The 57,671-nt window shown below is 40.5% G+C and carries 48 protein-coding genes (2 of these 48 only partly in view); 30 read left to right on the top strand and 18 right to left on the bottom strand.

Annotated features, from left to right (window positions below):
- Nucleotides 1–787, top strand: partial view of a hypothetical protein gene (locus V6R21_RS12195; RefSeq protein WP_334243892.1) — the 3' portion only. It extends 17 nt beyond the left edge of the window; 787 of the gene's 804 nt are visible here — the last part of the coding sequence; its start codon lies beyond the left edge, outside the window; it ends in the stop codon at nt 785–787.
- A 231-nt stretch (nt 788–1,018) separates the two neighbouring features.
- Nucleotides 1,019–2,092 (top strand): NAD-dependent epimerase, encoded by a 1,074-nt coding sequence (locus V6R21_RS12200; RefSeq protein WP_334243893.1) that lies wholly within the window; start codon nt 1,019–1,021, stop codon nt 2,090–2,092.
- 73 nt (nt 2,093–2,165) lie between these two features.
- Here the strand turns inward: V6R21_RS12200 and V6R21_RS12205 are convergent, their stop codons facing one another.
- Both V6R21_RS12205 and V6R21_RS12210 read right to left on the bottom strand, forming a co-directional pair.
- A complete protein-coding gene (locus tag V6R21_RS12205; protein WP_334243894.1) occupies nt 2,166–3,038 on the bottom strand; it encodes a lysylphosphatidylglycerol synthase transmembrane domain-containing protein in 873 nt (290 codons plus the stop codon).
- A complete protein-coding gene (locus tag V6R21_RS12210) occupies nt 2,995–3,963 on the bottom strand; it encodes a glycosyltransferase family 2 protein (RefSeq protein ID WP_334243895.1) in 969 nt (322 codons plus the stop codon). Before V6R21_RS12210 ends, V6R21_RS12205 begins: the two co-directional genes overlap by 44 nt.
- A gap of 208 nt (nt 3,964–4,171) precedes the next feature.
- Between V6R21_RS12210 and V6R21_RS12215 the strand changes: the two genes are divergently transcribed.
- Nucleotides 4,172–5,722, top strand: a complete 1,551-nt coding sequence (locus tag V6R21_RS12215) for an ArnT family glycosyltransferase (RefSeq protein ID WP_334243896.1) — start codon at nt 4,172–4,174, stop codon at nt 5,720–5,722.
- A gap of 165 nt (nt 5,723–5,887) precedes the next feature.
- Nucleotides 5,888–6,499 carry a hypothetical protein gene (locus tag V6R21_RS12220; protein ID WP_334243897.1) on the top strand — a complete coding sequence of 204 codons (612 nt, stop codon included), beginning with the start codon at nt 5,888–5,890 and terminating at the stop codon, nt 6,497–6,499.
- Between the two features lie 79 nt (nt 6,500–6,578).
- On the opposite strand, the gene V6R21_RS12225 is transcribed toward V6R21_RS12220, so the two are convergent.
- Nucleotides 6,579–7,256 (bottom strand): phosphatase PAP2 family protein, encoded by a 678-nt coding sequence (locus V6R21_RS12225; protein ID WP_334243898.1) that lies wholly within the window; start codon nt 7,254–7,256, stop codon nt 6,579–6,581.
- A 423-nt stretch (nt 7,257–7,679) separates the two neighbouring features.
- On the opposite strand from V6R21_RS12225, the gene V6R21_RS12230 reads away from it, so the two are divergent.
- A complete protein-coding gene (locus V6R21_RS12230; protein WP_334243899.1) occupies nt 7,680–9,140 on the top strand; it encodes an alanine/glycine:cation symporter family protein in 1,461 nt (486 codons plus the stop codon).
- 255 nt (nt 9,141–9,395) lie between these two features.
- Here V6R21_RS12230 and V6R21_RS12235 read toward each other — a convergent pair whose 3' ends face one another.
- Together V6R21_RS12235 and V6R21_RS12240 are read right to left on the bottom strand one after the other, a co-directional pair.
- Entirely contained in the window at nt 9,396–10,253 is an 858-nt protein-coding gene (locus V6R21_RS12235; RefSeq protein ID WP_334243900.1) for a hypothetical protein, read from the bottom strand.
- A gap of 141 nt (nt 10,254–10,394) precedes the next feature.
- Nucleotides 10,395–11,216, bottom strand: coding sequence for an ion transporter (locus V6R21_RS12240; protein ID WP_334243901.1), 822 nt, complete (start codon nt 11,214–11,216; stop codon nt 10,395–10,397).
- 103 nt (nt 11,217–11,319) lie between these two features.
- Here V6R21_RS12240 and V6R21_RS12245 point away from each other — a divergent pair, with 103 nt between their 5' ends.
- The 6 genes from V6R21_RS12245 (at nt 11,320) to V6R21_RS12270 (ending at nt 17,475) form a co-directional block, all read left to right on the top strand.
- Nucleotides 11,320–12,225, top strand: coding sequence for a ChaN family lipoprotein (locus tag V6R21_RS12245; RefSeq protein WP_334243902.1), 906 nt, complete (start codon nt 11,320–11,322; stop codon nt 12,223–12,225).
- A gap of 65 nt (nt 12,226–12,290) precedes the next feature.
- Nucleotides 12,291–12,545 (top strand): hypothetical protein, encoded by a 255-nt coding sequence (locus tag V6R21_RS12250; protein WP_334243903.1) that lies wholly within the window; start codon nt 12,291–12,293, stop codon nt 12,543–12,545.
- A 312-nt stretch (nt 12,546–12,857) separates the two neighbouring features.
- A complete protein-coding gene (locus V6R21_RS12255) occupies nt 12,858–13,946 on the top strand; it encodes an AI-2E family transporter (protein ID WP_334243904.1) in 1,089 nt (362 codons plus the stop codon).
- An 11-nt stretch (nt 13,947–13,957) separates the two neighbouring features.
- The gene (locus V6R21_RS12260; RefSeq protein WP_334243905.1) at nt 13,958–15,055 is read left to right on the top strand and encodes an HlyD family secretion protein; all 1,098 of its coding nucleotides are present in this window, start codon (nt 13,958–13,960) and stop codon (nt 15,053–15,055) included.
- Between the two features lie 10 nt (nt 15,056–15,065).
- Nucleotides 15,066–16,061 carry a DUF2955 domain-containing protein gene (locus tag V6R21_RS12265; protein ID WP_334243906.1) on the top strand — a complete coding sequence of 332 codons (996 nt, stop codon included), beginning with the start codon at nt 15,066–15,068 and terminating at the stop codon, nt 16,059–16,061.
- A 43-nt stretch (nt 16,062–16,104) separates the two neighbouring features.
- Nucleotides 16,105–17,475: an efflux transporter outer membrane subunit gene (locus V6R21_RS12270; RefSeq protein WP_334243907.1), complete on the top strand. Its 1,371-nt coding sequence runs from the start codon at nt 16,105–16,107 to the stop codon at nt 17,473–17,475.
- A 7-nt stretch (nt 17,476–17,482) separates the two neighbouring features.
- Here the strand turns inward: V6R21_RS12270 and V6R21_RS12275 are convergent, their stop codons facing one another.
- The 5 genes from V6R21_RS12275 to V6R21_RS12295 form a co-directional block, all read right to left on the bottom strand.
- Nucleotides 17,483–17,914: a potassium channel family protein gene (locus V6R21_RS12275; protein WP_334243908.1), complete on the bottom strand. Its 432-nt coding sequence runs from the start codon at nt 17,912–17,914 to the stop codon at nt 17,483–17,485.
- A 12-nt stretch (nt 17,915–17,926) separates the two neighbouring features.
- Nucleotides 17,927–19,378, bottom strand: coding sequence for an efflux transporter outer membrane subunit (locus tag V6R21_RS12280; protein ID WP_334243909.1), 1,452 nt, complete (start codon nt 19,376–19,378; stop codon nt 17,927–17,929).
- A gap of 83 nt (nt 19,379–19,461) precedes the next feature.
- Nucleotides 19,462–22,602: an efflux RND transporter permease subunit gene (locus V6R21_RS12285; RefSeq protein ID WP_334243910.1), complete on the bottom strand. Its 3,141-nt coding sequence runs from the start codon at nt 22,600–22,602 to the stop codon at nt 19,462–19,464.
- Between the two features lie 53 nt (nt 22,603–22,655).
- Nucleotides 22,656–23,798, bottom strand: coding sequence for an efflux RND transporter periplasmic adaptor subunit (locus V6R21_RS12290; RefSeq protein WP_334243911.1), 1,143 nt, complete (start codon nt 23,796–23,798; stop codon nt 22,656–22,658).
- A gap of 249 nt (nt 23,799–24,047) precedes the next feature.
- Nucleotides 24,048–24,680, bottom strand: coding sequence for a hypothetical protein (locus V6R21_RS12295; RefSeq protein WP_334243912.1), 633 nt, complete (start codon nt 24,678–24,680; stop codon nt 24,048–24,050).
- 248 nt (nt 24,681–24,928) lie between these two features.
- Between V6R21_RS12295 and V6R21_RS12300 the strand changes: the two genes are divergently transcribed.
- Nucleotides 24,929–25,522, top strand: a complete 594-nt coding sequence (locus tag V6R21_RS12300; protein ID WP_334243913.1) for a Crp/Fnr family transcriptional regulator — start codon at nt 24,929–24,931, stop codon at nt 25,520–25,522.
- A 611-nt stretch (nt 25,523–26,133) separates the two neighbouring features.
- Complete coding sequence (locus V6R21_RS12305) at nt 26,134–26,970, top strand: patatin-like phospholipase family protein (protein WP_334243914.1); 837 nt, start codon at nt 26,134–26,136, stop codon at nt 26,968–26,970.
- A gap of 47 nt (nt 26,971–27,017) precedes the next feature.
- Here V6R21_RS12305 and V6R21_RS12310 read toward each other — a convergent pair whose 3' ends face one another.
- A complete protein-coding gene (locus tag V6R21_RS12310) occupies nt 27,018–29,255 on the bottom strand; it encodes an alpha-glucosidase (protein WP_334243915.1) in 2,238 nt (745 codons plus the stop codon).
- A gap of 178 nt (nt 29,256–29,433) precedes the next feature.
- Here V6R21_RS12310 and V6R21_RS12315 point away from each other — a divergent pair, with 178 nt between their 5' ends.
- Nucleotides 29,434–30,030 carry a GNAT family N-acetyltransferase gene (locus V6R21_RS12315; RefSeq protein ID WP_334243916.1) on the top strand — a complete coding sequence of 199 codons (597 nt, stop codon included), beginning with the start codon at nt 29,434–29,436 and terminating at the stop codon, nt 30,028–30,030.
- A gap of 57 nt (nt 30,031–30,087) precedes the next feature.
- On the opposite strand, the gene moeB is transcribed toward V6R21_RS12315, so the two are convergent.
- Nucleotides 30,088–31,170, bottom strand: a complete 1,083-nt coding sequence (gene moeB / locus V6R21_RS12320) for a molybdopterin-synthase adenylyltransferase MoeB (RefSeq protein ID WP_334243917.1) — start codon at nt 31,168–31,170, stop codon at nt 30,088–30,090.
- Nucleotides 31,171–31,331: 161 nt separating this feature from the next.
- Between moeB and V6R21_RS12325 the strand changes: the two genes are divergently transcribed.
- The gene (locus tag V6R21_RS12325) at nt 31,332–32,114 is read left to right on the top strand and encodes a PhzF family phenazine biosynthesis protein (RefSeq protein WP_334243918.1); all 783 of its coding nucleotides are present in this window, start codon (nt 31,332–31,334) and stop codon (nt 32,112–32,114) included.
- A 68-nt stretch (nt 32,115–32,182) separates the two neighbouring features.
- Here V6R21_RS12325 and V6R21_RS12330 read toward each other — a convergent pair whose 3' ends face one another.
- The gene (locus tag V6R21_RS12330) at nt 32,183–32,989 is read right to left on the bottom strand and encodes a response regulator (protein ID WP_334243919.1); all 807 of its coding nucleotides are present in this window, start codon (nt 32,987–32,989) and stop codon (nt 32,183–32,185) included.
- Nucleotides 32,990–32,995: 6 nt separating this feature from the next.
- A complete protein-coding gene (locus V6R21_RS12335) occupies nt 32,996–36,007 on the bottom strand; it encodes a PAS domain-containing protein (RefSeq protein ID WP_334243920.1) in 3,012 nt (1,003 codons plus the stop codon).
- A gap of 300 nt (nt 36,008–36,307) precedes the next feature.
- Between V6R21_RS12335 and V6R21_RS12340 the strand changes: the two genes are divergently transcribed.
- From V6R21_RS12340 to V6R21_RS12370, 7 genes are all read left to right on the top strand, one after another.
- Nucleotides 36,308–37,108 carry a type 1 glutamine amidotransferase domain-containing protein gene (locus V6R21_RS12340; RefSeq protein WP_334243921.1) on the top strand — a complete coding sequence of 267 codons (801 nt, stop codon included), beginning with the start codon at nt 36,308–36,310 and terminating at the stop codon, nt 37,106–37,108.
- Between the two features lie 247 nt (nt 37,109–37,355).
- Entirely contained in the window at nt 37,356–37,775 is a 420-nt protein-coding gene (locus V6R21_RS12345) for a 6-pyruvoyl trahydropterin synthase family protein (protein WP_334243922.1), read from the top strand.
- 129 nt (nt 37,776–37,904) lie between these two features.
- The gene (gene lpxB, locus V6R21_RS12350; protein ID WP_334243923.1) at nt 37,905–39,026 is read left to right on the top strand and encodes a lipid-A-disaccharide synthase; all 1,122 of its coding nucleotides are present in this window, start codon (nt 37,905–37,907) and stop codon (nt 39,024–39,026) included.
- Between the two features lie 17 nt (nt 39,027–39,043).
- Nucleotides 39,044–40,942, top strand: a complete 1,899-nt coding sequence (locus tag V6R21_RS12355; protein ID WP_334243924.1) for an ABC-F family ATP-binding cassette domain-containing protein — start codon at nt 39,044–39,046, stop codon at nt 40,940–40,942.
- Nucleotides 40,943–40,972: 30 nt separating this feature from the next.
- Nucleotides 40,973–42,175: a hypothetical protein gene (locus V6R21_RS12360; protein WP_334243925.1), complete on the top strand. Its 1,203-nt coding sequence runs from the start codon at nt 40,973–40,975 to the stop codon at nt 42,173–42,175.
- Between the two features lie 249 nt (nt 42,176–42,424).
- Complete coding sequence (gene speD / locus V6R21_RS12365; protein WP_334243926.1) at nt 42,425–43,636, top strand: adenosylmethionine decarboxylase; 1,212 nt, start codon at nt 42,425–42,427, stop codon at nt 43,634–43,636.
- A 38-nt stretch (nt 43,637–43,674) separates the two neighbouring features.
- Nucleotides 43,675–44,565, top strand: a complete 891-nt coding sequence (locus V6R21_RS12370) for a 4-hydroxy-3-methylbut-2-enyl diphosphate reductase (RefSeq protein WP_334243927.1) — start codon at nt 43,675–43,677, stop codon at nt 44,563–44,565.
- A 65-nt stretch (nt 44,566–44,630) separates the two neighbouring features.
- Here V6R21_RS12370 and V6R21_RS12375 read toward each other — a convergent pair whose 3' ends face one another.
- A complete protein-coding gene (locus V6R21_RS12375; RefSeq protein WP_334243928.1) occupies nt 44,631–46,079 on the bottom strand; it encodes an arginine deiminase family protein in 1,449 nt (482 codons plus the stop codon).
- A gap of 530 nt (nt 46,080–46,609) precedes the next feature.
- Between V6R21_RS12375 and pckA the strand changes: the two genes are divergently transcribed.
- Nucleotides 46,610–48,205 (top strand): phosphoenolpyruvate carboxykinase (ATP), encoded by a 1,596-nt coding sequence (pckA, locus tag V6R21_RS12380; RefSeq protein WP_334243929.1) that lies wholly within the window; start codon nt 46,610–46,612, stop codon nt 48,203–48,205.
- A 65-nt stretch (nt 48,206–48,270) separates the two neighbouring features.
- Here the strand turns inward: pckA and V6R21_RS12385 are convergent, their stop codons facing one another.
- The 3 genes from V6R21_RS12385 to V6R21_RS12395 form a co-directional block, all read right to left on the bottom strand.
- Nucleotides 48,271–48,822 carry a hypothetical protein gene (locus V6R21_RS12385; protein ID WP_334243930.1) on the bottom strand — a complete coding sequence of 184 codons (552 nt, stop codon included), beginning with the start codon at nt 48,820–48,822 and terminating at the stop codon, nt 48,271–48,273.
- A 33-nt stretch (nt 48,823–48,855) separates the two neighbouring features.
- Nucleotides 48,856–49,428 carry a hypothetical protein gene (locus V6R21_RS12390; RefSeq protein WP_334243931.1) on the bottom strand — a complete coding sequence of 191 codons (573 nt, stop codon included), beginning with the start codon at nt 49,426–49,428 and terminating at the stop codon, nt 48,856–48,858.
- Between the two features lie 262 nt (nt 49,429–49,690).
- Nucleotides 49,691–50,512, bottom strand: coding sequence for a DUF3108 domain-containing protein (locus tag V6R21_RS12395; protein WP_334243932.1), 822 nt, complete (start codon nt 50,510–50,512; stop codon nt 49,691–49,693).
- A 568-nt stretch (nt 50,513–51,080) separates the two neighbouring features.
- Here V6R21_RS12395 and V6R21_RS12400 point away from each other — a divergent pair.
- From V6R21_RS12400 to V6R21_RS12430, 7 genes are all read left to right on the top strand, one after another.
- Complete coding sequence (locus tag V6R21_RS12400) at nt 51,081–51,851, top strand: TatD family hydrolase (RefSeq protein WP_334243933.1); 771 nt, start codon at nt 51,081–51,083, stop codon at nt 51,849–51,851.
- Between the two features lie 52 nt (nt 51,852–51,903).
- Nucleotides 51,904–53,007, top strand: a complete 1,104-nt coding sequence (locus V6R21_RS12405) for an asparaginase (RefSeq protein ID WP_334243934.1) — start codon at nt 51,904–51,906, stop codon at nt 53,005–53,007.
- 350 nt (nt 53,008–53,357) lie between these two features.
- On the top strand, nt 53,358–54,197 hold the full coding sequence (locus V6R21_RS12410) for a MotA/TolQ/ExbB proton channel family protein (protein ID WP_334243935.1): 840 nt from the start codon (nt 53,358–53,360) through the stop codon (nt 54,195–54,197).
- A gap of 71 nt (nt 54,198–54,268) precedes the next feature.
- The gene (locus tag V6R21_RS12415; RefSeq protein ID WP_334243936.1) at nt 54,269–54,601 is read left to right on the top strand and encodes a hypothetical protein; all 333 of its coding nucleotides are present in this window, start codon (nt 54,269–54,271) and stop codon (nt 54,599–54,601) included.
- A 2-nt stretch (nt 54,602–54,603) separates the two neighbouring features.
- The gene (locus V6R21_RS12420; RefSeq protein WP_334243937.1) at nt 54,604–55,167 is read left to right on the top strand and encodes an ExbD/TolR family protein; all 564 of its coding nucleotides are present in this window, start codon (nt 54,604–54,606) and stop codon (nt 55,165–55,167) included.
- Nucleotides 55,168–55,230: 63 nt separating this feature from the next.
- Nucleotides 55,231–55,692: an ExbD/TolR family protein gene (locus V6R21_RS12425; RefSeq protein WP_334243938.1), complete on the top strand. Its 462-nt coding sequence runs from the start codon at nt 55,231–55,233 to the stop codon at nt 55,690–55,692.
- Between the two features lie 212 nt (nt 55,693–55,904).
- On the top strand, nt 55,905–57,671 hold the 5' portion of the coding sequence (locus V6R21_RS12430) for a type ISP restriction/modification enzyme (protein WP_334243939.1). The gene runs 840 nt beyond the window's last position; the window shows 1,767 of its 2,607 coding nt (coding positions 1–1,767); its start codon is at nt 55,905–55,907; its stop codon lies off the right edge, out of view.

Raw genomic sequence — 57,671 nt, forward strand, 5'->3', positions numbered from 1 at the left:
CCCCTTCGTATTGCTATTTATTTTTTCATGTAAAGAGACTAATCCTGAGAAAGAAACAGGCTGCCAAATTGTAGAAGAAACACATCAGTTTGATAAAGAAAATGGTTTTTTTGATAAGCAACTGTTTTATAATGAAATAGGAAAGTTGGATAGTGTTTATTCAACGATGGTATGGCCTATGTCAGATAGTAGGTACGGCTATGCTATTAAGATAAATTATGATGGCGAAATGCTATCTGAAATAAAGATAAAATATGAGAATTATAACTACATGTTAATCATGTATCCTATTTATGAAGTTGACCTTTTAAAGGAATTGGTTTTAAAGACAGATAAAGGAGAGCAAGTGTCATACTTCGAGTTTAGTTATGATGAAGGTGATCAAGTGATTGATTTAGTGTCAGATATGTTTTTGTATGACTTTCACTTTAAGTATGATGATAGAGGAAATATAATTGAACTTTCATCAGTTGATTCTGATCTTAATGAAGTTGTAGGGGTTATTACATATTCATACGATGAGCAGAATAATCCTTATAAGGAGCAATCTGTAGAAAACTTTATTTTACATTCAATAGTAAGTGAATATAGACGTGAGTTTCCTTATTATTTGAGTAAAAACAATGTAATCGTTTCAGAAAATCTCATGACTAATGAATATAATCAGGAGGAGCGTCAAATTACCTCATCCTATACTTATGATGAAAATGGCTATCCAACATCATGCGTGCAAACCTATGCAGATAGTACCCAGCTATTTGTGACGTATCAGATGAGTTGTAATTAATAGGGGGTGTCAACATTCCATTATTTAATCATGAACCCTGAAAGGGAAGTTTCGATTCCGTAACATCCAAAGATAGGTTTTTAGCTGTAAAGTGAACTACATATTAAAGATAGGTTTATTCGTGATTACGTATTGATTTCCTTTGTTTTATCGTGTTTTTAAGATGGTCTTTCGATGCTAAATTAGCCACGTCTAATTGAGAAAACTGCATCGCTAAAAGACCATTTTTTTATGAGAGTACTTGTTACTGGAGCGGCTGGGTTTATTGGGTTTTACCTTTGTAAAAAGCTGCTCGCACTGGGATTCAAAGTCTATGGTATTGACAATGTCAACAACTACTATGATCCACAGCTGAAATACGACAGGCTTGCTAGACTGGGTATTCAGCAGCAGGAGGCAAAGATGTTTGGCAAGCACTGTATCAGTAAGCACCTTGGTAGCAATATGCAATTTATGCGTATGAATCTGGAAGACAGGCAAGCCATTGCAGAGTTATTTGAGAAGGAAAAGTTTGACTATGTATGTCACTTAGGCGCTCAGGCAGGGGTGCGGTATAGCTTGGAAAACCCTCATACATATGTGGATAGCAATATTGTTGGCTTCCTAAATGTGTTGGAGGAGTGTAGGCATCATCAAGTTAAGCATTTTGTCTATGCAAGTAGTTCCAGTGTATATGGGATGAATGATGAAATGCCTTTCTCTACTGATCAAGGGGTAGATCATCCGGTTAGCCTCTATGCCGCAACTAAAAGGAGCAATGAATTAATGGCACATACTTATAGCCACCTTTATAATCTACCAACTACAGGACTTCGTTTCTTTACAGTTTATGGTCCTTGGGGTAGACCAGATATGGCGATTTTCCTATTTACAAAGGCTATTGTAGAAGGTAAATCCATTAAGGTGTTCAATAACGGTAATATGGAAAGGGATTTTACTTATGTGGATGATATTGTAGATGGCGTAATCAAAGCGATGCATAATATACCTGCAAAAGAAGTAAAGGAGGTAGGTAGCCCAGCTGCATCCTCAGCGCCATTTAGACTTTATAATATTGGGAATAACAAACCTGTCAAGCTAATGGATTTTGTGGATGCCATTGAAAAATCATTGGGTGTAAAAGCCATTAAAGAAATGCTTCCAATTCAAGCTGGGGATGTGGAAAAAACATGGGCGGATGTTACTGATTTGATGGAAGAGACAGGTTACCAACCTTCTACAGATATAATAAAAGGCGTTAAATCTTTTACAGACTGGTACCTTTCCTATTATAGTGTTAGGGAAGTAGCAACTTATGTTAGGTGACAATTTTTGAGAATAAAGAGCTAAAGCATGAGTTATCCCAAATCAATTTTCGGAGATGACTCATGCTTTTGTTTTACCTAATACTTTCACTTTTGACAAATACCCCTAAAAACGAACTTAGTGCCGTAATCAGGAAAAACATTAGACTGAAAAGCACTGCTGCGTTTTCTTCAATAGGAGTGTAGGTTGCAGCATAAACAAAGAGTAACTCTCTAGCCCCAACACCTCCAAATGTAAATGGTATCACTGCGACAACAGATGAAAGTAAAAACAGCGCAATATATAGTATATAGTGCGTGTCAATATGGAGTGCATTCAGAAGGCAGATAGCACATATAATTTGAGCTCCCTGCACTACAAATGACCAGATCAATGTTGGTTTGTTTTCTGTTTGAAAGGCTGGGAAGAGTAATTTTACCATCAGCAGGAAGGTAGGGATTCCTAAGACTGCTCCTAAAATGAAAAACCATTTAGCATATTGGAGTAATGGTTCTGTACTATTAAATACTGCCCAACTGCCAAAGGTTAGTCCTAAAACTAACAATACATCCAACCCGTTGAGCCTGTCCAATAGTATGCCTTGCAGGAGTTTCTTACGGCTTATACCAAATCGTTTGTAAAGGAAATAAACTTTGTAGCCATCACCACCTATACCTCCCGGCAGGAACAGGTTGTAAAACATCCCCAAGTAATAAAGGCTGATATTCTGCTTTGTGTTTAAGGTAATACCTGTTAGATCAAAATACCGCTTTAGCCTGAAAGCACTGCTGATCTTGGATATATTGAAAAGGAGTAGGGCTAGCAATAACCAGCCCCAGTTTGCATTTAATAAAAGCTTTTTGGTTTCAGTTAGGTCAAGTTTACTGAAAACCAACAATAACGCTCCAACTGTAAGTGCCAGTTTAGCTGGCAACGTCCACCATTTTCTGGTTTGTTGATTCTCCACCTCTGAAATGTTCTCGGACGAGATAGGTTTTCTTGTTTTGGGATTCAAAATAAATACGGATTAAAAGTTCTGCCATTACACCAAAAAACAGGAATTGGATACCTGCCAACAAAAGTGTGACACCAAGGATTAGCAATGGTCTACCCCAAATGTCTTGTCCCATCAGTTTTACAATCAGTAGGTACATGTTAATGCCTCCACCCACAGCAAAGCTAAGCAATCCAAGTAAACCAAAAAGGTGAATTGGTTTTTGCATGTACTTTTGGAGAAATACCATCAGGAACAGGTCACTGATTACTTTGGTGGTTCTGCCTAAGCCATATTTGGATGAACCATGAATACGGGCATGGTGTTTAACGTCCACTTCAGTGGTGCGTCCTCCCTGCATTTGAATCAGCACAGGAATATAGCGGTGTAACTCTCCATATAGTCCAAGATTTTTGGCAATATGTGAACGGAATACCCTTAAGGTGCAGCCATAATCTTTTAGGTATACTCCTGTCATTCTCCTGATCATGGCATTGGCCAGCTTGCTAGGTAACTTTCTTAAAAGCGCTCCATCCTGACGGTTAGCCCTTCTGCCCGCCACAACATCCCAATTTTCTTCTTTGAGCTTTTTAAGCATCATTGGAATATCAGATGGGTCGTTTTGAAGGTCACCATCCATTGTGACGATATATTTTCCTTTGGCGTAATCAATACCAGCCGCAAGGGCTGTGGTTTGTCCATAATTCTTGGTGAAAACGACTAGATTGACACGCTTGTCTGAAATTGATTTGACTCGCTCAACGGTCTGGTCTGAGGAGCCATCATCTACTAATATAATTTCATAGTCAAAATCGTTCAGCGATTCTTGTATCTGTTTAACCAATGGAATTACATTGTCTTCCTCATTCATTAAAGCTACAACTACTGAAAGTTCCATGTCTTTTATTAATTTGATTTACCCCTTATTAATGGGTGCTGGATAAAGGTTTGATGATATTGTGAAACAAGTTCTTGTAATAATTCAAGAATTGTTTTGATAAACTTAATCGGAGTTTTTTATATGGAAGGTATTTTACGGCTCGATTTAATGGAGTAGAAGAAAATTTGATCACGAGCTAAAACTTAGTTTATAATTTCGACACATTATGCGTATTCACAAGTCATACATCATTTTTTTACTGAGCGTGTTGGTGTTCTTCGCCAATAGCTGGGGATATTCAATTTTCATCTTGGATGAAGCCAAGAATGCCGAATGCGCCAGAGAGATGCTTGAGCAAGGAAACTGGTTTTTGCCAACCTTCAATTATGAGTTGAGAACCGATAAGCCACCTTTGCATTATTACTTTATGATGTTGTCATACAGTGTATTTGGGGCGACGGCATTTGCAGCTCGTTTCTTTTCGTCAGTTATGGGAATACTGACTGTACTTTCGACCTATTTCTTTACCAAAAAGTTTTTGGGTGATGGTGTGGCGTTTTTTGCTGCACTGGTGTTTTTAGCTTCTATTCAAATGTCGGTACAGTTTCACTTAGCAGTACCTGATCCATACCTGATATTTTTTACCAACCTTGGTATTTTTTCATTTCTGATGGGATTGGAAAAGCGAGAGACCAAGTACCTGTATTTGATGTATGTCAGTATATCCTTGGCGGTCTTGGCAAAAGGTCCAGTTGCAGTTGCCTTGCCTGGGCTTACATTCCTGCTGTATTTAGTACTAACTAGACAGTTGAAATGGGAAGTGATTAAATGGCTGAAAATACCGCAAGGCGTATTGCTGACTATCTTGATTGTGTTTCCTGTTTACCTGAAGCTTGGTCTGGATTCCGATTGGGAGTGGCTGAAGGGTTTCTTTCTGGAGCATAATGTTGGTCGATTCACTTCCACTATGGAAGGGCATGGCGGAAATGTATTATATATTCCAATTGTAATGTTGGCAGGGCTGTTACCATTTTCCCTGTTTTTTCCTCAGGCATTGCGAAAGGCTTGGGAGTTTAGAAATGAACCATTATTGATGCTTGCCATTATTGATGTTACAGTCTTTGCTGTTTTCTTTACCGTTTCAAGGACAAAACTTCCTACTTATCCCGAACCATGTTATCCATTTGCTGCAATTATATTAGGGTATTTTGTGCATCATTGGACTCAGCAGTCTTTTAAAAAGCAGTGGGTCTCTGTAGGTATTTTTGTTTTTTTAGGAATTGCGATGCCTTTGGGTGGATTTATTGGGTTGTCACTGGATCCTAACTTTGCATATATGAAATGGGACGCCTTGGTTTTTCTGCCAGTCACTTTCGGAAGTGCCTTTGCTTTGGTCTTGGTAAAGCGGGGTAAGTTAAAAAAAGCAGCCTATGCGATGGCTGCGGGTTTTATAGTATTGGGAATGGGGGCGCACTATATTGTATTTCCATCCATTGACCAAAATAACCCTGTAACGAAAAGCAAAGCACTTGCATTGGATGATACAGAACTGGCTTTTTATGGCTATCTGATTCCTGCCAATGTTTTTGCCGAACAACGGAAAATTCCAAAGCTTCACTCTATCAATGAGGTAAAGCAATTTCTTAAAAAGCCGAACAGTAGACTGATTTCTGAAAAACGGAGTATTGAGGAGTTGAAAAAGATTGATGGCTTGCAAATTTACTTTGAGCATAAGGATTTGTTCGAGAATAAAACAATGTACATAGTAGGTTTTTAGATGGATGTTAATCTACCAATGTAAAGGTCTTGTGAGCGCAAGACCTTTATTTTTTGTCTATGAGAAAGTGGAACTAAAGCAGGTAGAATTGCAGTTCTAAGTATTGAAAATAACCTGCCTTATTGGCTATCCTGCCGACATCATTTATCACTCATTTTTGCTTTCATGAAGACATACCTGCTGAGTATTTTACTTTCCTTATCTTTTTGCGGCGTTTTTGCACAGGAAGGTCATCACCCTGCTAAAGTTGGGCAACACCACAAAGAAGAAGCACACTACAAAAACAAGATTGCCATTACATTAGGATATACCTATGTGCCGGATGGCTTTGGCGTTGAGTTGCCCAATATTCAGTTCCAAAACGACATTTTTGTTCCAACACTGGGAATCGATTATTTCAGGCGGTTTGCAGACAGGTGGTCCGTTGGTGTAATTGCTGATATAGAATTGGACCAGTACTTTATCAAGTTACCTAGCTTAGTCAATGATCTGGCAAGGGAGAATGTAGTAGTGCTGTGCCTGATAGCCAGTTATGAAATGCTTCCCGGATGGGATATTTATGCTGGTCCGGGAGCTGAACTGGAGAGGAATGAAAGCTTTGCTGTCTTAAAAATCGGCTCTGAATATGAGTTTATCAGGGGAGAAAATTGGGGGATCGGTCCATTCTTTTCATATGATTTTAAGGGAAATGGAGACGATGAGTATAATGCCTTTGAGTTTGGGTTAAGTTTCAACCGGTTTTTCGGAGCGAAATTCCAAAGGAAAAATGCCAGATAACAGGCTGTTGCCTAAATTACCCTTAAAAAGAATTATGCCTATCTGCCAATACAGGTAGGCATTTGTTTGTATTGGAAAATTATACCTGAGGGACAGGAAGCTGCCTTTCTTTTCTATCAGTGTTTGGAAGTCGTTTAATGATAAGGTTTTTCAGCCCACTTTCTGAGTGCAACACTTTTGTTGAAAAGTGATAGCCAATCATGGCACTGAGCATACCCGTAATAACTCCTGCAAATACATCCATATAAAAATGTTGAAGCAAATACATTCGGGAACAGCCGACAAGTATTGCCAGTGTAAATAAGTTAATGGAAGCGCTCCTCGACTTCCATATTAAGGTAAGCAGCATCGCACAAGCAAATGCGGTAGCAGTATGCCCCGAAGGGAACGACATCTTGGAGTGAATATCGATGCCATCCACAAAATGTAAAGGCTCGCTGCCATTAAAAAAGGGCACAGGTCTGAGCATGTCATGTCCAAGTACCCTTTTCCCTAGGTTAACGATTAACGTGCAAATAACTGTAGTAAAAAGGCAGGCAATCAGGTATTGGTATCGCCAAATAAGTAGAATAGGAATAAGCAGCAGTATTATAAAGGCATCACCGAGATAGGTAATATGTTTGAAGAAATAATCCAACACGGGCGTATGCAGCTGGTTGAGGTATAAAACAATGGCACCTTTGGGCAATAGAATCAGCACAGGAGCAAGTAACAGTATTACTGCAAGGATATTTCTTAGCGTTTGTTTAATAGACATATCAGCCTCTGAAAAATTAAGGTTTTTGAATGATTTCTCAGTGGCAAATTAGTAGTGTCAGTTGAATACAAAGTTGTGGTAATGGGAAGGTTACATGACTGTGTTGGGAGCGAATGCAACATTTTCGTTAAGGGATTGCTAAGATGGGAAGTCTAATGTTTATCTAAATTCACAGAAGAAATATCAGCTTCATGTTTAGGTGATATTGGTTTTTTAACTGATTGTATATCAGTGTTGTGTTGTTCTGTGATGAGATAGTTGAGTTGGTTTTGTTTGAAATTTAACACAAATCGTAGAAATAGTTGATTATATTCGAATAATTGAATGCGGCATAACACATGCTTAATTTTGCAGCCGTTTTGATTAAAATACACATACTAATCAACACACAACACAGTGCAGTATTGAAGATGTCATTTCAGAATGGATACAATATTTCTGATCAATACTGTCAAACAAACAGACTTTGAAATGCACAAAATTGAAGAGTTGGTTGCTGGTTACAGTGACCTGATGTGGGGGATGCCACTACTTGTATTACTCCTTGGAGGAGGTCTTTTCTTTTTCATTTATTCATCTTTCTTACCGCTTAAGGCATTTAAACATGCGATTGACGTACTGCGAGGCGCATACGATGATCCGGAAGCTGAAGGTCAGATCAGCCACTTTGGTGCTTTGGCAAGCTCAATGGCAGCTACTGTAGGTATGGGAAATATCAGTGGGGTAGCACTGGCAATCATGGCTGGAGGACCGGGTGCCCTTTTCTGGATGTGGGTAAGTGCTTTGCTGGGAATGGGAACCAAATTCTTTACCTGTACACTCTCTGTGATGTACCGTAAGGTACACAAGGATGGTAAACTGGAAGGCGGACCTATGTATATCATCACACAAGGCTTAGGGGAAAAATGGAAACCATTGGCAGGGCTTTTTGCTGTAGCCGGCTTGATAGGAACATTGCCAATGTTTGAGTCCAATCAGGTGACGCAAGTAGTGAGAGAGATGGTACTGGAGCCTAATGGAATTGCTACAGAGAATCCGGTTGTTTTGAAACTGATACTCGGAATCGGGGTGGCAATTCTAGTCGGTGTTGTAATTTTTGGAGGTTTACAAAGAATTGTAACCGTAGCAGAGCGTATGGTGCCAGCCATGGTAGTGCTGTATATGCTATGTGTTGGATATATTATTTTGGTGGATTTCGATCAGGTACCGGCAAGTTTTGCCCTGATCTTTTCAGATGCTTTTTCGGGTAATGCCGTATTGGGTGGAGCTTTGGGGAGTATCATTGTGATAGGTGCCAAAAGAGCAGCTTTCTCCAATGAAGCGGGTATTGGTACAGCACCAATGATGCACGGTGATGCCAAAAACCATGAACCAGTTCAAGAAGGATTGGTAGCCATGTTGGGTCCTGCCATCGATACAATACTGGTATGTACACTTACAGCACTGGCAATCATCATTACAGGTGTTTGGAAAGGTTCAGATGCACAGGGTGTAACACTAACAGCTCAGGCATTTGAGAGTGCTATGCCGACAGTGGGTACTTATCTGTTGGTACTGTGTGTAGCTATCTTTTCATTTACGACACTGTTTACGTTTTCGCATTACGGAAGCAAGTGTTGGGGATTCCTTTTTGGAGAGGAAACCAAGCACTGGTACAACTATATTTACATTGCGACCATTATTTTGGGTTCTGTATTTACCGTAGATGTGGTGATTAACCTGATTGATGGTTGTTATGCAACAATGGCGGTACCAACCATGCTTTCTACATTGCTGTTGGCTCCAAGGGTAAGAAAAGCTACCAAGCACTACCTTAGCAGGCTAAAAAGTGGTGAAATCAAACGTTTTGACCAGCAGGAGAAGAAAAAAGAAGTGATGGCTTAAGCTTTCCCGATTTATAAATAAGCAATGCCCAAAGGATTTTGAGTTCTTTGGGCATTTTTGTTTCTTTTTTACTGGTTCAAGAATTAGCGAAGTGCTACTTTGAACTGAGAAGGTATCAAGCCACCTATTATGGGATATTCCTCAGGATTGAAAATAGTTAATGATGGAAGTTTTGGGAGTATATTACAATTTTCTTCATACTAGGAACATATGTCGATATACTTAGTATATTGCACTAGTTCTTTTTATTAATTCTTAGTCGTCGGTAGATGTATTCAATGAAGAGCGGAAATTCCTCGATGCAAGTATTGAATTATAGATTTCAGAAACAGTTGATTCTTTAAATGAAGGGTGTAATTTCTTTACTAAAAATGATGATAGAAATGTATCTTTTCCATTATGGTCTAATATATAGATTACATGACAATCATTTTCAAAAACAACATTCCATGCTCCGCCATAATGTTTTATATATACTTCACCAGTATATGCAATAATAGAAAGAATATATCTATAGTAATTTTCGTAAGATAAACTTTCATTATTGATTTCTAATATACAATCTAGTTGCTTTATACTCAGTTCTGAAAAGTCTAATATTGGTTTTTCTAGGGCTGATTTTAGTTTCGAAATAATGACTTCTTTTTTTATTAAAAAATTTTGACCAAAATGATTAACCCCAGAATCTAGGGTGAGACTTGGGTTGTTATTTAAATTATGATATGCTTTGATGCTGCTATGTAAAAAAAATATATCATCTTCTAACTCTAAAACTCCTCCAGAATTAAGTAGGTAATGACTATTTGATATTTCTTCATGCCTTTGGTGATTAAGCATTTTCATTCCTTCTTCATAAGATAATTCCCACAACCTGAATAGCTCACCATATTTATTAGGATAGATGAGATATGGAAATAAGATTTCTTTATATTCTTGAAGAAGATCAAACTCTGACTCATATATATGATAATATTGACCTTTTTCTTTATTTATCAATATTTCTCCATTTTTCATTAAAAAATTAGATGTTGAAACTAAGTGTGGAATGAAATATTTACATTGGATGTTAACGTCAAGGTTGAAATTCTCTTTTAGTATTACCTTCTTTCTCATTTTTTTGCGAAAATATTATTAGTCAATACAAACATTAATGTTAATACAGTAAATTTTATCATAATTAGCATATTACTGTTAATATCGGTGACCAACCACTCTCGTAAGCTTGTGTGTTAGCTTTCTAGAACCAATTAGTTACTAAAGCCTCTCCCCACAATACTTACAATATTCCGCATCATGGTCATGTCCTTCACGTCCGCAGTTTTGGCAAGACTGTGTACTGATTTCATGTTGTGCATTAGCCAGTTCCACGGAGACAATGCCTGTCGGAACGGCAATAATACCATACCCCAAGATCATAATAAGGGAGGCGATAAACTGTCCGAAGGCGGTTTGTGGAGCAATATCTCCATAACCCACTGTCGTTAGCGTGACGATAGACCAGTAGATACTTCTCGGGATACTGGTAAATCCGCTGTCACTTCCTTCAATGAGGTACATCAGCGTACCAAGGATAATGGATAGCGAGATTACGGTCAGCAGGAAAACGGTAATCTTAAAACGGCTTGCCTTCAGTGCCATAATCAGGATCTTACCTTCTCCCAGATACCTGCCCAGCTTGAATATCCTGAATACCCGGATCAGTCTAAGCGCCCTGATAACAGTCAAGGCATGTCCACCAGCCATGACAAGTCCGATATAGGTGGGGAGGATTGCGAGCAAGTCCACTATGCCGAAAAAGCTGTAGATATAATGGATAGGCCTTCTGACTGAATAGACTCGGGCAATGTATTCAATGGTAAATAAAATGGTAAAAACCCATTCCAATGTTTTGAGCAAGGAACCGTATTGTGCTGCAAAATCTGCTACGCTTTCCAACATAACGACCAGTATACTACATAAAATCAGTATCAAGAGCACTACATCAAACAGCTTTCCCCAAAAGGTATCCGCCTCAAATATGATCTCATGCATTTTCTCCCTGATGCTTTGCCTGCTTTTTTTGGGTGTTTGCTCCATAGTGGGTTTTGGGTTTCAATTTGCATTCAATTAATCCAATTTCTTCGAATCCTTCAAATCCTTCCTATATTAGGTACACATTTGAATACTAACAGACAAAACCATGAAAAAGCTAAGACACTATTGTTTACTGATAATTACGCTGTTAATGATGGCTAATACAACCCAATCTCAAGACCTGAAAGCCTTTGTGATCTTTGATAAGGAAGGCAAGGAAATATCCTATGGAGAAATGGTGAAGTCGCTGGAAGGTGCCGATGCTGTATTCTTTGGAGAGCTGCATAACAACCCGATTGCCCATTGGCTTGAACTGGAGGTAACCCATTCGCTTTTTGAGGCAAAAGGAAAAGACTTGCTACTTGGTGCGGAGATGTTTGAGCGTGATGCCCAGCAAGTGTTGGATGAATACCTTGCGGGTATTGCCAAAGAGGCTTACCTGATAAAGGATGGTAAGGCATGGGACAACTATGCGACTGACTATTCCCCTTTGGTTGAGTTTGCCAAGGCAAATGGACTAAAGTTTTATGCGACCAATGTTCCAAGGCGTTATGCCAGTCTGGTAGCCAAGCAAGGTTTGTCAGCATTGGAAGAGCTGGATAAGGAAGTGAGAAAAAATTACCTGCCTAAGTTGCCGATTGAGGTGGACTTCAGTCTGCCAAGCTACAAAAACATGATGGCAATGATGGGAGGACATGGACATGGTATGCAAGGCGCCGAAGATATGGCGAAGAACATGGTGGCTGCACAGGCAATCAAGGATGCAACGATGGGTGCTACGATTGCGGAAGCAATCAAGAGGGAGAAAGGGACTTTCCTGCATTACAATGGAAGTTATCACTCCAATTATAAGGAAGGAACCGTTTGGTACTTGCTTCAGAAGATGCCAAAACTGACAGTTGTGAATATCAATGTAGTTGAAGTGAATGATGTCAATACATTTGATACCCAAAATAAGGAGACGGCAGATTTTGTGATTCAGGTGACTGAGCGAATGACCAAAACATATTAAATTGTAGGAACAGAGACCTATTTGTATATCTGAAGCCTACGTGTTTCTCTAAAAATTGAAATAGCATGAATTTTCTGGAAGTAGAAGTAAAAACCGCCATGATCTTTCATGGGTTTGATGGTAATAATAAGGAGATCATAGAAGAAGTTGTAGAGGAGAATTTTATGAAAAAGCTGGTAGCTGTGGGACGTATCCAGTCCATCAGCGAACAATACTTGCTGGTGACCTCTTCACATGGTAGGGTGATGTATTGGGAGTATAAGGGGACAATGGAAGACCTGAAGCAACGACTGGCGTTGAAGGGCGTAAATATTATCTAGCAATTGGCATATATAGCTGATTAAATTGGTCCAACTGAAACATCTTCGGTTGGACTTTTTTGTTGACATCGTCTTGATTGCGTAGAAGGTAGAGTGGATTGAAAAGTGAGTCTGAAAATATTACCCTTTAATTATAAGTAATGTATAAAACAGGAGTGTTCAGTACTTGAATGATGATTTTTGTTATTGAAAATTAGCCGATAAATTCTTTTATAGGGTAAAGTATTTTTTGAATGCCATCCCAAAAGCGCTCTCAACTCCTCAGCTTTTCCTTCCTGTAGCATTCAAGTTTCTTCCTAAACTGTACTACCCGTGAAAGACGAAAGATCATTCAAGTTGCTTTTTGGCACTGTAGTCGAGATTACCGTTCGCCTTGCTTTCCTGTTTATACTGATAGGTTGGTGTTTCCGCTTGCTTAGCCCTTTTATGGGAGTTGTATTGTGGGGTATTATTCTGGCAATTGCTACCCGTCCTGTTTATGATGTGCTTTACAACTGGGTCGGTAACCGTACCAGTTGGGCAACTGCCTGCTATATCATTTTAGGATTGATTATAATTCTACTGCCCAGTTGGCTGTTTCTGGACTCCATGATCGGTGGAATACTGGAATTGAAAGAGCGTGTTAGTACCGGAACTTTGTCTGTGCCACCACCTCCTGACAAGGTAAAAGATTGGCCTGTAGTAGGTAGTCAGCTCTATGAAGCTTGGACGCAGGCTAACCTTGACCTGAATGAAACTTTAGATAAATATGAGTCACAGTTCAAAACGCTCTCGGAAACCATAGCATCCAAGGCTTTGAATACAGGTGTCAGTGTATTGCAGTTTGTCATTTCATTGATCATTTCGGGTGTACTGCTTACCTCAAAGGGCTCTGGAGATTTCAGCAAGAAGTTTTTCAGAAGACTGGTAGGGGAGGAAGGTGACGAATATGAGGAAGTAACAGTGCGTACAGTCAGAAACGTAACAAAAGGAGTCTTGGGAGTCGCCTTTATACAAGCCTTCCTTGTCGGGATAGGATTTGTGTTGGCAGGGGTCCCCTATGCAGGAGTCTGGACATTGATCGTGCTTATCTTTGCGATCTTGCAGCTTCCCGCTACACTGGTCATCATACCGGTGATTATTTACCTGTTTTCCCACATGTCTTCCCTTGGCGCCTCATTATGGTCTATTTACCTGATCGCAGCCGGAATCAGTGACAATGTACTGAAGCCAATCCTGTTGGGAAAAGGCGCTCCAGTACCTATGCTGGTCATCTTCCTTGGTGTGATAGGGGGCTTTATCCTGTCTGGATTTTTGGGATTGTTTACTGGAGCCATCGTGCTGTCGTTGGGTTACAAGCTTTTTATGACATGGGTGGATAACAACCCAATGGAGGAAGAAACCGAAAACCTGTCACGCTAAAGGAACCGATGATGGAAAAGGAAGAAAATACAACCAATCAACCCACTGGAAGCCCGATCAAGATGGTGACCTATATTGTGTTGGGAATCTCAGCACTTTTGTTGGTGTGGTATATTCTTTCAGACCGATATGTACCCTACACCGATCAGGCAAAGGTAAATGGATTGACAACCCCCATTGCTCCCCGTGTTTCAGGTTATATTACAGAGATCAATGTCAGGTTGCATGATTATGTTCATACAGGTGATACGCTTTTCAGGATAGACCCCCGCCCTTATTTGTTGGCAGTGGAACAGGCAGAAGCCAATCTGGACAATACAGGACAGTCGGTAGCAGCAAGGACAGCTTCGGTAAAGTCTTCGGCAGGTCGATTGGGTGTGGCAAGGGCTCAGCTAGACCGAGCCCAACGCAATTGGGACAGGGTACAGAAGGTGTTGAAAGAGAATCCCGGAGCATTGTCACAATCTGACAGGGATCAGGCAGAAACATCCCTGATGCAGGCAACGGAACAAGTGGCATCGGCTGAAGCAGACTTGGAACGCTCTCAGCAGTCATTGGGCGTGTCAGGTGAGCGTAATCCCAAATTTATTGGTGCACTTAAGGCATTGGAAAAGGCACAGCTTGATCTGGCGTTTACGCATGTAATTGCTACGGCTGATGGGTATGTCGAAAGCTTGAGTATAGATCAAGGCTATTATGCGAGTCCGGGGCAGCCATTGGCTACTTTGGTATCCAAAGAAAATCTTTGGATTCAGGCAGATATGAAAGAGAACAACCTTTCCAGAATGAAAGTGGGGGATCAGGTGGAGTTTATTTTGGATGTAAAACCGGGAAAGGTATTCTCGGCAACAGTAAGAAGCATTGGGCATGGTGTAACGACAGGCAATGCCACAAAAGGCGACTTACCAAGCATTTCTTCTAGCCAAGGCTGGTTAAGGGATCCACAACGTTTTCCAGTAATCATTTCCTTTGATGTACATGAATTGGAGACGGAGTTAAGGCTTGGCGGTCAGTCAGATGTTGTCGTCTTTACTGGTGACGGAGGAATACTGAATGCAACAGGTAAGCTTAGAATCCGAGTAATGAGTTGGCTTTCTTATTTAAGGTAAACCAGACTAAATGAGTTACGACAAGACATATTATTCCATTCTTCGGTATGCGGTAGGTACTACCATGATTGTAGGTGTAGCTTTGGCAATGGATTATACATTGGCGTATCTCACTCCTGTATTGGGTATTACATTGTTGGCGCCCGGTACACCAGCCCCAACATGGAAGGTGGGCTTTGCCTTTGTCATGATGCTAGCTGTAACCAGTGTGTTTGGTTTGCTTTTCAGCAGGTGGTTCCTTCCTTACCCGATGGTCTTTTTACCACTGATTGTACTGATTATGCTGAGTATATTTTATACACAGGCTGTACCAACGGTTTTCAAGCTCTTTTTGCTGATCTCAATTGTGATTATTCCATTGCTCTCACAGTTTTCCTACAAGTTGGGTGGTATTGTCACTTTTAGTTTGATTAAGAATGGTGCCCTGTCTATCATTTTTGTAGGGTTGGTGTACCTGATTTTTCCTGAACAGGAATCTGAATTGGGTACAGCGAAACAAAGCTCAGTAGAAGTTCCATCAGCAGAGCGATTTCAGAATGCACTGATTGCAGTAATCATGATCACACCTTTGCTGACACTATTTTTTATGTTCAAGTGGGCGGGTGCCATGATCATCCTGATCTTTGCAATTATACTGGCAATGAATCCTGCTACTACCAATTTTAAGGCAGGGGGAGCCGTTATTCTAGCCAATATTGCAGGAGGTATTGTAGCCATATTTGTGTATGAGCTTTTGACGGTTTTCCCAAGGTTTATCTTTATGCTGTTGACGACATTGTTGGTAGGGTTATTTTTCGGTAAAAAACTGCATGAAGGAAAACCAATCTCTTCCTTGTACGGTACGGCTTTTTCTACCTTCCTATTGATTTTAGGTTCTGTATCAACCTCTGAAGGGGAAGCGGGGTCAAAGGTATGGAGTAGGGTCTTTCAGATCAGTATTGCTGTAGTATATGTGGTGATTACCTCGAGCGTATTGAAATACTTTATTCAGCCGAAAAAAGTCTGAGCATATGAGAAGCGTATGGCATTCATTATCCTTTCATTGTTGTATGCTACTGCTTATTGTAGGAATGGTCAGCTCCTGCAAGCTCGGACCCAATTATATGAGAACCGCTGACAAGTTGCCTAACCATTACCGACAATCTTTTTCTTCTGAAAAATCCATTGCCAATCTACCTTGGTGGGAGTTGTTTCAGGATTCAGTCCTGACTGACCTTATTGAAAAATCATTGGAACAGAACCGAGACTTGGCAGTAGCTTTTGACCGGATCAGAACGGCTGAAGCCTCTATGGGAATTGTCCGTGCGGACCTTTACCCAAGAGTCAATTACGTGACCGATGCTTCTGCTACATTTACCACTGTGGATGGTGGAGATTCGGAGTCAGTCATTCCGGATATAAATATAGCCTATCAGGTGGATTTGTGGGGAAGGTACAGGCGGCTCAGTGAAGCAGCTTTTCAGGAGTATCTCGCTACAGAAGAGGCTTACAAAACATTGACTCTATCTCTTGTGGCACAAGTAGCCACTTCATACCTGACACTTCGGGACTTAGATAACCGTTTGCGTGTAGCAAGCCGTACAGCTGATACGTGGCAAAAGAACCTAGATATTGTACAGGCAAGGTTCAATGGAGGTTTTGTAAGTGAAGTGGACTTGAATCAGGCCCGAATCCAACTGACAGAAGCACTTACCGCCATTCAGCAGTTTAAGCGTTTGAGAGTTCAGACAGAAAATACCATCAGCTTGTTGTTAGGGGAGTATTCACAGGAAATTTCACGTGGACAGGAATTGAATGAGCAACAGTATCCAGATTCATTGCCCACAGGGTTACCTTCAGAATTATTAGACAGAAGACCTGATGTATTGGCAGCAGAAAAAAGATTACATGCCCAAACAGAACGAATTGGGGTGGCGGAAGCACTGAAATATCCGTCTTTTACTTTAAGTACTGATTTAGGTTGGCAACTGGTTGACCCGACTTATGGGTTTGCAGCTTTGGGGGCTCAGATTCTAGGACCAATTTTTAATAGTGGCGCAAACCAGAAAAGGGTAGTCGTGGAAAAAACCGTTACAGCGCAACTTTTTCATGGGTATGAGCAAACTTACCTGAATGCCTTAAGGGAGGTAGAAGATGCCATGATTGCAGTCGAAACCTACAGGGTGGAATATGACTTGAGAAGGGAGCAGGTTCAGGCAGCTGAACAAGCAGCTTCCTTATCTTGGGTACGTTATGAGGGAGGTTTGACGAGTTATTTGGAGGTGCTGGATTTACAGCGTTCTCTTTTTAATTCTCAGTTAAGGGCTTCGGAGAGCTTGCGGTTGCACCTTACCTCCATTGTTCAGCTTTATCAGGCACTGGGAGGTGGTTGGTCACTAGAGCAGGAAAATGAGTTGCAAAATCGATATGAAACGGATTGATCTATTTTTATTTGTTCTTGTTTTGCTCAGGGAAGTAAATGTACTGAACAGCTGAGATCACAATCGCTGTAGACCATCCAAACATAATCACACCTACTGCCGCTTCCAGTGCAGAAAGTAATTTCCATTCGTCATAAAGTGTGATATCCCCATATCCTAAGGTTGTGATGGTGACCACTGAAAAGTAGACTGCATTTTCAAACCCCTTAATAGCATCCAGATAGAGGTAGCAACATGCCCAAATGATCGCTTCAATGATACTGGCAGAGAGCATAGTCAATACCATGATAGACACCCATATTACCCTTGAAAACTTCCTTCCTTTAATGTTATCATTAGACCTGTTCTTGATAATCTGTATGATAAACCTTGTGGCTTCTGCATGGAAGTATATCGTGATAATTACGAGAATAATACCAATCAGAATTTGCTTCCACATTTGTCTGTTCAATTAATTGTTCCATCCACCTCCTAGAGCCCTGTACAGGTCTACTGTAGACTGCAAAAGCTGCTTTTGGGTGTCTGCTAAATCGAGTTCGGCTTGCAATACGCTAAACTGTGCTGTAATTACCTCAAGGTAAGTAGCGTATCCACTGCGGAAAAGTTCATTGGAAAGTGTTGCCGCCTGATTCAAGGCATCCACCTCCTGTATTTTGAGTGCTTTTACTTCTCCTTGCTTGCTGACACTGACCAATGCATTGGAAACCTCTTGAAACCCATTGACAACACTTTGTTGGTAACTGAAAAGGGCTTGTGCTCTACGGGCTTTGGTTGCATTAAAGTTACTGCGGATCGTATTGGCTTGAAATATAGGAGCCGTAAGGCCAGCACCAACAGTATAGGCAAACGATTCGGCAGAGAAAAAAGAAGAGGCATCGAAGGAGTTCAGGAAGCCAGAACCTGAAAGGGTCAAGGCAGGATAGAATGCTGCCTGAGCTGCACCTACATCAGCGTTGGCAGCCACCAAACCGTATTCTGCTTCTACGATGTCTGGTCTTCGAGCTAGCAGGTAGGAAGGAACCCCAGTTTGTATAGATTCCGGTAGCGGTTCTTCCATAATATTGTCAGCTCTTCTGATTGGCTGGGGAAACCTTCCTAGTACAAGGTTTAAAGCATTTTCTGTGATCACAATCTGTCGTTCTATAGCTGGTTTCAACGACATGGTGTTCAGTAATTGGGCTTCAAGTTGCTTAACTCCCACTTCATTGGCTCTTCCTCCATCTTTCAGTAATTTGGATACATCGTAGGCTTCACGCTGTAAGGCTATGTTTTTATTGACAATATCCAGTTGGGTATCAAGTGAAAGAAGCTCGTAGTACAAGTTGGCAATTTGGGCTACCAATGCTGTTTGTACTGCTCGTTGCCCCGCCTCAGTTTGCAAGAGCCTTGATTTTGCAGCCTCTTTCATCCTGCGTAATCTGCCCCAAATATCCAACTCCCAAGACATGTCTATTCCTAACTGGTAATCTTCTATAGGGATGTCAATTGAGCTGCTTCCTTCCGCATCGGCTACAGCATTGGCAGCGGCAAGGTTACGTCCAATTAAGCTGTTTTCACCGGGGTCTTGAGCAGCAGCAGATGCAAAGCCTGAAAATGAAGGGGCTAATGCACCTTGTGATTGTTTGAAGAATGCCATTGACTCTGCGACTCTTTGCGAAGCAGTCAATAAGTCAAAGTTATTGTTCAGTCCAGTGTCAATCAGGGCGATGAGATTGGGGTCGGAAAAGTAGTTGCGCCAATCGATATCTACAATACTGGCTGTGTCAGTAGAGGCACTGTCACTGTAAACCTGAGGAAGGTTTAGGTCAGGTCGACTGTAGTTTTTCCCCATCTTGCAGCCTTGTGAAAGTAACATTGAAGCAACGATGGCATTGTATATAAGTATGCGTAAAAGCTTTTTCATAGACTGTTGCGCTGGGTTAACTGTCAAAAGGAGTTACCCGCCAAAGCAGATAGCCTCCTGATGAAGCAGTGTTATAAGTGCAGTTATTTGGTCTCAATTTTATTACCTGAAATTTTTTCCTGTAAACTCTGGAAGATGACATACATGGCAGGGATGATAAACACGCCGAAAAGGGTACCGATCAGCATACCACCTGCTGCTGCAGTACCAATGGTGTTGTTACCGGCAGCACCTGCTCCTGAAGCAAGAACAAGCGGCATCAGACCAACTATAAAGGCGAAGGACGTCATCAGGATTGGTCTGAGTCGGGCAGCAGCTCCATCAATGGCAGACTGTATGATGCTCTTACCATCTTGCCTTCTTTGGAGGGCAAACTCCACAATCAGAATGGCGTTTTTCGCAAGTAGACCTATCAACATGATCAAGGCTACCTGTGAGTAGATATTGAACTCCAGTCCAAGTAATTTCAAGAACAGGAATGCTCCGAAAATACCTGTTGGAATTGGAATCAGGATGGCAAATGGTAGGATGTAACTTTCATATTGAGCTGAAAGGATAAAATACACAAACAGCAGACAGATGATAAAGATAAAAGTCGCTTGTCCTTCCGAAAGAATTTCTTCCCTTGTCATGCCAGACCAGTCATAGGTAAAACCTCTAGGCAACGAAGATTGGGCTGTTTCCTGAACTGCTGCAATGGCATCTCCCGAACTGTAACCTGGAGCGGCAGCACCGTTGACCAAAGGAGAATTAAACAGGTTGAATCGGGTAAGCTGCTCAGGGCCATATACCTTCTTGATGGATGCAATGGCTGAAAAGGGAACCATTTCTCCCATCTTGTTTTTGACATAGATATCTAATACATCTTCGGGTTTAGCCCTGTATTGTGGCAGGGCTTGAACCATTACCCTAAACAGTTTGCCGAAGCGGTTGAAGTCGGAAGCATAATAACTACCAAAATAAGTTTGGAGGTTCAGAAGGGCATCTTGTACCGTGATGCCTAGCTTCATGGCATTTTCAGCATCGATTTCCACTTCGTATTGTGGGTAGTTAGGGTTGAAAGTGGTGATCGCATAGGAAACTTCCGGACGTTGGTTAAGAGCGATCAGAAAGTCTTGAGTCACTTTTGCCAATTGGGAAAGTTCGCCACCTGTTCTGTCCTGAAGTCTTACCTCAAAACCACTGGAGGTACCAAAACCTGGAACAGATGGAGGGGGAAATAGCAGTACCTCAGCATCAGTGATCTTTTTGAGCCTAGCATTGAGTTTGGCGATTACGCCAAATACAGTTCCTGCTCTACCGGGCCTTTCTTCCCAAGGTTTGAGCAGGACGACACCCAAACCAAAGGAGGAACCTGCCGCCCCCGAGAGTAGGCTATACCCCGTAAGTGTGGTGACGGTTTTTACTTCTTCCATTTCATAAGCGATATTCTGGACTTCTTCCAATACCGCTTGTGACCGTTCCAGTGTAGCACCGGGAGGACCCGATACATTGACAAAGAATACTCCCTGATCTTCAATAGGGATAAAACCTCCTGGTAGGATTTTATTGATGCCCCAAATACCTGCCAACGCAACTCCTAGTAATGCTACAGCAATCACTTTCCTTTTCATAATGGTGGACAGACTGGATTTGTAGCCATTTGTGGTTTTGTTAAATCCTTTATTGAACCCATTGAAAAACTTACCGAGTATTCCTTTTCTGTTACCATGGTGCTCTGGTTTAAGGAAAAGGGCACAGAGTGCTGGAGAAAGTGTTAAGGCATTTACTCCGGATATAACAATTGCCATTGCCATGGTGAGGGCAAATTGTGTGTAGAATACACCAACAGGTCCTGTCATAAAGGTTACAGGGATAAACACCGCAGCCATTACAAGGGTAATGGAAATGATGGCTCCTACAATCTCTTTCATGGCTTCTTTCGTAGCTTCTTTGGCTGAAAGTTCCGGGTTGGACTCCATTTTGGCATGGACAGCTTCAACTACTACAATGGCATCATCGACCACAATACCAATTGCAAGAACCAAGGCAAAAAGCGTCAGAAGGTTAAGGGAGAAGCCAAACAGACTGAGGAAAAAGAATGTACCAATTAATGATACTGGAACCGCAATACCAGGAATCAGTGTAGATCGGAAATCCTGAAGGAAGATAAATACAACTATAAATACCAGTATAAATGCTTCTATCAATGTCTTGACCACTTCATGAATAGAGGCATCCAGAAACAATGAAATATCATATGGGATTTCATAGACCATACCACTCGGAAAAGAAGTCTGCTGCAATTCTGCAAGCCTGTTTTTGATGTTCTCAATAACTTCCTGAGCATTCGAGCCTGGTGTCTGGTAAAGCATTACAGAGGCTGATGGTCGCTTATTGGTACGGGATACCATATTGTAATTCTCTGTACCCAATTCTATTTCCGCTACATCTCTTAGGAGCAGTTCTGTACCATCAGGGTTGGCCCTGATAATGATGTTTTCATACTCACCAACACTTTCCAGCTTACCTTTGTATTTTAGGATATACTCCAATACTTGAGGTTCCTTGAATGAACTTTCCCCAACCTTACCTGGAGCAGCTTCCAGGTTTTGTGAATTGATGGCACTGATGATATCAGTAGCAGAAAGGTTGTAAGCAGCCATTCTGTCGGGTTTGAGCCAAACCCTCATGGAGTAATCTTTACCACCCATCAGTGTAGCATCACCTACACCAGAAACCCTTTTCAACTCTGTCACGACGTTGATGTTGACAAAGTTGTATAGGAATGTCTCATCCATGGATGGATCATCACTGTAAAAGGCAATGAACATCAGCATACTGTTCATCCGCTTTTGAGTGATGACACCCAAGCGTGTTACTTCGTTAGGCAAACTACTGGTGGCGGTCGCAACTTTGTTCTGTACATTTACAGCCGCAATGTCAGGGTCGTAGCCCAGTTCAAAGAATACCTGAATGTTGGTGGTTCCATCATTACTACAGACGGTATTCATATAGGTCATTCCTTCTGTTCCGTTGATGGCATCTTCCAAGGGAATTGCTACAGCTTTGGCGCAAACTTCAGCATTGGCACCAGTGTAGATAGCTGTTACGTTTACAGAAGGAGGTGCAATGTCTGGGTATTGAGTAACAGGCAGCCTGACGAGGGAGATAATCCCAACCAGGGTAATAAGTATGGAGATCACCGTTGAGAGGACGGGTCGGTTGATGAATGTCTCTAGCATAGTGAAATATAGTTATGCAATGATGTGAGCCGATTCTGAAAGTAATGTCCCATTTATTTGTAAGCTGCCGTGACAATACTGTCCATGGACATCATATTGGGGGAAATTGTCATACCTTCTTGTAGTCTTTGAGTGCCCTCATAGACCACTTTCTCACCGGGTTTTACCCCATCATTGACGATGTAGAAAAGGGAAGACCTGCTTTGTGGAATAAAGTTGCGGCTTTGGACCTTGTTACTGTCTCCCAACACATACACATAGATTTTGTCTTGCAGCTCATAGGTAGACTTTTGTGGTACAAGGATGACATCTTTGCGCATTTGTGTTATGCGAATTTTACCCGTTGTATTGGTTCGGAGTAAGGTGTCAGGGTTCGGAAACAGACAGCGAACCGAGACAGAGCCTGTTTCTTTGTCAAACTGTCCTTCAATAGTTTCTACCTTTCCTCTGTATGGATAAGTGGAGCCATCGGCCAATATCAATTCAACTTCCGGACGCCTTTCAAACCCTCTGTCATTTTCCCCTTTGAGTGACCTTGTATAATCCAGAAACTGTGCTTCCGATACATTGAAATAAGCGTATATCTGAGAGACATTGGAGACTGTGGTCAGGAGTGTGTTGGCACTGATCAGGCTTCCTACTTTGTAAGGGATAAGGGAAAGGATGCCATTCACAGGGGATTTGATATAAGTATAGGATAGGTTTATTTTAGCATTGTTGAGTTGGGCTTCAGCTTCTTTGATCTGGGCATTGGCAGCACTGAACTTGGCTTGTGCCGCATCTAGTTCAGTAGAGGAAACCACATTTTTTTCTACCAATGGTTTGAGTCTGTCAACTTCAACCTGAGCACTTTTAGCATTCGCTACAGCAGAACTGTATGCGGCATTGGCTTGGGCGACACTAGCTTGGTATTGCTGATCTTCAATTTTGAAAAGAGGTTGCCCTTTTTTAACAAGGTCCCCCTCATCTACATATATCTTTTGTAAATACCCTTGTACTCTGGCTCTGATTTCAACATTCTGTACGCCTTGAATGTCTCCTACGAAATCGTAGTAAACAGGTGCGTCATATTGTTTTAGCGTAATTACAGGAAACGTCCCCGCTTCTTGCTGTTGTGGAGGCTGCTTTCCTCCGCAGGCGCAGAGACAAAGTGTAGAGAGTAGCAACAACAAAGCGTTGTGTAGTCGTAGTTGCATAGCTGGGTGGATTGATTGCAGAGTGAACATAGTGCAGGATGTGGATCTTCTAACACTGTGCGTTTTCATGTAAGATAATGAAAAAAATAATATTTAGTAATGTTGTAAAGTATTGAAATAGAGTAGGATTGGTTAGGTGTTTTTCTGAGAATAGGGAGATTGTATGTAAGGTTATTTTAAGGTGGGAAATAAAAAAAGAGCAGCTACTCAAGTAACTGCTCTTTCAAATTCAATATATATATTTTCGTATTAGAATCTTCTATATGGGGAGCTATAGAATGGAGAACTTCCAAAAGGAGAGTTTCCGAAACCGCTGCTGAATGCAGGATTGTAATAACCATTAGGAGTTCCTGAAGCGGTCATGATTCGTCCACCAATAGTAACCTTGTCACTGACCTTGTATTCAAGTTGTAAGTCAACTCCTTTAAAATCATTACTCTTCATAAATGGAGAAGTCTGTCTCATATTGTTGTTCTGGTAGAAGACTGTCCCACTTATGGTCAGCTTATCAGTAGCCTGATAGGAACCTTGTACATAATAGGTGCTGCTTACAAACCCACCATCTGTTTTCTGAAAGCCTTCACTGGTCAGTACAGGTGCTCCGTACAGTTGTGTGTATCCAACAGAGAGTCCAGCGCTGATAGAAAGCTTTGGGGTAGCCAAGAATCGCATGCTTGGTGATACCTGAGTAGATGAATATGAGCCCCATCCGTTGGAAACACCAAAGCCTGTTCCCAGTTGCATTCCAAATTCAGGTTGCAACATCTTAGGTGGTTCAGGTTCTTCAACATAAGTGTATTCCGTTTCAGTTTCTTGGGCTTGAGCCTGCTGTGCGGTAAAAAATACCAATAAGCCGAAAAGAATGAGGTATATTTTTTTCATAGATTACCTGTTTTGAACTTTCAGATAGAAATATATTAATAAAAAACTTCTCCACCTCAGATCTTAAACAAATTTAAGTCTTTATAACCTTCAAATAGGGTAGTGTGTTTTCTTTGAAAAGGTTTTGTGTTTGTAGGGAATTTTATGAATTAATGAATTATTATTTCTGTAATATAGCTATATTGTAGGTGTTAATTCGGTAACAAACACTATTACAGGATTAATTAACCATTAAGCCAAATTATTTCATGAAAAAGGGTAGTGCTTCTGGTTTTGATCGTCTGATGACGTTTGCTAAACGTTTGGTTTCTATTTCAGAAGAGGAAATGAACTATGCTTCCAGCTTGTTGAAGCCTGTGAAAATTACAAAAAACAGTCACCTGATACAGGAGGGGCAAGTGTGCCAGCATATTGCTTTTATTAATGCTGGATATCTGCGCATATATTATCATGACAAGCAAGGGGAAGTGACCAGGGACCTGAATCTACCGGGTACTTTTATTACAGCTCTTACCAGTTTTATCACCCAACAGCCTACAAAAGAAAATATTCAAGCCATTTCTGATTGTGAGTTATTGATGATCCATCGGGATGATGTAATGACCTTATATGAACGCTATCCAAAATGGGAGCGATTTGGTAGGTTGATTATTGAACAGATGTATATTGAAATACAGGAACGCCTTTATGCATTTATCAGTGAGTCTGCTGAAGAACGTTACCGAAAGCTGTTGGAAAATCAACCTGAAATACTTGAACATATACCTCTTAGGTATGTGGCGTCTTATTTGGGGGTCACTCAGCCGTCCTTAAGCCGTCTCAGAAGGCAGGTGATTGGATAATAATTCAAGTTTAATAGCTTAGTTATGACCTTTTTAACATATGGTAATAGCGAAATGCGCGCTCTTCCGCATCTTTATCCTATCATAATAATTGAAACGATATTACAATATTGTACCTCTTCCATTTAACTATTCTAGTGTTTTTTAGGGGTCTGCGTCCTTGTATCATCAAATTCATTTGGTGAGACGGGTGTTACTCGGGACTACTCAAAACAGGTAAAATGCATAATTGGGATTTCTGACTAGATATGACAATGATAGTGGTCTGTCTGGTGGCATTTGCCTTAGCCATTGGATAGAAACAGTAACACCTCTTGGACGCTTTTTGAAAAATATTCTAATGAAATGTCAGCTATTTTGAAAGGTAATTGAATCCATATTCTAGAACTTAAGCAACAGATATTGAAGCAACCTTTGGATTTTTTTCAAGGGTTGCTTTCTTTTTGTACAAGCTGAAAATATAGGTTGAAAGGCTTCATATTGGTTGAATTGTTGTATTCTATTTGTCTTATCAATGAAATTCTTATTTATTCACATTGATAAAATAACCCTGATTTAGAGCAGTCTAATTTCAGGTAATAACAATTGACCACATCAATTCTAAATTCCCTATGTTTAATCAGTTTACAACAGGTCTGGCGCTAAGTGGAGGAGGGGCAAGAGGACTGGCACATATTGGTGTATTGCAGGCGCTAGAAGACTATGGTATCAAAGTCGATATGGTTTCAGGAACTAGTATGGGGGCTATTGTTGGTAGTTTGTACTGTGCGGGTTACTCTCCGATTGAAATCTTGAATATTGCACAGGAAAAACGCTTTGTCGGATTTTTTAACCTCAAGATAGGCAAGTTTGGCTTACTTAAGACCGATATGTTGTTTAGGATTCTGTCTGAACTGATTCCTGCAGACAGTTTTGAGTCCTTAAAGATCCCTATGAATGTTTGTGTGACGAACCTGAATACTGGTGAGTATGAAATTAAAAGTGAGGGAAATCTGATTCCATATATTGTTGCCTCTTCATCTATTCCAATTGTTTTCAGACCTCAGGTGATAGGGGATACAACATATATTGATGGTGGACTGGCTAACAACTTGCCTGTAGAGCCGCTCTTTACTTTTTGCGATAAGGTGATCGGGGTTCATGTTAACCATAAGCGATTCATAGAAAAGGTAGGAGGTATCAGGTCAGTGGCTGAAAGAAGCTACCAGTTGGCAATATGGCAGACGGTAAAGGACAGGCTAGCTGCTTGTGATCTCGTTATAGAACCTAAAAAGGCTCGTGACTTTGGAACATTTGAGTTCAGTAAAGCAAAAGAGCTTTTTGAAATAGGTTACATGGAAGCCGAAGATGTGATCTATAGGATGACGAAGGGTTTGAATTTGGGTAAAGTGGATGATTTGATTAGAAGGAAATCCCTGATAAGTGAGGGAGAAGAAAATAAACTGTAAAAAAAAGGAAGCTGGTTATCAAATCCAGCTTCCTTTTTTTGTGATAGCTATTCTGCAAACTGTTGCAGCATATAAAGAACAGGACTTCCTGATTTGATAAATACCCCAGGTTTTCCAATAGGAGCATCAACAGTAATGCGTGTTCCTTTTTTAATTTCATAGTCCTTGCTACTCCATAAATGTACCCAATCTCCCTTTGGAAGGTAAATGTTTACAGTGGAATCTGCCTCGTTCAAAACAGGTGCAACCATGATTTCATCTCCTAGCATAAACTGCTCATTGGTAATGCTGTAAACATTCTCATCATTAGGATAATGTATAAATGGATGCCTTACGACAGGTAAACCTTTATTGGCAGCTTCCTGCATCAGTTTCTCCCTATATGGAGCCAATGAAGCATACAGGCGGGCAAAGTTTGCAAAATGAGCAATGGTTTTCTTGTTGCTGTATACCTGAACGTTTTCTTCAGGTTTATTGCCCTCATGTGTACGGAAGAAAGGTGTAAAGGCACTCAGCTCTACCCATCTCATGAGTAACTCTTCATTTCGGCTGTAGTCAAATGGCCAATGAGGAATGGTTGTGTAACCTCCTATATCGCTATGATTGAGGCTAAAGCCCGATATACCACTACTCAGCATGGCCGTTACAGCACTCTTGATACCGTCGTGCTCATCCCAGCTTACCAACTGGTCACCTGTGTACATGAGGGTAGTTTCTCCAGGGCTTCTTGTAAAGCCCGCTCGGGTAAAGAATACGGCTTCACCTTCTAGGTTATTTTCTTTGATAACTTCCCTGTTTACTTCTGCCCATTCTTCTGGGTATCGGTTGTGGAAGTTATTGGCAGGCGTTCCATCCCAAAGCAAGGCATCATATGGTAACGCTTCACCAAAGTCAGCCATCCAGCCAGAAAATCCCTTATCAATAAGTTCTGTTTTAATTACATCTTTAAGCCACTGACGAGCATCATCATTGGTCAGGTCAATCAATGAGGCAAAGCTACTGCTACCTACTTCTGAATGGTAAGGCTTTAGGGCATCATCAGTAACGAGATAGCCTTTTTCCTTAGCCTCAGCATATAGGTTCCTGCGAGCATTATCTTTTTTGTCAACATCAATCAGGAATGGGTTTACGTATCCCAAAAATCTGATATCTTTCTTTTCAAAAGAATTTTTCAGCGCTTCCCAATCAGTATAGTGGTCATGATCCAGTTCCCAGTTCCACCAAAGGTCAGGACCATTGCTGGAAGGGCGCTGTCCTGCCCAATCCTGAAGCCAGAATCCAGCAATTGGAACGTTGTATTGTCCGAGTTTACGATATATCTCTTTTACTTTTTCAGTTCCACCTTTCAATCCAATGATCGCACCTTCCTGTGTCCAATGAGGAAGAATAGGCATTCTACCTGTATAGTCAGTGTACAATTCGATCAGTTTAGCAGGAGTAGAAGCACTGAGGATCTGTCCGTTCATGATACCTGTGTAAGACTCTATCTGAATAAAGTCATCAGGTCTCATGTCGAAAATCGTGTATTCCGTATTCTCCAAAAACAGCGAATGCATCTTACTGGTGATGTAGTGAGGAACACCCGCATAAGTCGTGTGCCATTCACCTCCAGCATCAGAAAACAGGTCTGCAAGAAATGTCAGGGGTTGTAATCCTCTGCCAGAACCTTGTTCACTTACCAGCACAGGCAGTCTTTTGCCTTTAAGGTCAAAGTAGCTGTACTGCTCACCAAAACCGAAAAAGTGCTCATCCTGTGATGATTCATAAGTCAGGTACAGCCTGTTGGCTTTAAGATAATCTGTAGTCAGGTGAAAGCTCAGGCGCTTGTTGTTTTCGTTTGACTCAGAAAATACTAGTGTATAGCCAGTCTCAAGCCCTTGAGCATTGCTTAAGGTACCTTGCATCATCAGACTTTCGTCAGGCATCATTTCGATTTTCTCAATGCTCTGGTCATTCCAGATACACTCTTTTTCTTCTTCCACGGCAAAGCGCCCGACAACTTGCTTGAACTCAGCTTTTCCGGTTGCAGCTTGTACAAATGAATGTCCAGCAACAGACTGCCAGATAATTCTGCCAGGATTATCCTGATGCGAGATAATTAGCTGATCATCTTTAAGTAGAATGTAGAATTTACCAATAGCATACTTAACCTTCGTAATATCTTTACTGATGGTTAAGCTACCCTCTACCGGGTCTGGTATTGATTTAGGAAAAAATATATATCCCGCCGTCACAATTAGTACGACAGTAATTAGGCAAAGAAAAATACTGATGGTTTTTTTCATCCTCTAATCGTTTCATTAGTATGAAAAAATGTATGTGCTAAGAAAACGTTATTACAGATAATTTATTGGTGTATAATACAATTTAATATATAAATAATGAAATTAACTCTTTGTTCATAATGTCTGAAAGTTTCTGGACAGCCTGTTTCTATTTGTTTTTGACAAGATAAAGCATGTTATGGAAGTAAAAGTTGTAGCCTTTGATGGAGTGGCAGCCAAACAATTTATAGGTGAAGTCGCAAAATTACGTATTGAAGTGTTTAGAGCTTACCCTTATCTCTATGATGGGTCTGTAGCTTATGAACAGGAATACCTGCAAACCTATTTGGATGTGATGGACAGTATCGTGGTGCTGGCTTTTGATGGAGAAAAGGTGGTAGGGGCTTCTACAGGAATTCCAATGAAATCAGAAACAGAGAACGTGAAAGGTCCTTGGGAGAAGGCAGGCTATGATGTGAGCAAGATTTTTTATTTCGGGGAGTCTGTATTGCTGCCTACGTATAGAGGGAAAGGTATTGGAGTTGAATTCTTCAATAAAAGAGAAGCGTGGGCTCAGCAAATAGATGGTATAGAGATGACGACTTTCTGTGCAGTAGTCAGAGACGAAAATGACTTGAGAAAACCCGAAGGATATATTTCTTTGGATGCCTTTTGGCAAAAGCGGGGTTATAAAAAAATGGATAAGCTCTTGTGTGAAATGAGTTGGCAGGAAATAGGTGAGGAAGAGGAAAGTTCCAAAAAATTGATGTTTTGGAATAAGCGGTTAGAAAAATAAAAGTAAAAAATATCCTCTCCCTATCAGGCTAGGAAGAGGATAAACAATATAGATCGATTAGATTAATGTGGCTTCATATCCACCAACCAAACTGTATGCCTCTGCATCAGGCATGTTTTGCTTGACCCATTTGAGCGCTTGCATACTTCTGCCGCCTCGTTGGCAGTAAAGCACAATCGGTTTGGAGGTGTTTAATTCGTTATGTCTTAAAGGGATTAGCGTAAGTGGAATATTGATCCCACCAATATTGCCATTCTGATGTTCATATGTCTCTCTTACATCCACCAGTTGCAGGTCTTTCCCTGAAAGTTGCCATTGTTGGAGTTCGCTGTAAGTGATTTCATCATGGTTCTTCTTAAACTTAGGCTTTTCGCAGAATTGCTCATAGTCTGAGAACTCCTTGATTTGGGTGTTTTTCTCTACTTTTTTAAACTTAAAAGTATTCCACTGTAAGGTAAGTGTGTCCAATACAATCAATTTGCCGGAAGCGACCTCTCCAATACCTGTAATCACCTTAATGGCTTCGCTGGCTTGCAGACATCCTATAATGCCAGGGAGCACCCCAACAACACCAATCTCAGAGCAGGAAGGAACCTCACCTTTTTGCGGGGGCTCAGGGAATAGACATCGGTAAGTAGGTCCACCTTGATAGTTAAAGACACTTACCTGTCCTTCAAACTTGTAAATGGCACCAAATACCAAAGGCTTATTGGTAATGACACAGGCATCATTTACCAAATACCTTGTCGGAAAGTTATCAGTACAGTCAATTACCAGATCGTACTCTTCGATCACAGAAAGAATATTCTGACTAGTCAGGTGAAAGATGTATTGGTCAAATTCAACCAATGGGTTCTGTGCCTTGAGTTTTTCAGCTGCGATCTTTGCCTTAGGATGGCCAATATCAGCAGGGGTAAACAGTACTTGTCTCTGAAGGTTGCTAAAGTCAACCTGATCTCCATCAGCAATTCCGATGCGTCCTACTCCAGCAGCGGTTAAATACTGTAGGACAGGACAGCCCAATCCGCCAGCACCTACTACCAACACATTAGCATTTTTAAGTCTTTCTTGCCCTTCCATTCCAATTTCTGGTAAAATCAGATGGCGGTCATATCGACGTTTTTCTTCTTCTGTTAGCATAGTAACTTTATAGGAAGTTAAAATTGATTATGGCAAGATACGCATTGTCCTTTCAAAAGTCACTTAACTTTCTTTGTAAAAAATGGAACCTGTTGGATATGGACTTGAGAGTGTAGATCTTGTAAAAAGTAAATTTTTTATTGAATACAACTTTAAACAAGATGATACGACTTTTTCAGATAGATGCCTTTACGGATACTCAATTTAAAGGCAACCCTGCGGCAGTATGTCCCTTGGATAATTGGCTAGATACAGAGGTCATGCAGCAGATTGCAGCAGAGAATAATTTGGCAGAAACAGCCTTTTTCGTTCAGAAAGGGGAATACTTTGAGATTCGTTGGTTTACGCCAACAGTTGAAGTAGACCTTTGTGGACATGCGACTTTGGCGTCTGCTTATGTGCTTTTCAATGAGTTGGGATATGAAGCAGATACAATCCGCTTTTATTCAGAAAGAAGTGGTGATTTGGGAGTAAGCAGGCAGAATGACTGGCTGACATTGGACTTTCCTGCTGATGTTGTTGCTCAGGTAAATATCACGGCAGCATTTGCTGATGCATTGGGAGTAGCGCCAACGGCTATTTACGAGGGCAAGTCTGACTTCATGATCGTAGTCGAGTCAGAGCAAGACATTAAAAATCTAGAGCCAGATATGTCAAAGGTAGCCCAGTTAGGCAATAGGGGTGTTATTGTGACAGCGAAAGGAAATGAAGTAGATTTTGTTTCGAGATTTTTTGCACCACAGTCTGGTATCGATGAAGATCCTGTGACGGGGTCTGCTCATACGACTTTAGCACCCTATTGGGCAGGAGTGTTCGGTAAAAGCGAGCTGACAGCCAAGCAACTTTCTCAACGAGGTGGAGATCTTAAATGTCAAGTTGTACAAGATCGGGTGTTGATCAGTGGAAAGGCGTGTAAGTATATGGAAGGTAGCATCTCCATTTGATATAGCATTTCAAAACGAAAAGTCTGGTTACTGTACTTGCAGTAACCAGACTTTTTTTGGCTTCATTTTTATAAATCTAGTTTAGCCATCAGGTTCTTGAAGTTACTTTTCCACTCAGGATTTTTGACTATATAGTTTTCTATTCCCATCGCATTTAGCTTGAAGGCTGTATCGGTACTGTCCTGTCCACTGATAACATTTACTATTGATTTAGGGGAAACATCCTTGATGAACTTGAGAATTTCTTCACCATTTGTGTCTGGTAGGAAGTAATCCAAAAACACAATGTCCGGTTTGGTCATTTCACAGTAAGAATAGAAAGGTTGTGCACTGGAAAAGGAATCTATGATGGGATTGTTTTCTGATTGATCCAATAACCAGGTTAAGTGGAATGAGAAGAGTTCGTCATCTTCAACAATGGCAACCTGCTTGCGGTGTACAGGCGGGTGTTTGGGTTTTATAAACTTAAAGAAATGCCACAAAGGAAGTTTCTTGTTTGTAGAGCGGATAGCCGCATCCAATACATTGTCAATATCTGGCTTTTTCAAATCTCTACGTTTCATCAGGTAATCAGCTCCTTGTTGCTTGGCTACAGCAAGCTCATTGACATTTTCAGCATTGGAAAGACAAATAACAGCTGCATCAGGAAATACGGATTTAGTGAATGCGATCAGGTTATTTTCTTTGTAATGAGAGAGTTTTTGGTCAAGAAATATTATATGTGGCTGCTTGCTTAAAAGAAAGGAGTGACCTTTTTGAGCGGTATTGGCAAGTGTAACATCTTTGACAGATGGCGTAACCCAGTCATTGAGCTTTGAGCCAAAAACAGGGTCGTGCTCTATAATTAATACAGATAGGTTATTCGACTTTAGCATAGTGTTCTAGTTTTTAATTTCTTTCAATGCATTTTCGAGGTAGTGGATAAGCTTGTTTGCTTGTGGCTCAATATCTTCGGGGACCTCAGAGAGGGAGGTAATTTCGACTTCTTTGGCCAGTTCATAGCCAGATTTAAAGTTCAAGCTGCTTAACGAACCTGCAATAATATGCGCTTTCTGGTTGACGGATTTCCATTCTTTATCGTTCAGAGCCTCTCTTAACTCATGGATATAATCAGGAATTTTCCGGTTAAAGACATCCAACATTGCCTTTATAAAATCAGGACCTTCTTCTGTCTCTATATTTTTGAGGATTTCCAAAAAGTCATCTGAACTACCGTGGTTTCGGTTATTTTTGGTCAGTGTGTCCACTTTTTTGCCATACTTAAGAATGGTGTTGACCAGCTCTTGCTCAGAGTAGGGCTTGGTGATACAATCTACCATACCATGTGCGATGGCTTTGTTTTTTTCTTCTACAGCGGAATGAGCTGTACAGGCTACAATCGGTACAGACTTATCTACTTTTTCCAGTATGTATTTCGATGCTTCGAAACCATCCATTTTAGGCATTTGTAAGTCCATCAGAATGATATCATATTGCCTTTGCTTAGCTTTCTCAACGCCTACTTTTCCATTTTCAGCCAGATCAACAATTCCGTTATTTTTTGAAATATAAGTGGATGCTAAAATTTGGTTATGCTCATTGTCTTCTACAATTAATACCTTTAGGTTATCAAGTTGACCGATTTCATTCTTTTCAGCAATCACCTCTTCAATGCTCATATCCAAGCTATTTACAAGAGGGAAATTAATCTCAAAACTGATTTCGCTTCCTTTACCTACTTTGCTTTTGATTTTGAGTTGACCGTTATGAAGCTGTACAAGCATCTTTACGATGTTCAGTCCTAATCCAGAACCTCCGTATTCTCGGGTAGTGGAGCTTTCTGCTTGTGTAAACCTCTCAAAAATGCTTTGTATTTTTTCTTTGGCAATCCCAATGCCTGTGTCCTTGACCTTGAAGGATATTCGCACATGCTTTTCACTTTCCTTTTTCAGAAATGACATGACTTCCACATTCCCTTTTTGTGTAAACTTGATGGCATTGCCAATCAGGTTGACGAGTATTTGCATCAAACGGGTAGAGTCTCCCAGCACAAAGTCTGGTATTTCGTGATCGACTATTGAAATAAGCTTGATCTGTTTGGTTTTGGCTGTCTGTGAATTAAGCTTTACTGTGTCATTGATCAGCTTTTTGATACTGAATGGCTTTTTTTCAAGTTCAAGCCTACCACTCTCAATTTTGGATATGTCAAGAATGTCATTGATAAGGACGAGCAGGTTTTTGGAAGCAATGGTGATAGTGTCTACATATTTCGACTGGATTTGGTTAAGGGAAGATTTTTTAAGGAGATCTGTGAAACCGATGATGGCATTTAGGGGTGTTCTGATCTCGTGGCTCATATTGGCAAGGAAAATATCTTTGGCACTAGCCGAACACTCAGCCATTTCTTTTGCTTCTTTCAGCTTTTTCTCTAGGGTTTTCCGCTCTGTGATTTCATGGTGTGTTCCGTACATCCATAAAGGTTGACCATCTTCTGTCCATGATGCTACTTTGCCCCGATCATACACCCAAATCCAATGTCCATCCCGATGTTTCATTCTTGACTCGAAGTTGTAAAACTCCGTTTTGCCCTCAAAATGGTTTTGAAGTGCAACGGCGCTTTTCTCTAGATCTTCTGGGTGAGCAAACCGAGTCCAAGTATCAATTGAAATAGGAGACAATTCTTCCAGTTTGTAGCCAATAATATTAGCCCAGCGTTCATTGAAAATGGTTTCCCCTGTTTGAACATTCCACTCCCAGGTACCTAGATTGGTTCCTTTGATAACATAATCCAACCGCTTACGCTGTTCTTCGAGCTGTTTCTGTATCAGGATTCTTTCAGTAATGTCATAAGCTATTTTAATGATTTTACTGATGTGTCGTCCTCGGTCTTTTACAGGTATGTAGTAACTCTTGATCCAAACAGCAATCTCTTTATTTCCTTTCAGCCTAAACTCTTGATGTTGTGGAATGCCGTTTTTTAGTTTTTCCCAAAACTCATGGTAGGAATCACCATTAAAATCATTTTCAAAAAGTAACGATTGGTGATCTTGGTTTTCTATGTCTTCTCTTTCAAATCCCAATAGTTCTAGAAACTTCTCATTCAGGCTCAGGATTTTGCCTTCAGGTGTGAGTTCCATCCTCAATACTGAGGAGTTGATAGCATTCAGCTCTGCCTCGTATTTATCTTTCAGCTCGTACTTTTCCCTTAGCTGTTCTACTGTGTCAAGTGCAGATCTTACTTCGTTAATGTCGTGAGCAATCACGAAATACTCATCAGTAGCTGTGTTTGGGTAACAAGTCCAATGCATCCATTTCCATTCCTTGTTTTTGGTTATACATCGGTTTTCAAAACCGGTAGAGCTTTCTCCATGTCTTAATTTATCGAACTCTGCTAGTGTTTCTGCTCGGTCTTCGGTATGTACTAAGTCCGAAAAAGATTTGTTTTTGAGGTCCTTATCATTCCACCCTAATACTTTAGTAAAACTGTTGTTCAGTTTTTTAAAATGCCCATCATGGTCTACGATGCAAAACAGGTCCAATGACATTTCGAAGAACCGTTTGTATTGAAATAGCTCCTCATGAGCAGCGTATTGTTTGCTGACATCTTTTCCTGAAATATAGCACAGTTCTTTTTCGAACCTGAAATTCCAGATGACATTAGAATCCAGCATTTCACTGCAATTACATTTCAACCTGCTGAATGGTGTTGACTGCTGATCTAGGAGAATTTTTTGGAATGTAGTTTGGTCATCAGGGTGAATAAGTTCTATAAACTTCACCTTTTCAGTAAATGAAGTGGTTATACCAAAATGTGTCTTGAAAGCGGGATTGGTTTGAAGTAGAAAGCCTTCACTATCAGCGATAGCAAAAAGATCGCATGAAAGCTTAAAAAACTGTTCATACTGGTTGTTCATAGCAATAATTTCTCTAAGCGGTTGATGGTAGAAACTTGGTTTTAGCCTTGTTGAGAATGGGTAGTCAAAATGGTTAGTAGGTCGGTTGTGTTATTCTTAAAATAGCTTGTTAGAGAAGTGGTAATGTATACTCTTAATAAAAGTTAATGAAATTAAGCTAGTACTACAACAAAACAGAGTTGTAGGGCCATAGTGAAGTGAGGTAAAACAATCCTTTATCTTTCTTGTTGTGCTATGGAGAGACCCTAAATGGGTTTGTAAATCGAAACATTTCATTCATTTTAACTTAAAAACAGAGTTTTGAAAAAGTATCTGATTTTAATGATCGGTATGCTGGTGGCGTTGGCAAGTTGCTCATCAGACAAAAAAACAGAAGAAAAGACGGAGACTTCAGCTGTAGCCTCTAATGAGACACAACCCAAAAAAGTACTTTTTGTGGTTACAAGCCACGGACAAATGGGCGATTCTGGTGAAGAGACAGGTTTCTGGCTGGAAGAGTTTGCTGCTCCATATTATGCCCTGTTGGATGAGGGGGTAGAGATTACTATTGCATCTCCAAAAGGTGGACAACCACCTGTCGACCCAAGAAGTAAGCAACCAAATGCGGCTACTCCTGCTACAGAGCGTTTCAATAAAGACGAAAAAGCGCAAGAGCAATTGGGTAATACCAAGGTATTGTCTGAGGTAAATCAAGCAGACTTTGACGCGGTCTTTTATCCGGGAGGTCATGGTCCGTTATGGGATTTGGCAGAAGACAAGCATTCTATTGCATTGATTGAAGCATTTTATGCTAACAACAAGCCTGTGGCAACAGTATGTCACGGACCTGCGGTACTTAAGAATGTAAAAGGAAAAGACGGGAATTATCTTGTAGCAGGCAAAAAGGTAACAGGCTTCAGTAATGAGGAAGAAGCTGCTATCAAGTTGACAGAAGTAGTGCCATTTTCTTTGGAGGATATGCTGAAAGAAAATGGTGGAGAATATAGCAAAGGGGATAACTGGCTGCCTTACGTAAAGGAAGACGGCTTACTGATTACAGGTCAAAACCCTGCATCTTCTGAATTGGTGGCAGAAAAGCTGTTGAACCAATTGGCTGAATAAAGCGAGATTTAGTTTCTAAATTAGAAAAGCCTTTGTTTTCAATTGTGAAAGCAAAGGCTTTTTGCCTTATAGGCAGGGTGAAATAGGATGATTGAATGTGTTGATATGGCTGTAAGACCTATTTGTGACCTTAACCTTTAAAAATATTAGGTATTATCTTGTATAAGATAGGATGTTTTTAAGCTGAAAGTCTCCCTTTATCTGAATTAGTTGTTAACTTTGCAACCTCTAAAATTCGGATAGAAATATGATTTATATTTGCAGAAGGGAGTATTTCAATGCAGCACATAAGCTGTATAACCCTAACTGGTCAAAGGAAGAAAACGAGGCGTTCTTTGGTCCTTGTGCTAATGAAAACTGGCATGGACATAATTTCGAGCTTATCGTAACAGTAAAGGGTACACCAGATCCTGACACAGGTTACGTGATGAATATGAAGCACCTAGGTAAGATCATCAATGAACATATCATTGACAAAGTTGATCATAGGAACCTCAATATGGACGTCGATTTCCTGAAAGGGAAAATGACAAGCTGCGAAACGCTGGCCATGGAGTTCTGGAAGATTCTTGCCCCTATGGTGAAAGAATTTGCCCCTAATGCAGACTTGCATTGTATTGAATTGCACGAAACAAGAAAGAACTTCGTGAGGTACTACGGGGAATAATCCACCAAGTGCTGGAGTTAAGAAACAACTGAATGGCTGGATGGGTGAGTGGTGAAATGACCATTCAACTGTTCAGCCATTATTTTTATCTGAAGCTGTTTTAGCTACAAAACTTTATGCTGAACTAACATGAAATACTATATCATAGCAGGAGAACGCTCAGGTGATCTGCATGCTTCCAACCTGATGAAGGAACTCAAGAAACGAGATGAGCAGGCTGAATTCCGCTGTTGGGGAGGTGATGAGATGGAGAAAGCAGGAGGGACACTCGTGAGACATTACCGTGAAACAGCTTTCATGGGAGTGTTGGAGGTTGTCGCCAACCTGAATAAGATCCGTGGTTTTTTGAAAGAGTGTAAGCAGGATATACTGGATTACCAACCTGATGTGGTAGTACTGGTGGATTATGCTGGTTTCAATATGAAGATAGCAGGTTTTGCCAAGGAACATGGCTTCAAGACCTTTTACTATATTTCACCGAAGGTCTGGGCATGGAATCAGGACAGAGCCAAGAAGATCAAGAAAGTGGTGGACCGCATGTTTGTCATCATGCACTTTGAGCAGGATTTTTACAAGAAATATGATTATGAGGTCGATTATGTAGGTAATCCGCTGTTCGATGCAATCTCCCAGTTTGAGCCTAATGAGCACTTCTTGGAAGAAAATGGTTTGAGTGAAGACAAGCCAATAATTGCTATTTTACCCGGAAGCCGTAAACAGGAAGTGACAAGCATTCTGCATACGATGCTGAGTATTGTACCTAAATACAGGGATCAGTATGAGTTTGTGGTGGCAGGGGTTGATAACCTTCCAGATGAATTGTATGCAGAGGCTCGTGCCATGAATATGAAAATAGTGGTGGGTAAAACTTATGACCTGCTTTCATATGCACAGTCAGCTGTTGTAACTTCAGGGACGGCTACCTTGGAAACGGCATTGTTCGAAGTACCTCAGGTAGTGTGTTACAAAACGAGTTGGGTGACATTCTATCTGGCTAAATTGGCTATAAAAGTTGATTTCATCTCTCTTGTCAACTTGATTGCAGGGAAAGAAGTGGTAAAGGAGTTGATTCAAGGAGAATTTACGGCTGAAAATCTGGAAGCTGAACTACTGAAAACATTAGGCGGTGAAAGAGACAGAATCCTGAAAGATTATGCAGAGATGAAAGCCTTGATCAAGACTGAAGGCACATCCAAGCGTACGGCAGCCCTAATGACGCAATACCTTACAGAAAAGAAGTCTAGTATCTAACATCTAGTATCTAAAAAATGAATTTCCTATCAGCAGAAAATATATCGAAGTCTTATGGTGACAAGAAGTTGTTTGAAAATATCAGCTTTGGCTTGGAGCAAGGACAAAAAGTGGCATTGGTTGCCAAAAACGGATCTGGTAAAACAACTTTGCTGGATATCATTACGGGCAAAGATACGCCTGATACTGGTAGTGTAGCCGTCAACAATAATATCAATGTAGCTTACTTATCTCAGGACCCAACTTTCAATGAGTCCGAAACAGTATTGGAGCATGTCCTAAAATCTGACTCCCCAATTTTGAGAACAGTTCGCCGATACGAGGAAGTTTTGGACAGACAATTGACAGACACTTCGGGCAAGGCACTGAAAGATCTGGAGAAGGTAACTGCCGAGATGGAAGAGCTGAAAGCTTGGGATGCTGAGGCAAGGATCAAGCAGATATTGGGAGTGCTGAAAATTGAAAACCTGCATCAGAAGATCAAGGAGCTTTCAGGAGGGCAACGCAAGCGTATAGCCATGGCAAAAGTGCTGATTGATGAGCCTGATTTGCTGATCATGGACGAACCTACCAACCATTTGGACTTGGACATGATCGAGTGGTTGGAACAGTATTTGGTTAGAGCAAAACTTTCGTTGTTACTCGTTACGCACGACCGTTATTTCTTAGATAGGATTTGTGATGAGATTCTAGAGTTGTCTGATGGTACAATGTACCGCCATAAAGGGAACTATTCTTATTATATTGAGAAAAAGGCTGAACGTGAGTCAATGGAGGCTGCTTCTGTAGACAAGGCTAAAAACCTGATGCGCAAGGAACTGGATTGGGTTCGTAGAATGCCGAAAGCCCGTGGTACCAAGGCAAAATACAGAATGGATGCCTTTGATGATTTAAAAGAAAAGGCTACCTCAGGCAAACGTGAAGATAAGTTGCAACTGAGCGTGAAGATGTCCCGAATGGGTAAAAAGATTATGGAGCTGAAGAATCTGGACAAAAGCTACGGCGACAAAAAGATTCTGGATGACTTCAATTACATATTCAAGCGCAAAGAACGTATCGGAATTGTTGGTAAAAATGGTGTAGGTAAATCAACTTTCCTGAATATCCTGACTGGCAAGGATTCATTGGATAAAGGAGAAATTGAATATGGCGAGACAGTTGTATTCGGATATTATTCTCAGCAAGGTATTGAGCTGACAGAAGACAAAAGAGTTATTGATGTTGTAAAGGATGTGGCGGAAGTAATTCCGATGGCAGATGGTAATAACCTAACAGCATCACAGCTATTGCAGCGATTCAACTTTCCTCCTGAGCAACAGTACGCTTATGTGTCAACCTTGAGTGGTGGAGAGAGAAAAAGGCTTTACCTGTGTGAGGTGTTGATGGATAATCCCAATTTCCTGATCCTTGATGAGCCTACCAACGATTTGGACCTTCAGACCTTAAGCATATTGGAGGATTTTCTGGAAGAGTTTCCTGGTTGTCTGTTGGTAGTAACACATGACCGTTACTTTATGGACAAGTTAGTGGATCACCTGTTTGTGTTTGAAGGCGAAGGGAAAGTGACTGACTTCAATGGTAAATACACTGATTACCGTGACATTCAGGAGGAAAAAGAAGCGGAAGAGAAAAGATTGGAAAAAGAGCGTAAAAAACAGGAAAAAGAAGAAAAGCCTGTAGCGCCCAAAGCAGAGCAGAAGCGCAAACGCTCTTATAAGGAACAAAAAGAATATGAACAGCTAGAAACGGATATTGAGCAACTGGAGGCTGAGAAGGAGGAACTTAACAATAAGCTGAACGGTTCCGTAACTGACCACGCCGAATTGATGCAGATTTCTCAGAAAATAGGCGAAATTATTGATCTGATTGATGAGAAAATGATGCGTTGGCTGGAGCTGGATGAACTTAACGGTTGATACGAGCATCAACCAAATAAACAATAAACTATGAAACTTTCGGATGCTTACTTTTTACATGGAACTTTATTGATAGCTTTAATGGCATGGGCTTTTGGTGCAGAAGCGCAGTCTGTTAGTAAGGTATTCAGTAATGCGGCTCGTACATCAACGGCTGTATATGAGGACTCAGATGCAGAAAGACAACAGCTGCTGTTGCCGATGGGGTATGGAAACGCCAGTTTTCAGGAAGAACTGGAAGGACTTATCTCGTTTTCAGATCAGGAAATAGATAGTGTGCACTTGGTTTATACAGATTTCCCTAAGGGGATGAACTTGGATGGGCTAAATACACATCGCATGCAAAGTCTGAAAGCATTACTGCCAGAGCTATTGGATCAGTATAAATCCATTGACTGGAAAATCGTAGCACAGCAGGGCTTTGAGGATAAGCAAGGAGCCATGCAACTGTTTCACGGTTTTGCCATTTATACGCATCCGAAAGAAGTAAAAGCATCTGCAAAACCTGTTTCAGAAACGAAGGAACTGACGGTTGATGAGAAAGAAAAACTGAAGATTGCTACCCGTAAGCGCTTTGATAGATTGACAGAACGTAAGCTGGGGATTGTTCTGGATAATGACAGCTCGACATCTTCTGTCTTCAATAGAAATAAGGATTGGGAGAATGTAGTCATTATCAGTGATTGGACAGGAAGCATGTATAAGTACACGCTTCAGGTCCTGTTATGGCAAGTCAATGAACAGGCTACGCAAAACATACAGGGATATGTTTTTTTCAATGATGGAGGATTTAAAGAAAACAACTCCAAAGTAGTAGGCGAGACGGGAGGACTTTATTTAAGCAAGAATCCAACTGTATTTCCGGTTGTTAGCCTGATGAGTAAGGTCAAGGAAAGTGGGGATGGAGGAGATATTCCTGAAAATGATATTGAAGCTATTCTGTTTGCACAGGGAGAGTTTCCTGAAGCTGAAGAGTTTGTTATCATAGCTGATAACAGGTCTGAAATGAGAGATTTTGAATTGCTCTCTTCTATTAAAAAGCCTGTCAGGGTAGTGCTGGCAAGAGTCAGCGAAAAGGAAGATGGAACACCAATCATTCATTCTGAATACTTAAAACTGGCTTTGGCAACAAATGGCTCAGTACATACACAGAAAGTAGATATCAACTCCAAAGAAGAACTGGAAAAACTACTGAAAGATAAGGTTACAGCTCCAACTTCGGATGCGAACTAAATAATAGTAATGTAAGGGAGAGGAGTGCTTTGCATAGCAGGGCACTCCTTTTCTGTTTTTAAACTATTTTTCTACCTTTAGAAGCCATTTTTTGAGTAAAGGGGTGAAAGGCGTTGGACAACTAATCTGTTTATTAGTCGTTTTTTTATCTAAACTTGGCATATTGTGACCTAATGCCTTTTAACTATGATCGAGAAATGAAATCATTTTTCTAACTGAGTGGATGATTTCAAATTGTTAAAAATCACTATGGAATTTGATGTAACGGAGTCGTTGGGGCGGCAGCTGATTGGAGAACTCTATGAATGTGACCCATTGGTGCTGAATGATGTAGCAGCAGTGGAACAAGCAATGGTCGAGGCGGCTGTTGCTGCCAATGCAACAGTAATCAACTCAACTTTTCATCACTTCTCACCATATGGTGTTTCAGGGGTGGTTGTTATTCAGGAAAGCCATTTGGCTGTACATACATGGCCTGAATATGGCTTCGCTTCAGTCGATTTTTTTACCTGTGGCGATAGTGTTGACCCTATGGTCTCGCTTAAGCACCTCACCCAGTCTTTCAAATCCAATGACATGTTTGTGTCTGAGTTCCACCGTGGACAAAGGGAACTTCTGGTCAAGCCTGACTTTGAAGTGAAATTTCCTCCAATGATTCAAAAGGCTAAGGCAGACCGTTCGGTTTGGGTGACGGAAGTACGAAAAAATACCATGCATTCATTTAAGCTGGATGTAGGGGATAAGGATAATTCTACTTTCGGGAACCTGAAGATTATGCAAGTGCCCAATGGAGAAAAGGTATTAGTAAGAGAGAATGAGCTACTGACAGATACAGCTGTAAGCAAAATAAATCATGAAATGCTGCTTTACGTTCCTTTAGCGGAGGGCATCAAGCCAACCTCAACGCTTTTGATGGGTATCGAAGGGGGAAGTTTGTTGCAGCATATACATGGACAAGAGGGGGAAGTACATTGGCATGTTTCGGAAAAGGAACTTGAATGTGCTGAAAATCTGTATGGAATCTCAAAACAAAACCCTTCTACAAATGTCATTATAAATAGTAGTCCTGAATTGATGCAGTATGATTGGGTTGTTTTGGATGAACTCACTGTTCGTGAAAAGGGACCTTACATTATTCAGGAACTTGCTGGAAAGCTTTCAGAAGAAGGGTGTTTGAGTATTTGTTTAGGGAAAGTCTCAGATAACCTGAATGAAGTGAAAGAGCGATTGCACTCATTGAACCAATTGTTTGGCAAAAGGGCCGTGCGTTGCTATCTTGCGATGGTTTCTGGAGATAGAGGAGGATTGTATTTATTTGCAATGGCTTGCAAAAAACAGAAGGCTGAATGGCATAGTCAAAACCCTTCCCAAAATGCATCTCACTATTATTATTCTCCTGAAGTTCATCAGGCAGCTTTTGTGTTGCCTCCTTATTTGAGCAGACAGCTAGAATTAATTTGATATAACAAAACTGGCAAAGCTAACTGAACCATTTTACCATGAAAGTTACTATAGACGAAAAGTCAGGATATTGCTTCGGCGTTGAGTTTGCCATTCAGATGGCAGAAGAAGAAATGGAAGATTCAGGCAGCCTTTATTGCCTTGGAGATATTGTTCACAATAGCATGGAGGTGGATCGTCTTTACAAGAAAGGTCTGAGAGTAATTGACCGTGAGGAAATGAAAGACCTTCGTGATTGTAAGGTACTGATCAGGGCGCATGGTGAGCCGCCTGAAACTTATCGTTTGGCAATTGAGAACAATATAGAGCTGATAGACGCTTCTTGTCCTGTAGTTTTGAAATTGCAAAACAGGGTAAAAGGGGCTTATGACAGGGCTAAGCAGATTAATGGTCAGGTAGTGATTTATGGAAAGCCTGGGCATGCAGAAGTTATTGGTTTGACAGGTCAAACGCAGGATGATGCAACGATCGTTTCTTGTATTGAAGATTTGGAAGCAGTGGATTTTAGCAGACCTGTGGTGCTTTTCAGCCAAACAACTAAGAGTACAAAGGGTTTCTATTCGCTAAAAGCAGAAATAGAGAAACGTATAAATGAAGCAAACGGCGAATCAGCACATCTGGAAATGTTTGATGCCAATGACAGTATTTGCAGGCAGGTGTCAAACCGTGAGCCTCAGATGGAGAAGTTTTCTCAAGCAAATGATGTGATTGTCTTTGTCAGTGGTAAGAAAAGTTCAAATGGTAAAGCACTTTACAATGTTTGCCTGAGCTTTAACCCAAGAAGCTATTTTGTTGAAAACGAAACAGAAGTGGATCCATCTTGGTTTAACCCTGAAGATAAGGTAGGAATCAGTGGTGCGACTTCCACACCAATGTGGTTGATGGAGCAAGTGAAGCAACATATTGAGCAGCTTCCTGTTGAAGCTTAAAAAATATCGCCATATACAGATGAATAAACCCCAACCTGTCAGAGGTTGGGGTTTGTTTTTATAGATTAGTTGAATAAACTATCTCTTAATAAAGGCATACTCATGCAGTGTGATCCACCTCTAGCTCTTGAAAGCTCAGCGGAAGGTAACAAGATGAGTGTGTTTTCGACCTCATCTGGCATCAGTTCACCTTTGTCAAACTTTCTGAGTAACTCTTCAGCTGTGATTGGCTCGATACCTTTTTTGCGGAAACTTTCCGTGGTTTTATCGTTTCGGTCATATCCAATGATAACCCCTTCTTTGATGGCCAGTACATTACAAGAGTCTGTCCATTGCTCACGTCTTCCGTATGGGAACTCGTTATTTCCTGAGAAAATAAATTCTGTAGGTTCTTCAGACTTCAAGTCATTTTGACTGATGTCATCCAATAGGTCTTCTAAATACTCGAACGTAATTGGGTCAGAATAATCTCTTCCTTTGATGTACTGCTTGATATCAAGTTTATATTCATTCTTGCTATCTCCAACCAGACTTTCCAGTACGCCATGTCTTTCTTTTTTGATGCCTTCTCTTGAGAAAGAACCAAACATGACCCACATATTCCTTTTGACTTGTGTGAATGTGGTGTCAATATGCATATAAGCACGCTTAGCTGGAATCTTGATAACAGTGACTTTCTCAACGATGCCTTTTTCGTGCATCAGTTGTACCACTCGGCTTGCAGCATGAAGGGTAGTCCTTTCACTTACCCCAACCAGCAGGTGGTTTGGAGCTATTGTCATGATGTCTCCACCTTCCATTGTAATCTTACTCTTCTCTTGCTCTTCGGCATCTAGCAGGAAAAAGTCCTCTGTTTCAGTGATTTCAATAATGTTGTCCTTGTACTCACTAAAGGCAGGGTGATTGAATAGAATGTATTTTGTGATAATAGACTCTCTTGCACGGGCAGCCTTTGCTGGCTTGTTCATAAGGAGGTAGTCATTAACGACGATGCCAATATCACGGGTGAAAATAAAGTTTGGAATCGGAGGGAAGATCATGGTGCCATCAGGCATGATACCCGAAATGAGTGTACGGGATAGAATTTTGGATGGTAGCTCCAACAGTTGGTCCTGAATGGCATAGGAGGTTTCTTCATAGGCACAAACGGAGGCTACTAATCTATTGCGGACATCTCGATGTTCTAGGATTTCGGAAAGCAGATATTGTGGCTCTACTACTTTGTCTGAGTTGAAGTATTCCTCCTTATCAGGCTTGTAGTAATTACGGCTGTTCATAGGGTGATCAGCATCAGTAATTGCGCCATGTATCTTGTCGTAATCTAAGAAGTAGAGTAGCAACTTTACATAAAGATCATATTCCTTGCTGCGCATGGTATCCAAATGAATGATGTCTTCGAATAACCATTCTTGCGCTTTTGTTGGAATCACTTTGCCGATTCCTTCATCTGGGCTGTGAATTATTAACCGCCTAAGGCGACCGACTTCAGAGCTAACGTTGATATTTTTTTCCATATCGAGAAATTTCTTAAAAGTTAGTTCCTGCAATTAATAAATATTTTCTCTTTTTATTATAAAAATTCCATGTTTCAAATTTGGGTGAAATGGAATGTTATTAACTATTATTTGCACAAAATAAGGCTTCTTGAAATATTATTCTTGATTATAAGTGTAAAAAATACGTCAATTTTTAATTTAATTAATATGTAGATTTAAATTATTGAATATCAGTACTATGTAATAGTATTATCAGTGTTGTATGTATGTGTATTGTCATACCTTGATCAATATCAGTGATATAAGTCATTTTCCTAAGAAACTTCGAAGGGTATCATTGTGTCACTAAAGCGAATCAATTAGAGAATTATAATTTTCTTATTAATAGCGAACACCTTTTGAGAAGGACCCTGATGTTATGTAACTTGATTAGGCGGTACTAAACTATTTTGAGTTAGAATTGACCAAACCCATGATAGGAGCATACACTTCCTTCTATAATTACTAAATATAACGTTCATCTGTTCTAAATTTAACCAACACTCGTGATGACAGAGACTAATAAGCTGAATGCTGAATTCATCAAGGATGTCAAACAAGTAAACTACAATTTGGCTCCTGCAGCCCTAATCGAAGAAGCGCTTAAAAACGGTGAAGGCGTATTGGCTGATACTGGCGCTTTTATGTGTGATACGGGTAAGTTTACAGGCCGTTCCCCACAAGACAGATTCATTGTAGAGGATGACTACACAAAAGGTCGTGTTTGGTGGGGTAATATCAACAAGCCTTTTGATCCACAGAAGTTCAAGTCTCTGCATGTTAAAATGCTAGATTACCTTCAAGACAATCAGAAGCTTTATGTTCGCGATGTGTATGCAGGTGCTGACGAGCGCTACAGAGTGAAAGTACGTGTGATTACACCTCTTGCATCTGTTTCGTTGTTCGTATCTAACATGTTTATCCAGCCTACTGCTGAGGAGCTGAAAAGTTTCGGTGATCCTGATTGGATAGTAGTGCAAGCACCTGACTTTGAGGCTAACCCTCAAGAAGATGGTACAAGACAAGGTAACTTCTCTATTCTGAACTTTACTGAAAAGTGTGCTATTGTTGGTGGTTCACGTTACACAGGTGAGATCAAGAAAGGTATCTTCTCTGTACTGAATGCCATTCTTCCGGAGAAAAACGTATTGCCAATGCACTGTTCTGCAAACGAAGGCGAAAGTGGTGATACAGCCGTATTCTTTGGCTTGTCAGGTACTGGTAAAACAACTCTTTCAGCAGACCCTAATAGAATGCTGATTGGTGATGATGAGCACGGTTGGTCTGCAGACAATGGTATTTACAACTTTGAAGGTGGTTGTTATGCAAAAACAATTGACCTGTCTCAAGAGAAAGAACCTCAGATTTGGGAAGCTATCAAGTTTGGTGCTACACTGGAAAATACACGTTTCTTCTCAGGGACTAGAAATGTTGATTATGAAAATGTAACGGTTACTGAGAATACAAGGACTTCCTACCCAATTTCTCACATACCAGGTGCAAAGATTCCTTCAGTTGGAGGTCACCCAAAAAACATTTTCTTCCTGACTTGTGATGCATACGGAGTATTACCTCCAATCTCTAAGTTGACAAAAGAGCAGGCTATGTACCACTTTATGTCTGGTTATACTGCAAAGGTAGCAGGTACTGAAGCAGGTATCACTGAGCCAACTCCAACTTTCTCAGCTTGTTTTGGAGCGCCATTTATGCCACTTCACCCTTCAGTATATGCAAAAATGCTGGGTGAGAAAATGGAGAAATTCAACACAAATATCTGGTTGATTAATACAGGTTGGTCAACAGGACCTTACGGCAAAGCAGATAGAACTCCTCTGAAATATACAAGAGCGATGATTACGGCAGCGTTGGAAGGTGAATTGGATAACATTGAGTTCCATGAGCACACAGTGTTTGGTGTAATGCAACCAACAGAATGCCCTGGTGTACCATCAGAGCAACTGTCTCCTAAAACAATGTGGAATGATAATGATGCATTCTACAAGCAGTGCAACAAGTTGTCTCAGGCTTTTATCGATAACTTCAAGAAGTTTGAAGATGGACTGGAAGATGAGTCAATCAAGCAGGGAGCACCTAAGATTGTTTAATTTTGGAATGAGTGATAAATAAACAAAAACGCCTTGGCTTAACTGTCAAGGCGTTTTTTGTTGTTTTAAATACTTTTTCCTTTGATAATACGTGAGGCTTTTTGATAGAGCCTGAAGAAGGTAATGTATTCTACCATGCTAGAGGTTTCTGCTGTCCCGTATTGGTATTTGTTGTCATCCAAGTCTATAAGCTTGTGCAATTCTTTTGTGTCAGGGGCTGTCGTAAATGTGGAGCATATTAATATGTCATCATTGTTTTGGGTGTGTTCCAACCTCATTTCAATCATGGTAGAAGCCTGTTCTGATTTTAATATGGCTCCGAGGTAAGGCGTTCCCATGGTAATGGCAGAGTTGAACATCAAAAGCCCTGCAATTTTATTGTAACCTAAGTGGAAAGCATTGCAGGCAATAACCGTTTGGTCATTGTATATCTTTTCGATCCTCTTGATGCAGGGAGAAAGGGATATTTTCTGATTGGTTTGGACACAGTGGAAGTCAAGTCTGCAAAGTTTAGAAGAACTGGTTGTATGTTCTGATGATAGGGCCTGTAAAAGCGTACACATGTCTTTTACATTCATCTCCGAAAGTTGAATAGGGGAGTAATTGAATAAATTCATAAAAGGGAAGGTTATATAATCAGTGCGGTACCGCTATTGTCTTGAGTCTCGTTTGTTTTTTTCCTGCTTCATCATTGAGATGACCTCTCCAAACATTTGAGAAAACCTTTCATAGAGTTTGAAGTCAGTTAAAAGGCTTTCTTCCACAATACCTTTTCCGATTATGTCTTTACCTGTTACAAAATCCTCTACCATAGAAACATTTTGTCCTGTAATGAAATTTGACATCAACACAATTTCTCCGCTTTCATCTTTTTTTACACTTAGCTCAATCATAACGCCACAGTTGTTTAGCTCTATCATCATTCTGAGTTGAGGTGTATTTGAGGTAAGGGCTATGTTCATGGCAAACATGGTTGCTATTTGCCCATACCCCATTGATTTGGCCATAGCGGCTGAATAGAACTGGAACTTCAAAGCTTTTTTTTGTGGCAACTCTTCTATGTCAACTTGCTTGAGTTGGTGTGTTTTGGCGTCTGCCAGAGAGATGTAATGAAGGGTTGGTTGTTTTCTGAAAATCTGGGCATTTAAAGCTTCACAAAGGATGAATAATTCTTTTGAAGACATTTCTTTAATGTCAATAGGTGATAATAATAGTTCCTCCATGGGTAGTTGTGGTTGCTGGTTACTTTTAATGTAGTTGATGGAATATAAATAATGACTTTGAGGAATGTGATTGAATTGAATATTAATCTCTATCTGAAGTAATGTTGAGAGGGAATTTGGTCAATTTTGACATTGTACTTAGGCTATTAAGTCAATTTGGAAAGGTAAGGCAAAGTGGGCAAAGTAAGGTTTGGACAAAAAAATAAGCCTCAAGTGCTGAGGCTTCTATAGTATTCGATTGTATTATACCTTGATTTGGTTGTTAACGACCAAGTTTTGTTTTCAGGCCTTTATGCTTGACAAGGTTTACTTCAACTGCTCCAACAACCAGCTCTGCATTGATTTTTAGAGGTACTCTATTGGCGTCGTTAGATACCCAAAACTTAATAGGGTGCTGGCCATAGAAAAGCTTGTTATCAGGCATGATAGGAGACATCACAAAGGAGTCAATTCTACCAAAGTTGGTGTAGATTTTTTCTTTACCTAGATAAACAAGGTTAAAGTCATATGACTTGTCTTCAAAGAAAGCATCGATCTTCACCGTATCTCCTTCTTGCATGTTGTCATAATCCAGAGTTCTCAAGTAGTAATAACCACTGATGATATCCTGTGCATAAGTCGGGATGCTGTAATTGGCATTCTTTTCGTCTTTCTTGTTTTTCTTGTACCAAGTAACTTTTGCTTTTCCATTGATATGATCAAAGTCTGTAGTTTCCACAAGTCGGTAATTGTTCTCCGCGATGTCCCTGTGAAATCTCATCGGAATAATGGCAGCTGTATCCACATAAGACTGCCATTTGTCCTTGATTTTGGTCGTCCAACTGAACAGTCCAATACTTTTCGCATCTACATCCACTTTGTAGCAAGTACGGCCATTCATACTGTGAAGGTCTTTGTCAACTTTCACTACTGCCTGACCTGCATCTACAAAGGCATAGCCAGCTATATAGGTCAGTGTTTCGCCTCTTTCAAAGTCATTGTTAGGAATACTTCTGTATTTGAAATCACCATTAGAAGTTGCAAATGCTGAAAGCAATACCAGCAAGCCTAAAAATTGGGTAAATCGTATTATTATCTTTTTCATGGTCAATCTAAATTTGAGGCAAATTTTGCCTTAGGTTTTGCGTGTGCAACGATTTGATTCTCATTTTTTAAGTCCCACACGAACTTGAAGTTTGCTAAGTGTCAATGGTTGTCGGACATTAGGTTCCGCACATTAAATATACGATGAAAGCATAAAGTCAGACATACGGCATAATAAAATTTAGCGCCAGATTGTTCCATTTTTTTGTTATCTATTTCAAATGTTCTTTTGCTAATCCTGCCTTCTAACGACCAATCCGACATCATATAATAACCAAGTAACTGCCACCTTTCAATTCTTCTTGTAGCGGACTCCTGTTGTAATTGTGTTTAGTCTCTCTAGTTTAACCAAAGTTCATTTCTTTCTATAAATTATACTAATCCTTTTAAGTTTTTATAAGATTTCGGTTTCGGGTTGTACTTATCATTGACTATTTTTGTCCTCAATTTTAATCCCTGAAAAGTATTGGGAACTAATACCCAAAATCTGCTATTCAGGTCATCCATGTGAGGAGTATTGGTCACTTGGACCATGCCAAAACTAAACTTTCAAAACACACACTTTACTTATGATAGATACTCACGCCCATATATATTCTGACAAATTCAAAGAGGATGTAGACGAAATGATTACCAGAGGGTTTGACAATGGGTTGAACGCTATCCTGATGCCAAATATCGACCATACCTCTATTGATGGAATGCTGGAGTTGGAGGAGAAGTATAAAGGGAAATGTTTCTCTATGATGGGACTTCACCCTTGTTCTGTGAATAAGGACTTTGAAAAGGAGTTGTACCTAGTGGAAGACTGGCTAAACAAGAAAGACAACTTTGTGGCGGTTGGTGAAATGGGGTTGGACCTGTATTGGGACAAGACATTTATTGAGCAACAAAAAGAGGCTTTCCGCATTCAGGCAGACTTAGCCAAGAAGCATAAGCTTCCATTGGTGATTCATACTAGGGATGCTATGGCTGAGACGCTTGAGCTATTGGAGTCTATTGCTGATGAGCACTTATTTGGGGTGCTACATTGTTTTACTGGTACAGTAGAAGATGCTGCCAGACTGAAAGCGATGAATTTCAAGATTGGACTAGGTGGGGTAGTGACTTTTAAGAATGGAGGTATGCAAGATGTTGTGCCGCATATTCCATTGGAGGAGATAGTTCTTGAGACTGATAGCCCATATTTGGCACCAGTTCCAAAAAGAGGAAAACGTAACGAACCATCATATTTGCATTATATAGCTGAGAAGGTTGCTGAATTTAAACAGATCAGCATAGAGGAAGTTGAGGAAGCAACTGATCAGAATGCAAAAAAACTATTTGATCTTGCTCTGTAAGGAGAGAATAGGATACACAGAATAAAAACACACTAAAATAGGATATGAAATAATGGTGAATGGGGGAAATAAATACTACAAGACTGTCAATATCAATACTACTAGTCCAAATGAGTCAGAGACGTCAATTCTGATTATCTATACAGGTGGTACCATTGGTATGGATGCAGACATCAAGTCAAAGAGCCTTGTGCCTTTTGACTTTGAAAAGATCATAGATAAGGTGCCAGAATTAAAGCGTTTTGATTTTCAGCTGACGGTTATCTCGCTTGAGCCTTTGATCGACTCCTCTAATATTAAGGCTAGCCATTGGGCAACATTGGCGAGTTTGGTAGAAGAGTTTTATGATGAGTTTGACAGTTTTGTGATTTTACACGGTACCGATACAATGGCTTACAGTGCATCAGCACTAAGCTACATGCTGGACAACCTTCAGAAGCCTGTCATTTTTACTGGAGCGCAGTTACCTATCGGGATGCCACGTACAGATGCTCGTGAAAACCTGATCGCTTCGCTGGAAATGGCAGCAGCAAGAGATGAAAACGGGGAGATGCTGATCAAGGAAGTCTGTATCTGCTTCAATAATGTCCTGCTTAGAGGAAATAGGTCAAAAAAAGTGCAGAGTGTTAACTTTACAGCATTCAAGTCCTATAATTACCCTGCACTGGCTGAAGCAGGTATCCATATCGAGTACAATGAAGTGTTGCTATGGAAAAACCAATCTCAAGAGCTGATGCAGGCTTTTACGGAGATGGATGAGAACGTTGTCATCATTAAACTGTTCCCTGGTATGACACACCATTACCTGGAGGCAATTCTCTCAATACCAGGTTTGAAGGGGGTTGTATTGGAGACATACGGGTCTGGAAATACCCCTACAGATGACTGGTTGATTGATTCTTTGAAACGTGCTATTGATAGAGGAATAGTGATCGTGAACATTTCTCAGTGTACGGGTGGTTATGTACTTCAAGGACGCTACGAAACAAGCGTTCATTTGGAAGAAATTGGCGTGATCGGTGGTGGGGATATGACCACTGAAGCGGCTATCACCAAACTGATGTACCTGTTTGGAAGGTATAAGGATCGCAATAAGGTCAAGATTTTAATGAAAAAATCTCTTCGAGGTGAAATTAGTCACGACCACATACAATAAGTTAATATTTAGTAGTTTAGACATCTAATATTACATAACAGTGACTAAAGTCGTTCCCAGAAAAAATTTAAACTCTTGTAAAAGATCAATTTTATTAATTTATTTGCACGACTGTTTAAGTTAAAGTTTATCGAAAAATAGTACAATTGGTTACTTTAATTCTTAAATTAAATAGCTAATTTGTTAACAATTTGGAGAAATGGCGACTGGGAAAAACAGTACGTTCTTAATGGTTTCTTTTATTAAATCAGAAGAAACCCGACATTTGTTAGAATTATTTAGATTTTGTAATCATAATAAGTGTTTAAACAGTTTTCTCACTTAAACCTACATTTGAACATTTTTAAGTTATGAAAAGAGTATTCACATCTTTGATGCTGATCTGTGCGCTGTCATTTAGTGCTGCTCCTTATACTTTCGCTCAAGACGACGCTGCAACTGAGCAAGTAGAGGCAACTACTGATTCTACAGCAATGGAAGAAGCTGCAACTGAAGAAACAACAACTGCTGTTGCTGAAATTACTGAAGAAGAAGCTCCTGTTGAGGAGAAGACATTCCACCAAGTTTTGAAAGAAAAATTCATCGAAGGTGGATGGGAGTTTATGGGTATTGTATTGATCTGTTTGATCTTGGGTCTTGCAATCGCAATTGAAAGAATCATTACTTTGAGCCTTTCAACTACAAACACTAAGAAACTTCTTAAGAACGTAGAGGATGCACTTGCTTCAGGTGGTGTTGACGCTGCAATCGAGGTTTGTAAAACTACAAGAGGTCCTGTTGCTTCTATCTTTACTCAAGGTCTGATGAGAGCTCACGAAGGTATTGATATCGTTGAGAAATCAGTAGTTTCTTACGGTTCAGTAGAGATGGCTAAGCTGGAAAGAGGTCTGGTATGGATTTCACTGTTCATCGCTCTTGCTCCAATGCTTGGTTTCATGGGTACGGTAATCGGTATGATCGGTGCATTCGACGCAATTGAGGCAGCTGGTGATATCTCTCCTTCTCTAGTAGCAGGTGGTATTAAAGTAGCCCTTTTGACTACAGTAGCGGGTCTGATCGTTGCGGTAATCCTGCAAATTTGCTACAACTACTGTGTGTCTTCAATTGACAGTATCGTACTGGAAATGGAAGAGGCGTCAGTTTCTCTAGTTGACTTGCTGGTTAAGCACAACCTGTCAACTCAGAAGTAATTAAGTGGGGAATTTGAATTCCCCTCCCTAGCAGATTATCGTTAACTTGTAGTTAAAGAAATCAATTTACAATGGAAGCTTTATTCGTAGATTATCTTGTACCACTGACCGTGTGGTTGGTGCCAATCGCAGCGGTACTGGCGATTCTAGGATCTGTGCTGAAGATGGCAATGACTCCTAAGGCAGCCCTTCAGACTCTGATCGGTGTCGCTGTACTGGTAGTGATTTTCTTCATCGGTTACTCTATGTCAAGTGACGCGGTAACTAGCAAGCAGATGACAGAATTCAATGTTGATGCTGAGACATCAAAGTTCATCGGTGGCGCATTGCGCATGCTATACGCGCTCTTCATCCTAGTAATTGTAGCTGGTGTTTGGAAAGCAGTATCAAAACTCTTTAAATAATTATGCTAAAGAAGAAACAAAGAGCGAACCAGGAAGTAAATGCTGGTTCAATGGCCGATATCGCCTTTCTTTTGTTGATCTTCTTCCTTGTAACAACCACCATCGCTTCTGACAAAGGTGTGGCAGTAGTACTGCCTCCTAAAGTAGAACAGGAAGTCGAGGTTAAAATGAAGGAAAGAAACGTGTACAATATTCTTATCAACTCGCAAGATCAATTGCTTGCGAATGATGAGGTATTGACAGTGGATGATCTTAAAGCAAAGGTTAAAGCATTCGTGCTTAACAATGGTAAAGATCCTAAGCTCTCTGAAAGTCCTCAAGAAGCCGTAATCTCGATCAAGACTGACCGTGGTACTAGTTACGAAATGTACATCAACGTACGTGACGAACTATACCTGTCATTTGATGAGATGCGTGCTGCATACCTTAAAGTTCCTCTGAAAGAGTACATGGAATGGAACTCTGATGATAAACTGAAAGAGAAGCACAAAGAGAAACTTGACAGAGCAAGGGATATGATCCCTAGAAAAATCTCTGATGCTGAGTCATCGGATATCGGCGGATGATATGAATTGCTAATCATGAACTCTGCCCTTGCAGGGTAGAGTTCTCTAAATATCGAATGATCTATGGCATTCAAGAAAAAATCAAAAGCTAGTCAGGATATCCCTACTTCAGCACTCCCTGACATTATTTTCATGCTGTTGTTCTTCTTCATGGTGACAACAGTAATGAGAGAGTCTGACTTGTTGGTAAAGAACTCGTTGCCAAATGCATCTCAGCTGACAAAGCTTGAGAAAAAGTCTTTGGTTTCGACGATCTACATCGGTGCACCGAAAGATACTAGAAGATACGGAACAGAACCTCGTATCCAGGTAAACGACGTGCTAGTAGAGCCAGATCAGATTCCTCTGTTTGTAATGCAGGAAAAAGATAAGTTGTCTGAAACGGAAAGAGATAAAATTACAATGTCTCTGAAAGTTGACCGCGAGGCTAAGATGGGTATCGTAAATGACGTTACGCAAAAACTTAGAGAAGTAAACGCACTGAAAGTAAACTATTCTGCTTCAGGTAAGGATAGAAGAGACTAATTCAGTTACGAACTTCAATTTCAAACCACTTGTACATTAGGTTTTTCCTATGTATAGGTGGTTTTTTGCTTTAAAAGAGAGTGTTCAGTAAAATAGCGTTTTGTTAAAATGCTTTTTTTATTAACAATAATTGTGATATAATTAAGAGATGATTGTAAATTGCAGTGAAAATTGTTAACAATCTTAAGCTTAATCACAAAAAAGGAGGACACTTGGCAAAACCATTAGCACAATCCATTAAACCAAACGTTGTATTGACCATGTCAGACAAGGTACAGGAGCAAGTTAGTAAGATCAGAGGGACAATTCTGGATGTCAAATCCATGCTATATAACCAGCTTGTATTGGGTAAAGAGCGGTTGGCTGAGGCTAACTGCCAACATAAAAACCTGATACAAACGCTTAAAGAAGTCTTGTTTTGTAAACTTGATAATGCTGATTTATGCCAACTGGTAGTAGATCACATTGTAATGGGAGAGGTGATCAAACTTAGCCAAGGGTTTGAGATCTTGTCCAATGATTCACTGTACCTAAAAATGGATCAGTTGACAGCTACACTGATTGATTCAGAAAGTCAATCTGTACAACTGAAAGCAGTGACCACATCGATTACTGACCTGCAACTGGAAGGATATACAGATGATGAGCTTAAGACGATCCTTCAAACAGCTCTGGTAAAAGAGAAAACATCAGCATTACCCCCTTACTTCAATGGATTGATGCAACTGATCTATCACAAGCACTTTGGGAAATTGCCTGATGATGATTTGCATTATTTATATCCTTCCTATTCAATGCCTGCTTTCCTGACTCATAAAGCTGAGAAAGCGACATTTATTTGCCATGATTTGATTGTGTACTATTGGACGCTTTGCCATCAGCCAAACAATAAAGCGTGTTTCGGTAATAGTTTGTCCTTTTACAACTTTGGACCTGATGGAGATCAGCAATCTCTGTTTTGGGGCGGAGACAATCACCTTGAAAAACTTTCAGAGGTGTTGTCCAAGCCCGTTCATGTGCTGTTAGGTACCTTGAATGACCTAAATGCCGGCATGCGTCCATCACATCCGGAATTGGTAAAGGATGTCAAGAAAAACTTTGGGGAGCGTATTGCAAGGTCACCTTTGCCAAGTTGGTTGCAGTGGGCAAAACAGAAACTTCATGGAGAGGGTTTGCTGATTGTTAGAGGTGATATTTCCTTAGCAGGGCAGCAAGAGTACCTTGAGTTGAGAAAACTCGCTGAGAAGCTTTGTGCAGCTGTTTACGTACAGGCAGACAAAGAAACGAATATGGTCTTGTATGCCTTTGTTTTTGAGAAAAAGAAAAGCAAGTCAAAAGTCTTTTTCTCAAAAAGCCATATGGAGGACTTTGAGGCTGTACCTAACGATAGCTCCGATTGGTGTACATTGCTTTCTTTTGATTTTGAGAATTTCCTTCCTTTAATCAGTGAAAAAGAAAACAGTATTTTCCACCAAAAAGCAGAAGGGTTACAGGTCCCAAACAAAGGATGGTTGCTTGATTTTGATAAAACGGTTCTGGAAAAGAAAGTACAGTTATTTATCAATGAAAAGTCGCTGAAGAGCAAAGCAAATAGCAAAAGCACTTTGCCCCTGAATAATAAGCCACCAATGGTATTCAGAAAAGAGAATATCAAACGTGTTACAGTAAGTCCATTTGTAAGGAAATGGGCTTATTTGGATACGGAAAGTGGGCAAAGTCAGTATAATGAATTGTCCAACCAGCCCATGTTGGCGTGGATAGCAGAGAAAGGCAAAGTTTCAGCCTTGATTACAGATGGTCTGACACTGTCGGATTATTTTGAGAGAGGTCAGCAAGGAAGCTTCTTTCCATTATACAGGTCTGTTGAAGGAGAAAAGCAGGAATGGAATATTACTTCTTGGGCTTTTAAGCAGTTCCAGAAGTATTATGGAGCACCACTTCAGGGAAGTGCCTCATCTCAAATATCCCCGCAACATATT

The sequence above is a fragment of the Limibacter armeniacum genome, assembly GCF_036880985.1.
GTDB classification, from domain to species: domain Bacteria; phylum Bacteroidota; class Bacteroidia; order Cytophagales; family Flammeovirgaceae; genus Limibacter; species Limibacter armeniacum.

What these genes read in the sequence shown, in the direction of transcription:
- V6R21_RS12200 (WP_334243893.1), top strand. Translation starts at nt 1,019, where the DNA reads ATGAGAGTACTTGTTACTGGAGCGGCTGGGTTTATTGGGTTTTACCTT.
- V6R21_RS12210 (WP_334243895.1), bottom strand. Translation starts at nt 3,963, where the DNA reads ATGGAACTTTCAGTAGTTGTAGCTTTAATGAATGAGGAAGACAATGTA.
- V6R21_RS12215 (WP_334243896.1), top strand. Translation starts at nt 4,172, where the DNA reads ATGCGTATTCACAAGTCATACATCATTTTTTTACTGAGCGTGTTGGTG.
- V6R21_RS12220 (WP_334243897.1), top strand. Translation starts at nt 5,888, where the DNA reads ATGAAGACATACCTGCTGAGTATTTTACTTTCCTTATCTTTTTGCGGC.
- V6R21_RS12225 (WP_334243898.1), bottom strand. Translation starts at nt 7,256, where the DNA reads ATGTCTATTAAACAAACGCTAAGAAATATCCTTGCAGTAATACTGTTA.
- V6R21_RS12230 (WP_334243899.1), top strand. Translation starts at nt 7,680, where the DNA reads ATGGATACAATATTTCTGATCAATACTGTCAAACAAACAGACTTTGAA.
- V6R21_RS12235 (WP_334243900.1), bottom strand. Translation starts at nt 10,253, where the DNA reads ATGAGAAAGAAGGTAATACTAAAAGAGAATTTCAACCTTGACGTTAAC.
- V6R21_RS12240 (WP_334243901.1), bottom strand. Translation starts at nt 11,216, where the DNA reads ATGGAGCAAACACCCAAAAAAAGCAGGCAAAGCATCAGGGAGAAAATG.
- V6R21_RS12245 (WP_334243902.1), top strand. Translation starts at nt 11,320, where the DNA reads ATGAAAAAGCTAAGACACTATTGTTTACTGATAATTACGCTGTTAATG.
- V6R21_RS12250 (WP_334243903.1), top strand. Translation starts at nt 12,291, where the DNA reads ATGAATTTTCTGGAAGTAGAAGTAAAAACCGCCATGATCTTTCATGGG.
- V6R21_RS12260 (WP_334243905.1), top strand. Translation starts at nt 13,958, where the DNA reads ATGGAAAAGGAAGAAAATACAACCAATCAACCCACTGGAAGCCCGATC.
- V6R21_RS12265 (WP_334243906.1), top strand. Translation starts at nt 15,066, where the DNA reads ATGAGTTACGACAAGACATATTATTCCATTCTTCGGTATGCGGTAGGT.
- V6R21_RS12270 (WP_334243907.1), top strand. Translation starts at nt 16,105, where the DNA reads ATGCTACTGCTTATTGTAGGAATGGTCAGCTCCTGCAAGCTCGGACCC.
- V6R21_RS12275 (WP_334243908.1), bottom strand. Translation starts at nt 17,914, where the DNA reads ATGTGGAAGCAAATTCTGATTGGTATTATTCTCGTAATTATCACGATA.
- V6R21_RS12280 (WP_334243909.1), bottom strand. Translation starts at nt 19,378, where the DNA reads ATGAAAAAGCTTTTACGCATACTTATATACAATGCCATCGTTGCTTCA.
- V6R21_RS12285 (WP_334243910.1), bottom strand. Translation starts at nt 22,602, where the DNA reads ATGCTAGAGACATTCATCAACCGACCCGTCCTCTCAACGGTGATCTCC.
- V6R21_RS12290 (WP_334243911.1), bottom strand. Translation starts at nt 23,798, where the DNA reads ATGCAACTACGACTACACAACGCTTTGTTGTTGCTACTCTCTACACTT.
- V6R21_RS12295 (WP_334243912.1), bottom strand. Translation starts at nt 24,680, where the DNA reads ATGAAAAAAATATACCTCATTCTTTTCGGCTTATTGGTATTTTTTACC.
- V6R21_RS12300 (WP_334243913.1), top strand. Translation starts at nt 24,929, where the DNA reads ATGAAAAAGGGTAGTGCTTCTGGTTTTGATCGTCTGATGACGTTTGCT.
- V6R21_RS12305 (WP_334243914.1), top strand. Translation starts at nt 26,134, where the DNA reads ATGTTTAATCAGTTTACAACAGGTCTGGCGCTAAGTGGAGGAGGGGCA.
- V6R21_RS12310 (WP_334243915.1), bottom strand. Translation starts at nt 29,255, where the DNA reads ATGAAAAAAACCATCAGTATTTTTCTTTGCCTAATTACTGTCGTACTA.
- V6R21_RS12315 (WP_334243916.1), top strand. Translation starts at nt 29,434, where the DNA reads ATGGAAGTAAAAGTTGTAGCCTTTGATGGAGTGGCAGCCAAACAATTT.
- moeB (WP_334243917.1), bottom strand. Translation starts at nt 31,170, where the DNA reads ATGCTAACAGAAGAAGAAAAACGTCGATATGACCGCCATCTGATTTTA.
- V6R21_RS12325 (WP_334243918.1), top strand. Translation starts at nt 31,332, where the DNA reads ATGATACGACTTTTTCAGATAGATGCCTTTACGGATACTCAATTTAAA.
- V6R21_RS12330 (WP_334243919.1), bottom strand. Translation starts at nt 32,989, where the DNA reads ATGCTAAAGTCGAATAACCTATCTGTATTAATTATAGAGCACGACCCT.
- V6R21_RS12335 (WP_334243920.1), bottom strand. Translation starts at nt 36,007, where the DNA reads ATGAACAACCAGTATGAACAGTTTTTTAAGCTTTCATGCGATCTTTTT.
- V6R21_RS12345 (WP_334243922.1), top strand. Translation starts at nt 37,356, where the DNA reads ATGATTTATATTTGCAGAAGGGAGTATTTCAATGCAGCACATAAGCTG.
- lpxB (WP_334243923.1), top strand. Translation starts at nt 37,905, where the DNA reads ATGAAATACTATATCATAGCAGGAGAACGCTCAGGTGATCTGCATGCT.
- V6R21_RS12355 (WP_334243924.1), top strand. Translation starts at nt 39,044, where the DNA reads ATGAATTTCCTATCAGCAGAAAATATATCGAAGTCTTATGGTGACAAG.
- V6R21_RS12360 (WP_334243925.1), top strand. Translation starts at nt 40,973, where the DNA reads ATGAAACTTTCGGATGCTTACTTTTTACATGGAACTTTATTGATAGCT.
- speD (WP_334243926.1), top strand. Translation starts at nt 42,425, where the DNA reads ATGGAATTTGATGTAACGGAGTCGTTGGGGCGGCAGCTGATTGGAGAA.
- V6R21_RS12370 (WP_334243927.1), top strand. Translation starts at nt 43,675, where the DNA reads ATGAAAGTTACTATAGACGAAAAGTCAGGATATTGCTTCGGCGTTGAG.
- V6R21_RS12375 (WP_334243928.1), bottom strand. Translation starts at nt 46,079, where the DNA reads ATGGAAAAAAATATCAACGTTAGCTCTGAAGTCGGTCGCCTTAGGCGG.
- pckA (WP_334243929.1), top strand. Translation starts at nt 46,610, where the DNA reads ATGACAGAGACTAATAAGCTGAATGCTGAATTCATCAAGGATGTCAAA.
- V6R21_RS12385 (WP_334243930.1), bottom strand. Translation starts at nt 48,822, where the DNA reads ATGAATTTATTCAATTACTCCCCTATTCAACTTTCGGAGATGAATGTA.
- V6R21_RS12390 (WP_334243931.1), bottom strand. Translation starts at nt 49,428, where the DNA reads ATGGAGGAACTATTATTATCACCTATTGACATTAAAGAAATGTCTTCA.
- V6R21_RS12395 (WP_334243932.1), bottom strand. Translation starts at nt 50,512, where the DNA reads ATGAAAAAGATAATAATACGATTTACCCAATTTTTAGGCTTGCTGGTA.
- V6R21_RS12400 (WP_334243933.1), top strand. Translation starts at nt 51,081, where the DNA reads ATGATAGATACTCACGCCCATATATATTCTGACAAATTCAAAGAGGAT.
- V6R21_RS12405 (WP_334243934.1), top strand. Translation starts at nt 51,904, where the DNA reads ATGGTGAATGGGGGAAATAAATACTACAAGACTGTCAATATCAATACT.
- V6R21_RS12410 (WP_334243935.1), top strand. Translation starts at nt 53,358, where the DNA reads ATGAAAAGAGTATTCACATCTTTGATGCTGATCTGTGCGCTGTCATTT.
- V6R21_RS12415 (WP_334243936.1), top strand. Translation starts at nt 54,269, where the DNA reads ATGGAAGCTTTATTCGTAGATTATCTTGTACCACTGACCGTGTGGTTG.
- V6R21_RS12420 (WP_334243937.1), top strand. Translation starts at nt 54,604, where the DNA reads ATGCTAAAGAAGAAACAAAGAGCGAACCAGGAAGTAAATGCTGGTTCA.
- V6R21_RS12425 (WP_334243938.1), top strand. Translation starts at nt 55,231, where the DNA reads ATGGCATTCAAGAAAAAATCAAAAGCTAGTCAGGATATCCCTACTTCA.